Raw genomic sequence first — 57,164 nt, forward strand, 5'->3', positions numbered from 1 at the left:
AAAACGATCGCCGACCATTGCGGCAAGGAGAGCACGTCGGCCTTCGAGACCAAGGAGACCGGGCGGGCGCATTCCCCGCAGGCCTGGCAGCTCCTCGAGACCTATCTCGTGGGCGAGGTGAGCGATTGAGCTGGACGCCGACCGGAGGCCAATCCGATCGGTGCCCCGCGCAGGGGGCGAAAGGTGCCCGGGGGACGGTTGCGGGCGCCTCGCCAAGCCACCATACCGTCAACGTGGGGGACCATTCCTGCGGTTCTCAGGGGAGGCTCGGATGATGACGCGGTTTGCCATTCACGGACTCATCTTCTCGTCGCTGATGTTGTTTCCGACTGCAGCCCATGCGGGGAAGGCGGGCATCGTCGTGCAATTTCCCGATGGCGCGGTGCGTACCGCGTGCGTGGAGTTCGCCGAAGCGGAGATGACGGGATACGATCTGTTGCAGCGCGCATCCTTCGCGTCGACCTCACAGCAATCCGCCGAGTTCGGTGCCGCCGTTTGCAGCATCGAAGGCATCGGATGCAACTACCCTGCGGAATCTTGCTTTTGCAGGTGCCCAGGCAATGGCCCATGCACGTACTGGTCGTACTGGACGCTCGATGAGGCGTCGCAATGGGTGTACTCGAACGTCGGGGCATCGAGCCGGCGGGTGCGCGACGGCTCGGTCGATGGGTGGATGTTCGGGGACGGCCGTATCCCGCCCATCCGTACGACGTTCAGAGACATCTGCCGGTGATTTTTGCATCCGGAAAAACCCCGCCGACCGCGCTTACCGCAAAACGTTTCGCGCCGACCGCCACGGCCGCCGCCCACCGGCCGCCCCCTCCCCGGCCGGCTCCTTCGTGCCCGGCAAGCTCGATCAGGTCCGCCGCGTGGTCACGGGAGGCAGCTTCACCTGTGGTGCTGGGGGCGCGACGAAGGCGGGCAGCTCGGCGCCGGACGTTCGGCAATGTCGTATCGGCCCATTCGAGCGGAGGTGCTCCGGTGAGCGCCGAGACGGCGTTCGTCAGCGCTCGTCGTTCGGGGAAACGGGCAGCTTGATCCGCACCCTCTTCACGTGCCTCGGCGTGGCCTCGACGACCTCGATCGTCGTCCCATCCGGCGCCGTGAGCTGCGTCCCCACCGCCGGGATGCTGCGCGCGAGATCCATGACGAGACCCGCGATCGTCGAATAACCATCACCGACCGGCAAATCGAGCCCGAGCTCGCGATTCACGTCGTGCACGGGCGCGCTCCCCGAGACGAGGAACGTCCCGTCGGGCTCACGATGTACGAGCGCCGGCGCAGGCGCATCATGTTCGCTGAAGACGTCGCCCACGAGCTCCTCGACGAGGTCCTCCAGCGTGACGATGCCGCTCGTCGCGCCGAGCTCGTCCACCACGATGGCAATCTGCGTGCGGCGGTTTTTCATGGCGTCGAGCAAGGAGACCGCGCGCATGCTCTCGCCGACGAAATAGGGAGGTCGCAAGACCTCCTTCACGGTGAACGAACCATCCCCGGTCGCCCGAAGGAAAACGTCCTTCACGTTCACGTAACCGATGACATGATCGAGGTCCCCCTCATAAACCGGCATCCGCGTGTGCCCATGCGCGCCGACGACACGGCGCACATCGTCGAGCGTCGCATCATGCGGCAGGCTCACCACGCGCGTGCGCGGGACCATGACCTGCACCGCAGACAGCTCCGGCAAGTCGAGCGCGCGCGCCGCGATCTCACCCGCACTCGGATCGACCGAGCCCGCCTTGGCAGCCTCCCCGACAAGCTGCTGCAGCTCGTCCGGCGACAATCGCGCCTCGGTGAAGGTAGTCTCGTCCCCGAACAGACGCAGCACGACGTTCGAACTCGCAGTCAAGAACCAGACGAGCGGGCGCGCGAACCACGACAGGCCGAGCAGCAGCCGCCCGATGAGCAGCGCATACGTCTCCGCATATCGCAACGCGAGCGACTTGGGCACGAGCTCGCCGAGGACGAGCGAGAGGTAGGAGATCAGCGCAACCACGAGGCCAAGCGCGATGGCATCCGCATGGTCCGAAAGAACCGGGACGCGCCGAAAAAGAGGCGCAAGCTCCTCCGCGAACGTAGCGCCGCCGAACGCACCCGCGAGCGCACCGACGACAGTGATGCCAATCTGCACCGTGGCAAGGAACCGCTCGGGATCGTCGCGAAGAGCCTTCACAGCGCGAGCGCGCGTGTTCTTCTCGGCGACGAGCTGATCGAGCCGGGAGCCTCGCAGCGCCACGATGGAGATCTCGGCGCCGGCAAGGACGCCGTTCACCAGCACAAGCGCGAGGATGACGAGGAGCTCGGGGACGATGGCTGCCTCCTTCGAGGGAGCCAATCCATCCCACACCTCAGCGCTCGATGCCCGAACAGGCGCACGGACAGCCACCGCAACATCGTCGATTCCGTCCCAGTCGCGGCGGCCCTGGTCTCGTTGAGTCGTTTCGCTGGGGCGTTGCCCCAGGCCCCACCAGGGGCTGTCCGCCCCTGGACCCGGACCAGCGCAAGCGCTGGACTCGGGGTCGATGAACTGCGCGATGCGCAGTTCATCGAACGGGCTCGGAGGGTAGGGCGTTTCCGCGCGCTCACAGCAGGCTTCCCTGGAGAAGGAGCTGGGCCGCATTGAAATAGATGACGAGCCCCGAGACGTCGACGAGCGTCGCCACGAAAGGCGCAGACGCGCTCGCCGGATCGAAGCCGAGACGCCGGATCACGAAAGGCAACATCGAGCCCGCAATCGTCCCCCACGTCACCACCCCGACGAGGCTCACCGCGACGGTCAGCGCGACCCTCACGTAATGCGGTCCGTAGGTGTGAAACAGCGCTTGCCAAGCGAGGATCCGGACGAGACCGATCGCAGCGAGGATGATGCCCAGGAAAAACCCAGCCGCGAGCTCTCGACGGATGATGCGAAACCAGTCGCCCACCGTGACCTCCCCGAGCGCCATCGCACGGATGATGAGCGTCGTCGCCTGCGATCCGGAGTTACCACCGCTCGAAATGATGAGGGGCACGAAGAGCGCGAGCACGACAGCCCTCGCGATCTCCTCCTCGTAATGCCCCATCGCACTCGCCGTGAGCATTTCCCCGAGGAAAAGCGCAGCGAGCCAGCCTGCGCGTTTCTTCACCATGGCGCGCATGCCCGTCTGCATGTAGGGCGTATCGAGCGCCTCCATGCCGCCGAGCTTCTGGATGTCCTCGGTCGCCTCGTGCTGGACGACGTCGACGATGTCGTCCACCGTGACGATGCCCTGCATGCGGCCCTCGGCATCCACGACCGGGACCGCATTGAGAGCGTGCCGCGCAATGACCCGCGCGACGGCCTCCTGGTCCATCGTCTCGGGCACGGCAATGACATCCGTGTTCATGACCTGGCCGATCGGCTTCGCACCCGGCGCGGAGAAGAGGTCCCGGAACGACACGACCCCCCGGAGCTTCTGGTCCCTGTCGAGGACGTATGCGTAATAAATGGTTTCGAGCTTTTCGCGCGCCTGTCTCTGAAGGTAGCGGATGGCCTCGTCCACGCTCATCTCGGGCCGAAGCCGCGCGAACCGCGGGCTCATCAAGCCACCCGCAGCGTCCTCCGCATACGCGAGGAGCGCTGAGACCTCGCGCCGCGTGGTCTCGTCGAGCATGCCGAGCCACTCGCCCCGCTGCTCCTCGGGGATCTGCTGGATCACGTCCGCCGCGTCATCCGGAGCGAGAAGGCGAAGCCAGAGACGCCGCTCCCCGGGCGACATCGCGGCGAGGAGGGCGCCTTGCTCCCGGGCGGAAAGGTCGAGGAAAAAATCGTCCGCCTCGCTGCGCTCCATGCGCAGGAACGCATCCACCTGCTCTTGCGGGTCGAGGTCCGGCCAAACGCCACGCACCTCGTCCGCAGTGAGGCGCACCCTGGACATGACGCACCCCCTCCCGAGCGCCAGCGTCGGACGCTCGGCGGCTCGTACCACGCTTCGATGACGATTCAACCGAAAAACGGGGCCTTTGCCTCCACCTGCGCCCTTCCCAGTTGAACCCTCCCCCGAGCGGCGCGATACCTCCCCGCATGCCGCACATCCTGATCGTCGAGGACGTCGACGCCATGAAAAACCGCCGCACGCAGATCGTCACGAACGAGCTGGATTCCCTCCGCGCCGCAGGCCGATGACGCGCCTCCCCGCCCCGAAGACACCCGTCGCACGTACAGCAGACTTCCCCTGGAGCAGGAGCTGGGTCGCATGGAAAGCGTCATCGCCTGCGATCCGGATTTACCGCCGCTCGAAATGATGAGGGGCACGAAAAGCGCGAGCACGACGGCCTTCCCCCGGCCCCGGGCATGCCTCGACGCCGCGGAGCGCGCCGCCCGCATCGATCGGCTCGGGGGCTCGCGCCCGCGTGAGATGAAAGATGCGCGCGTGTCAACACTCTCTCCACATCGACCTGGTAGCTCCATCGTGCCGCGCCGATCACGCGCGAGCGAACACGGGAGGCCACTTGTGCTGAGAGGAAATCAACGATACGCGCTGGGGATCATTGCGGCGCTGGCCGGTTGCACGGCGATCGCGCCATCCACATCGAGCTCGTCCGAGGATACGCGCACCGCGCCCATTGCGCTCGGTACGGATACGCCCGTCGGTTTCTCGACGAGCCCCCTGCCCATCCCTGCCGGTATCGACCGGTTGCTCGGGGGCTTCTGGCTCGACAACGGGGAGATCCTCACGAGCGGACGTTATCAGGGCCAGACAAGCGCCGTGGTCGGCGTGATGGATGCGCAGGGCACCTCGTTCCGGTGCATAAGCTGCGGCCTCGTCGACGCCGTCGATCTCGGCAGGCCCCAGCCCTTCGCCGATGGGAAACGTATCCTCGTCCAGTCGCCGTCGAGCTCCAACGTGCTCGAGGATTTCACGCACTGGATCCTCACGTGCGCGCCCTCGATCGCCGACTGCCAGGCCGTCACGGCCGAGCCTCTGCGCGGGATGAAGGGCGGCCCGCGGAGCCTCCAGGAGCGATGGCCATCGATCTCGCCGGACGGACAGCACATCGCATGGACGCGGGTGTCCGCGGCGGGCTATCGCATGCTCTTCGCCGATCTCGTTCATACTGCGGCCGGCTACGAGGTGACGGGCATCCGCGTCCTCAATCCAGCGCACGATCTCGGGACCCTGGAGGGCCTCCTGAACGCGACGGCCTGGTACGAGATCAAGGGATTCACGGAGGACGGCGGTGGGCTCCTCGTTGGGTCGACGCGCGGCGGGACCATGAACCTCGATGGGTTCGTGCTCCACCTGGCGACGGGCGCGTGGGAGCGGCTGACGACCGATCCAGACTGGGACGAGGACCACGAGATCTCGCCGGACGGGTCGTGGTTCGTGGTCGGCTCGGCGCGCGGCGAGGAGACGCTGACGCCCTTCAGCCTCATTCCGCTGCCCCCGCTGATCGATTTCGGGATCGTCGCTCCGATCACGTACTACCATATCGGGGGAGATGCGCGGCGCTCGGGTCGCCGGCACGTCTGGCGCTTCCCGCGCCAGAGCGACGCGGAGAGCGGCGGGCAATGGCTCGTGCCCGCGCCTGGCACGGGAGAGGTCCTCTCGACAGGGCCCGAGCTCAGCGCCGATGGCCATTCCATGCTCTTCGGCGCGCGGATGCCGGGCGCGGCGGACCGCGAGCTCCTCGTGGGTCATTTCGACGAGCCGGTCCATGCGGCCGTGTCGTGGCAGCCGACGCCCACGCCGCCCTGGGCGCCGCTCCTGTCCGACGCGCCGGCGCTGCCCGCCACGTTCCTCGCCACGATCGACGGGCCCCAGGGCGGCCACGCGCGCGTTCACTGGATCGGCGGAACGGCGGGCGGCTCGTTCTCGGTCGAATACCAGGGCTATACCAGCGGCGAGGGCCTCGTGATCGACGGCGCGCAGCGATACGAGGGCGCGCCGGTCCTCGGGCGCTACCGCGCGGATGTCACGGTATCGGGCGCCGCGCAGGGATCGGCGAGCGCGGATCTGTGGATCGTGAACAGCGACCGCTGCGGCTCGGTCAGCGCGACGCTGGGCGGGCGGAGCGTCGGGCAGCAATACGATTGCGATCTGCCCGATCTGCCGTGACGATGATACGGCCGCCCACCGTCACCGCGTCGAGCGAATGCTCGTCGCCTCGCAAGAACTCCTCGAACAGGACGGGGCCGTCCACCGCTCCCATCCGCGCGATGGTACGCATCGAGGTCGCCCGGCGTCTCCCGGCGGAAGCGCCGCGCGTCGGACGCTCGGCGGCTCGTACCACGCTTCGATGACGATTCAACCGAAAACAGGGCCTTTGCCTCCACCTGCGCCCTTCCCAGTTGAACCCTTCCCCGAGCGGCGCGATACCTCCCCGCATGCCGCACATCCTGATCGTCGAGGACGAGCCCGCGATCGCCGAGTCCCTCGCGTACGCCCTTCGCCGCGACGGCTTCGGCGTCACCCTCGCCGGCACCCTCGCCGGCGCCGAGCGCTCCCTCGACGTCGCTTCCCTCGTCCTGCTCGACCTCATGCTCCCGGACGGCAGCGGCTTCGACCTCATCGGCAAGGTCCGCAGGAGCGGCCTCGGCACACCCATCATCGTCCTCACGAGCCGCGACGACGAGGCCGACCGCGTGGCCGCCCTCGAAACCGGCGCCGACGACTACGTGACGAAACCCTTCTCCACGCGCGAGATCGTCGCCCGCGTCCGCGCCGTCCTCCGCCGCGTCGCCCCACCCGCACCCCTCGGCACCGCGCCTCCGCCCGCATCCGCTGCCGCCGCCGCTCCCGCTGCCGTCGCCGCTTCCGCTTCCGCTCCCGCCGCCGCTTCCGCTCCCCCGCCCCTCTCCGTCGACGAGGCCACTCGCAGGGCCTACGTCCACGGCCGCGAAGTCGAGCTCACCCGCGTCGAGTTCGACCTCCTCGCCTGCTTGCTCGCGGCGCCTGGACGCGTCTTCACCCGCGCGCAGCTCATCGATCGCGTCTGGGGCGACGGCTTCGCGATCACCGACCGCACCATCGACTCGCACGTAAAAGGCCTTCGCCGCAAGGTCGAGTCGGCCGGCGGAAACCCTGCCTTCGTCGAGACCGTGCGTGGCGTCGGCTACCGCGTCACCGACAGGCCCGCGGCGCCTCCGCCGGGCACCCTGGATACCCCGTGATTCGCCTCCTCGTCGCTTCTGCCTCGGCCGTCGGCCTCATCCTCCTCGTCGCCTACGTCGCCTCGCGCCTCGTCCGCGCCCGCACCCGCGGCACGAGCATTCGCCTCCAGGTCTTCCTCGCCCTCGCCGGCATCGTCGGCGCCTTCGCGTTTGGCCTCGGCATCCTCGTCCTCGATCGCATCGAGGCGCGCGCCACCCTGCTCGCCGAGGACGCCGCGCGCGACGAGGCCGCCGCGATCGCCGCCGTCGTGGGCGGGGAGCTCGACGCCCGCGGCGCCTCCCTCGGCGACGTCGGCGGACGTATCGCTCGCTCCGCCGATCCCGACGCCCTCCACTTCTCGCTCCTCGATCCCGAGGGCCGCACCGTCTTCCGCGCCGGCCCGGCGCAGGGCGAGCCCGGCACCGTCTTCGTCACGGCGCCCATCCTCGTGCAGAGCCACGTCGTCGGCCACGTCGAGGTCGTCAAGCCGACGCTCGTCATCACCCGCGCCCTCGCCGACTTCGCGCCCACGATCCTCGCGATCAGCCTCGTCCTCGGCTCGGCGGCCGCGGCGGCGGCCGTCCTCATCGGCCGTGCGATCGCCCGGCCCATCGAGGCCCTCACCGATTTCGCCGTCCGCGTGAGCGAAGGCGAGCGCCGCGCCCCGCCGCCCCCGGTGTTCGGCCGCGAGGTCCAGCGCCTCTCGCGCGCCATCGACTCGATGCGCCGCCAGCTCGAGGGCCGCCCCTTCGTCGAGACGTTCGCTGCCGACCTCTCGCACGAGCTCAAGAACCCGGTCGCGGCCATCCGCGCGAGCGCCGAGGTCCTCGCCGACGGCGCGCTCGAAGAGCCGGAGGAGGCCGCGCGCTTCGTCGGCCGCATCCAGCAAGCGACGGAGCGCATCGAAGCCTTGCTCGGCGACCTCTTGAACCTCGCGCGCATCGAGGCGCGCGGCGTCGAGGACGCCGCCGTCGTCGACCTCGACAGACTCGCCCGGGACGCCGCGGCGCAGGCCCGCGAGCGCGGCGCGATCGTGAACGTCTCGACCACCGGCGCGGTCACCGTCCGCGGCAGCGCGCTCTGGCTCTCGCGGGCCATCGAGAACCTGCTCGACAACGCGGTCACGCATGGCGAGCCCAGCGAAGTCATCCACGTTTCGCTCCTGCGCGAAGGCGACGAAGTGCGCTTCACCGTCCGGAGCCGCGGCCGCATCCATCCTCACGTTGCCGGCCGCCTGTTCCGTCGGTTCGTCACGACCCGCGTGGAGAACGGCGGCACGGGCCTCGGCCTCGCGATCGTGCGGGCCATCGCCGAGGCTCACAGCGGCTCCGCGGAGTGCGCCGAGAGCGGCCCGCCCGAGGTCTCCTTCCGGATCACGCTGCCCGCCGCGAAGATTCTGTAACAGAATCCACACAATCTACGGATCTCGCGTGGGAGTTCTCCATGGAGGCTCCACGAATGCACCACGCCGGTTTCGTGGACGGGGGTGGATGCATGGTGCATCCTCAGGCCGCACGGCTCGAAGGTATCCTCATGAACGAACGCTCGTCGCTCCCTCGGCACATCGCGCTCATCCTCGACGGCAACGGCCGCTGGGCCACGTCGCGCGGGCTTCCTCGGACGAAGGGACACGAGGCCGGGTCGCACAAGGTGCGGCTCGCGGTGCGCGCCTGTCACGAGCGGAAGATCCCGGTGTTGACGCTCTACGCGTTCAGCGCGGCGAACTGGAACCGCCCGGGCGAGGAGGTGGGGAACCTGATGCGCATCTGCCGCGAGTTCGCGGAGGAGGCGCACGACGATCTCGTGGCGCGCGGGGTGCGCGTGGTCGTGGTGGGCGACATCGACGACGAGGTGCCGACGGCGACGCGAAAGGCGACGGAGCAGCTCATCGCGGACACGGCGGGCGGGACGTCGATGACGCTGGCGCTGGCGCTGAACTACGGCGGGCGTCGGGACATGGTGAACGCGATGCGCGCGGTGGCGGCGCAGGCGCGCGCGGGGCTGCTCCTGCCGGAGGACATCGACCCGAACACGATCCGGCGGTTCCTGAGCACGAGCGAGCTACCGGACGCGGATCTCGTGATCCGGACGGGCGGGGAGCAGCGGCTGAGTGATTTCCTGCCGTTCGAGGCGGCGTTCGCGGAGCTGTTCTTCACGGACACGCTCTGGCCGGACTTCTCGGAGGGGACGCTCGACGAGGCGCTCGCGTTCTACGCGCGAAGGCAGCGCCGCTTCGGTCGAACGGACGAGCAGGTCCGGCGCACGGCGGAGATCTGAGAGGTCTAGCAGGCTGTCGAGAAACGCCGCGAGCGCCCTGGCGCAGCAAGTTTATCAACAGCCTGCTAGTCAGACGGCCCGCGACCGTTTATGCTCGCGTGCAAACGCGAAAGCGAGCGCCCGTAGCTCAGCTGGATAGAGCGGCGGCCTTCTAAGCCGCGGGTCGCAGGTTCGAGTCCTGCCGGGCGTGCCCGCGAAATCGTTGAGGATTTCGCGCTACCCCCTCCAAGGTGTTGGTCCATATTTGGTCCATGGGGGGTGCGGCCTACACTCCCGTGCGTCGCCTTCGCGGCGGCCTTGAGGGCGGTCTCGCCGAGGTGAGCGTACCGCTGCGTCAAGGTGATCGTGGAGTGCCCGTGCAGCTCCTTGATCTCCTTGAGCGTCCACCGGCGGCCCCCCAGCGCGGGGCTGCCGTCGTCTTGAAGCGGGTACCAGCCCGACACGAGCGACGCGGCGCAGGTGTGCCGGAAGTCGTGCGCCGGCCTCGGCCGTCGGCCGTCGTGGCGCCGCTCTGGGACAATCCCCGCCGCCGCGAGGTAGCTGTCCCAGGGGTTGACCTTGACGGCCTTGCCGTTCTTATGGGTCGAGAACTGGAAGAGCACCCCGACCCCACGCCGAGCCCCGCGCGGACCAGGGAAGGCCAATGAGAGCGCGTTCCGAGGGCACCACGAGGGCAGAAGGTCGAGCCACCGACGCATGGCGGTGAGCGCCATCCCGAAGAGGGGCACGCGCCGGATCTTGCCGCTCTTCGTGGCGCCCTTGTTCGAGCGGCGGATCACGACGTGCGGATTCTCGTCGTCGAGGTGCACATCAGCGAGCTTCAGCGCGTTGAACTCACCGAGTCGGAGGCCGGTACCGCAAAGGATTTGCATCCAAAGCCGGTGTTCTTCCGGGATTGCCTGGCAGGTGAAGAGGGCGTGCTGCTCCTCGGGTAGCAGGTAGGTCCAGGGCTCCTCGGTTTTGGCCTGCTTGCGGATCCTCACGTCCACCGCTGAATTCTGCGGGATCATCGCCTGGGCGACAGCATCCCGCAGGGCGAGCTTGACGAGCGAAAGCACCTTCGTAGCGGTCTCCCTCGAAATGCGGCCCCTGCCCCGGCGGGCCATCGGGGACAAACTCGTCACCGTGAGCCGGTCGACGAAAGCGATCACGTCGCGGGCCTGGATATTGGCGAGGGGTAAGCGTGCAAGGGGGGACTTTGCGACGTGCCGAGCCCAGCGGCGGCGCTCGTGCACGATTCCGCGGACCTGCTCGACAACCTCCCGCCGGTTGAGCCATTCCTGTCCCCACGCGGCGAGGGTGACACCTCCGCGGGATTGCACATCGAGGCCGAGTTCCTCGAGGAATGCTGCGACGGCGCGTTTTGCCTCTTCCTCGCTGTCGAACATGCCGACGCTCTTGCGCTCCCCCGTCCCGACCACCACGCGCGCGTTCCAGCGGGTTCGCCCGCGGTAGTTGTACCGGACCGCCGTCCAAGATCCCGGCGTCCTCAATGCATTAGCCACGACTACCTCCCAATCCCAGCCGGCGCAGGGCTGCGCGTGCGCGCGCCCGGTCCGTCTCGCTGATCTCGACCTGCGGGGGCGCTGGGATGCGCCGCTGGCGCGGGCCGCCCGACGATCGCCGAGGAGGAACGCCGCGCCGCCGCTCGACCTCGCGGGCCAGGAGATCGGCGATCGCGCGAAGGTGCGTTCCGATTTCCAGCAAAAGCGCGTCTTCCATCCCGGAGCCCGAAGACAGCATGCTCCCGGACAAACCGCTAGAGGGGGCATCGCCAGGCATGGCGTTTTTTCCCGGTCCGGCGCGCTTTCCCCGTGTGTTGCGCATGCGACGCTGCCTTCGTGCAGCACGTGGACGGGAGGGGGCCCACCGTCAAGCGCGGGGCGTTGCACGGACGAGACACGAGCGAGCAGCCGAGCGGTATCAGTGAGGAGTTCGCATGGCTTGCACGCATGGTGGCGTTGTACCGGCCCAGCAGGCCAGGACGGCGCCTCGTACTGCTACCCCCTCCCCCGCCAACTCCTGGTTTTGTACCGGTACAAGAGAAAGAGCGCAGATGTGCCGCAGAGACGTGGCTGTTCTAGCTCCGGTACAACGTACCGGGCCCAGGCGCGCATGGCGCCTACGAGCCTACCTCTGGCCCACGGCTGACGAGCGGCAACGGGGCAACCCCTTGCCGCGCGAGGTCCTGCCCGGCGGGCTCCAGCCGCAACTCCTTCGCGACAGTCCCTCTCGCAAAGAATCGAACGGTAGGACATTAACTGTCATGGCGAACAGTGTAAAACAGCCTCTGGGCCTGTTAGGGTCGAACCATGACCGACCAAATGTGTGTTCCTGGCGATCTCGTCGACATGAACTGCGGACCAACGTACGGGCCGGGCCTCGTCATCTCCGTCCTCGACGAGGAGTGTCTCGTACTCGTATCGGGTCCCAACCGGCCTTTCTTGTTGGACTCCGTAGCTCCTGGAATGTGCATAATGCAGTCCGCGAGATCGCTTCCTAGCTCACCACCGCCACAGGCGACCTGATGCTCGCGTTACCGGGGCGCTACGCCCCGGGTAACGCCGGCCCGCAACTCCTCGAGCAAATCCCGCTCGTACCTCCCCGCATCCCCCCTCCCCTCCCGCCTCTCCACCATCACCGCCAGCTCCTGCTCCGCCCGCCTCCACTGCTCCGCGGGCGCCGCATGCGCGATCCTCTTCGCCACCGTCAGCGGCGCGCGCAGTTCGTCGATGAGCCTGCCGATCACCGGGTGCAGCTTCGCGATCCTCCGAAACGAGCACCGCGCCGCCCGCTTCATCTGAACAACATCCCGCAGCACATCCTCCGGCGTCCGCGCGACCTGGCACGAGAGTGAATACCAACGCGTTTTTACCTCGGGTAAGGGCATGAGGGGGCCAACGTATCCCGCGTCAGGATACCATCAACCCGAGATACATTAAAAATCGCCCTCTCGGGCCGATGCCATCTTGGTCCTCGCGCTGAGGCGCAGCAGGGACGCGGGAGGAATCGGAGGAGAATGGCAACCATGGCGATGCCGGCCGTCGGGCCGGCGCAGTTGGCGCTCGTGAAGAACCAGGCCGAGATGGCCCAGGTCCGCCGCGAGGCCAACGCGATCAAGAAGGAAAACGCAGCTCTCAAGGCCGATCTCGCGGTGATCTCGCGCGGCGTGCGTGACCGGGTGGGCTCGGGCCTCTCCTCGGCGATCACGGCCGGCGCGGCATTCGGTGCGGGCGTCGCCGATGGCTATCTGGAGGCGAAGGGCTCCGACAAGGTGGGCCCGTTCAAGCTCGTCTCCGTGGCCGGCCTCGGCCTCGCGCTCGCGGGCGTGTGGCTCGACGATCCCGACTTCGCCGAGGGCGCGTCGGCGCTCGCGCGCGGCCTCGCCGCGGGGCCGCTCTATGTCTCCGGCCGGGATAACGGGCGGAAGATGGCGCAGCGTGGGCAGACCGCGCAGCCGTCGCAGCCCGGGCTCGCGACGACGGCCCGGGTCTAGCCCATGTCCAGCCGCGCCCAACCAGACTTTTCCGGCGCGTCGGAGCTCGCCGAGGCGTTTACCCGCTTCGCCGAAAAGATCATGGCGCGGCAAAACGACACGCTCGCGCAGATCTCCGGGACGCTCTTGACCTACGACAGCATGGTCAAGGGTTTGGCCGGAACCATCGGCGACCAGGCCGCGACGATCAAGGCGCAGGGGGCCGAGATCGCAGGGCTTCAGCGCTCCGACCTCGAGCGGGCGAAGTTCGTCGCCGAGATCGAGCTCAAGCGCGCCGAGATGGAGAGCCGCGAGCGGAGAAGCGCGGCGATCATCGGCACGCTTCGCGAGGTGGGGGGCTCGGTCGTGCAGCAGGTCGTCGCGGGGCGAATGCTCGCCGCAGCGGCGCCTGCGGTCCAAGCGTCAGCGGCCATCGCGCGCCCCGAGCAGGGGCGGCCCATTGCGGCGGTGCTCGCGGACATCTGGGCGCGGTTGTCCGAGGAAACGATCGAACGATTGCAACAGGAAGCCGGCATCCAGTTGGTGCACGAGCTTCTTACCGAAGTTTCTGGGGCGATGCCTCAGGGGGAAGAACAGACGAGCTGATGGATATCCTGGACGAGCTGACCGAGGGGACCAAGCGTATCAAGATGAAGCTGGCGAAGAAGGTGCCCACGCCCCTTCGGAAGCCTGCGGCGCCGGTCAATCCGGTCGTCGATCGGTCGATCGGCGCGTTCCTCGGGGCCATGGCGCAGAAGTCCGCGGAGGAGAATGCGCGCCCGAACAAGGCCTACAGCCTGGTGCCGCCGGATCCGACCGCTGCGATTGGCACCGGCAGCACTGCGACGGCGTCTTTCACGCTCCCGGACGACGCTTACCTCGTGTACTGGGCCGCGGTCGACGCGGACGCGACGAATTTTCTTTTGACGTCGCTCAAAGTGGGTGGTTATGACGTCGTGGGCGGCTCGCCGATCAACCTCGCGAGCTTCCTCGCGAACGTCAATCGCTGCGATCGCCCAGGCCCTCTCACGGGCCGCGTGTTCCAGAGCGGCACGACCGTGGAGGCCACGGTCCGCAACATCCAGTCGACGCCGCAGATCTTCCACGGGCTGACGGTCTGGTGCATCTCGACCGACTGCCAGAGTACGCAGAAGGGTCGCCCGGCGCCGTCGGTGCTTTCGTTCGCCTCGATGGCGCGCTCCCTCAAGGGCCTCGGCTCGCGCATCCGCAAGTAGGCGCGCGCAATGCTGAACCCGCGGGTGCCGATGACGGCACGAGAATCCTTGTTCGTCGCGCGGGCGCTCGTGCTTGCGGCGCCCGATCCGGGCGCGCCGAGCGCAGCATTGCGCTACGAGCGGGATACGCGGCGCCGGGATCGGCGCCTGCGGGCTCCGGACCAATGGCAACGCCCGGAGCAGACAGACGCGCAAGGGCGCGGCGATTGCGAGGACCTCATGATCCGCTACGCCGCGTTCCTCGCGCGACGACGCCCGATCGTGCTCTGCATCGTGCGGACGGGCGCGCGAATGTGGCATTACTATCTCCGAGAGATCGACGGGACGATCCTGGATCCCTCGGTGCGGCACGGCATGCCGGCAATGCAGCCGAGCGAATACGAGGGCGAGGGGTTTCAAGTGCGAATCGATCCCAGCATGTTCGACGTGGGCGAGCAGGGCGCGGGCCCGGTCAAAGCCGACGACGCGATCCGCGGCTTCAATACCGCGAGTCAGGTCACTGCGGTCGCGGCGACTGGGCTTGCCACGGTCTACCCTCCGGCCGGAGCCGTGGCGGGGGTCCTCTCGGCCGCGCTCGGCCTCGTGGGCGGCGCGATCGAGCAGGCCAAGCAAGATGCGCTCGCCAAGGCCCGCGCGCGGCGCGCGCGGGGCAAAAAGCCACGCAAGGCCGCGCGTGCTGAGAAGGTGATCACGGCGAAGGTGCTACGGGCGCCTCCCTCGCGGATTCGGCTCGCGGCGGTCGCCCGAGGGATGCAGCCGGTCGACGACGCGGCCATCAAGCGCGCGCAGGATGCGATGATCGTGGTCGGTGCAGCCCAGGCCGGCGAGGCTCGCGCAACTGCGGCGGTTCAGGCGGCCATGCGGACGCCCGTGGTCGGCTCGGGAGGCGAGATCAACGAAGCCGCGCTCGCCGTGCGGCTCGCGCTGGCCCACACCGCGCTCGCTGCGCCGCCCGTGGATCCAGGAGTCGCAGTGGCCTACGCCGAGAACCCAGACGCCAAGGCCGATGACGTGCTCGATGCCGACGACCTGGACGAGGCCGAGGAAGGGTCCGGAGCATGCTGCGAGGCGTGCGCGGAGGGCAAGCCCTGCGAGGGCGAGGCATGCAGCGCGCACGGTGCCGAGGACGAGAACGACGACGAGGACGACGACGATGGCGGCTGCGGCGCGTGTGCGCTCGCGGCTGGCGACGAGGAGGACGAGGACGACATGGACGACGACGGCGGGACGTTCGACGACGACGCGGACGAGGACGACGGCGGCGCCTTCGAGGACGACGACGGCGCCTTCGAGGACGACGACGATGCCGACGAGGACGACGACGGCGGCGCTGACGACGAATACGAGGACGACGACGGCGGCGCTGACGACGAATACGAGGACGACGACGGCGGCGCCTTCGATGACGAGGAGGACGACGACGGTGACGAATACGAGGACGAGGACGAGGACGACGACGGCAGCGACGAGGACGACGAGGACGAATAACCGTGTGGACCATTCGGGGGCTCGGCACGGACCGAGGGAATTGGGTCAAGCTCCTCGACGTCTGCGCTCCTTGCCTTCTGACGGGTAGCGTCCTCGGCGCGGACCGCGTCTCGCGTGCGACGGGCCGCAACCTACATGCCGTGTATGTCATCGACCACGGCAAGGTCAGGCCGGCGGCCGCGGGCCTCGGCGGGGACACGACGGATGCCGCGATCGAGGTGCACTGCGATCTCGTAGGGCCGATTCACTTGAACTGGCCCGGATCGCTCTACCTCTGCGACGGCGATCCGGACCTCGAATACCGGATCGTGACGTCGGTGCTGCGATGTGCACAGCAATTTTCGTGGCACCCGCTGACGACGAGAGCAATCAATCCCGATGTTCCGTACCGGGTCGCAAAGCACCACAGCCGCATCCGGACCACGCGGAAAGCTGTCGGTTTTACCATGGGGCCGATCACCGGAACCCTCGATCACGTGCCGATCCCGTGCATCGGCGATGACCTGATCGCATTCGACCAGACCGGGGTCACGTTCATCACGGAGTGGTGGGGATGATCGACATCATTCTACAGCTCGGAGCGCTGAGCGCCCCGGCCGCGCGTGATCTTGTCGCGGCGCTGCGCGAGCGATTCCGGCGCGGCGGGCGGGAGTTCTGGCGCTCGCGCACGTACGCGCTCGGCACGGACCAGCCGGGCCCCGTTCCGCCGGAATGGGCTCGATACGGGGGCGCGCGCCCCGAGCTTCGCGGCGCGCCGAGGAACACGATCCTCACGGTCAAGGGACTCGAAAAAACGACGCCGGCTTTCCGCGCGCGTCTGCTCGACCTCTGCGAAGCGCTCGGCATTCCGGTCGATTCGATGGCCGCCATCATGTCGAGCGAGAGCGGCTTCAACCCCAAGGCTCTCAACCCGCTGCCCGCGGCGGGTCTGATCCAGTTGACGGTCGGGGCGCACCTCCCCGGGTTTGGCACGAAGGAAGCAGTCTTGGCCGTGTTGAACATGAGCCCGGAGCAGCAGCTCGAGGCGGTCGTGGCGCCGCTCTACGCGCGAATGCCGCGCGCGAAGCGTGCGACGCCGGGCCATCTCTACATGATGAACTTTCTCCCCGACGAGGCCGGAAAGCCGGAGGATCATCAGATCGGAATCCTCGGGGAAACGAGGCCCGACGGGAAGCCGACGTTCCGGGCCAAGGTATACGAGCACAATACCGGATTCGACCAAGCGAAAAAGGGGTTCATCACGGTTGGCGACGTCTACGCGGTGGCCGCGGCGAAGGTCCGCGGCGCGCGTGGCCGGCGGATGACGGTGGACGGGACGATCCTCGAACCCAGCGGCGCCGTCGTGTCGGCGCCGCCCCAGGCCGCGCCGCCTGCCAAGGTCCTCGAGGCCGAGCCACCTCCGAAGGCTGTGGCGGCCTCGCCATCGAAGCCTGCCGAGGCCGCGCCGCCCGCGAAGGCTCCCGCCCCGGCTCCGGCCTCGACCCGGCGCGCAGGCCGCGGGACGCTGGCGGATCCGATCGCCTGGGATGCCGACGTCGGCGGCCTGCTCGTCGCGCTCGCCGAGCAGGACCGCGTCGAGCTGCCGGCCTGGGTGCCCGTCGCGCTCGGCGATCTCGTGGTCGAGATCTCGGCCGACGCGCTGCGCGCGCAGGTGGCCTACCTCGACGAGGGTGGGAAGCTCGTGGAGGCCACGCTCCGCGTCCCGTGCTCGTACGCCGACCAAATCACCCTCGCGAGGCGCCTCGGCGCGATCTCGTTCTGGCCGGCGCTCTGGGATGCCACGTTCCGCGCCGCGCGGCTGAAGGTCGTACCCGAGCCGCTGCCAGCCGGCCCGCGCATGGCCTCGCTGGGCTACTCGGTGCGGCACAACCGCAACCTCGAAAAGTACAACCCCGCGCCGGGGGTCCTCATCCGCGACGTGGGCAAGGGGTGGGTCCTCAGTCCGCGGCTCGATGTCCTCGGCGCCGTCAACTACGGGTGGATCCAGCCGAACGGCAGGCCAATCCAGACGGAAGGCGCGCGGCATAACCCCGCGCACGTCGACTATTCGCAGCTCCCCGTGTTCGTCCGGCGATATGCGCGCGACGGCAAGGGCGGGACGGTCGATCTCCTCGAATATCTGCAAGGCCAGGGCATCGCAAAGAGGTGGCTCGATGTCTATCAGTAAGCCGCGCCGGAAGCGCGTACAGCAAATCAACGCTGACGAAGCCGCGGGCGCCTCGGCGGAAGCTCATGCCCGCGTCGCCGAGCTCGCCGCGCGCTGGCAGAAGGTGAAGGCGTGGGGAGCCGCGGAGAAGCTGCGCCACACGCGCGAGACGCAGGCCGATCTCGAAAGGTTTTTCGCGGCTTGGGAGAAGGACCCCGATCCCTCGGAGGTCGTGGGCGTGACGGCCGACGTGCGGCGCCTCGAACTCGAGGCCGAGGACTACGACAAGCGCCGGGCCGTGGCGCAGCCCTATGATGCCCAGCCCATCGGCACGACGTTCGACATCGAGCGCGGGAGCACGTCGCTCGAAGCTGCCACCGCCATCAACGAGGGCGCGATTGTGGTCGGCGCGATTGCAAAGGACATCGCGAAGGAAACGTCGGAGCTCGTGGAGGACACGGCGACGCTGATCCCGTGGTGGGTCTGGGCGGGCGTGGGCGTAGGCGTCGTTTACGTCGGATGGCTCGGGAAACGAGCCGTGGACAAGGCCGCGGCGGCCGCCGCAGTGGCCGCAGCATAGCCGCGAGCGGAGACCAGGGACCGGTCACGATGGCACGACGCAGGCCAAAGAAACTGAGCGCGGCGGAGGAGAATCACCGCGCGTGGCGGAAGGAAGCCCGGGAAAGGCTCAAGAGCGCGAACAAGCTCGTCCGCGATACGGTCGGCAGCATCAACGGTCAGATCCAGGAGGTCATGGCGCAATGCAAGGCTAACAGCGCAGCGGCACTGATGGCCACGCTCGAAGCGCGGAGCCAAGCGCGCAAGGTCCTCGATGACGCGACCGCCGACTGCAAGAGGCGCAAGGCGCTCTCCACGCTTCGCCCTGGGGATGCGCGGAAGGACTGCGCGCGTATCGGCAAGCTGGCCCGCGCGAACGCCAACAAGATAAAAGCGGTCGCGGTGGCGGCCTCGCGCGAGCAGGCGCGCACGTGCGCCACGGCAAAAGCCGCCCTTCGCAAGGACGGCGAGGAGAAGATCAAGGGGGCGATCAAGGAGCTCGCCGCGGCCGAAGACCGCTGGCGCGAGGTCCGGCCCGAATGGAAGCCGCGCGGCTCGACGTCGAGCCGGCGCCGCGTGTCTCCCGGCGAGCGTGCCGCCGAGTATCGGCAAGAGCAGCTTGGGAACGTGCCCGACGAGATCCGGGGCTTCTGCTCCGACAATTGGCCCCGGCTCCTCGGCATCGCCAAGGAATCGCAGGGCCGGAAGGCGCCCTATGAGGCGTGCATGGAGATCGCCTACGTGCCCGGCGGCGACAAGAGCCCCAACTTCGAGGAGTGGCGAGCCAAGAAGGAGCCGACCGCAAAGGAGCAGGACCGCCTTTACGAGAAGCTGGCGGAGGAGGCTTATTACGCGTCCCTCGACGAGAATCCCCCGCCGAAAAGTGAGAAGCGCCCGAGCTTCCGTGCGCAACGCGGGGCTGCCTCGGCAACGAAGGCGAAGGCCGCGAGGAAGGCGAAGGCCAGGCTCGCCAGGTCGGCGCGCGCGCTCGAGGCCACAGAACAGGCCGCGCGCGCAGCCGAGCAGCGGGGCGAAGAGACGATTCCGTTTTAAGACACAGGAGAAATGGAATGCAGCAAGACGATCGGCGCCCCTGGCATGGCGCAGCGGTCGATATCGTGGCCATCGTGGGCCTCGTCGTGCTCGCGTGGGCGCGTGTCCTCGATGGAACCGCCGCGGCGGGCTGGATCGCGGCCATCGTCGCGGGTCGGGTAAGCGCGAGCGCGTTCCGGCCTCCGCCGGATCCACCCGCGCCGCCCGCCGTTCCGGTGGCAGGGCCCGCGAAGCCGCCCACGTCGGGCCTTCTGACGCTGGCCCTCGGGCTCCTCCTCGCGATTCGCGCGGGGGCCGCGGTGCTGTGCCGACAGTTGCAGGCGTAGGAGGAGCGGACGAGACGACCACCGTGCGTGGGAGCGATTCCTCCGCCGAGCGGAGGCAGATCGACAGGAGGGCAAACGATGCGCGTGAAGCGTTCGGGAAACGAAAAACCTTCGGCGGCGGAGCGGACGATCTCCATGTTCGCCGCGCAGGACATGGCGCCGCAATTCGGCGCACGACCTCACCCTGGGTTCGGGGGTGGCCCACTGGACCTTTTCGCGCCGAAGCCTGCGCCGCGCACGACGGCCGCGCAGGTGGCGATCGCCAAGCGCGCCACGAAGCGGGCGACGCGCGCGACGACGAGCTCGCGGCCGCGCGTGCTCGGGCCGGGAGGCCGCAAGGCGGAAGGCTTCGGGCGGCAGGCGTTGCGGGCGGCCCTCGAACGATGCCGGACGCGCCTCGCGGCTGCCGTACAGCCCTCAGCCAGCGCGTGTGCGTGCAAGGCGAAACACGGGAAGAAGCGCGCCGGCTAGGCCGGGGCGACGCCTCTACGCCAGTTCCCGCCCCGAAACGGGGCCCCGCCGGAAGCCAACCCCTGCGCTCGGTTACCGCAGGAGCAGGACATGCCAAAAGGAAAACCGGCGCGGGTCCCGTGGTCCTGGCGAACCAGCCCCGAGCCCGCGCCGGTCTCCTGGGTGGGAGATCCGCGGACAAACCTAGGCTGAGGACGGGGTTCCGTCAAGGCAAACCTTTCTCGAAGGCCTGGCTGGGCGGAGGGAAACGCAGCTCGCCCTATTCGACGCTCGCCGCCGTGCCCTTCCGCCTCTCGGCACCGCGCCGCTTGCTGCCCTTGGGCTTCGTGCCGGTCGGCTCCGCGGCCTCGGCGCGGAGGCGTTCGAGGAGGACCGAGGCGGGTTCGTCGGTGGGATCCTGGGGGACGAGTTCGCCGCGGAAGGCTTTAGAGAGAATGGCCTGGTCGAGATCCGCATACTGCACGAGAAGTGCGTTGACCTCGCCCCTTTGGCGCTCAATGCGCTGGTTCAAGCGGCTGATCATGTCGAGCAGTGCAGACAATTCACCTGCTAGCGGCACAGGGACCGGTACCGTACGAAGTTGGTCGAAGCTCAGGTGTGGACGCCCCTGCCCATACATCAATTCTTGAAGGATCCGACGACCATTACTCGATGCGTTGAGATATGCCACCAGGTACGGCGCCTGGCTGACTAAAACCGGACGAAGCAACGCCACGCTCTGGCACACGTACGTCTCCGGCTCCGCTGTCTCGACAGCGCAGACATCTCCAGTGTTGGCGCCGACGATCGTTATCAGCAAATCCCCGCGTGCGACCTGTGTCCGTGCTCTTTCAGGATCGTCAGCCGGCGGATCCACGCGCTGCCTGTTCGTAAGATCCAGGCGCCAAGGTTTCACATTCTGAGCCATGATGAAAGTGCCCGTACCCCGATCGTAGTACGGCGACCATGCGCGCGATCCACTTGTCATCATACACGTAAGCTCATCGAGGGTGGCCCACGCCCACCCCTCCGGCAACTCCGGCAGCTCACTCGTATCGACCGGCTCCGGCTCCTCGTACTTCTCCTTCCACCGATCATCCCCCGGCACCTTCCCCTTCGCCCGCATCTTCGCGAGCTCCGCCTCCTCCCACCGCCGCCGCCGCTCGGCGCGGATGCGCTGGAGGAGCACCTCGGCGGGCTCCACGTCGGGGTTCTTCTCGCGCCACGCGGCGGTCAGATCCCCGCGAAACGCGGCGGCGAGCACGGACTGGCGGAACTGTTCGAGGAGATCGGGGACGGCGTCGAGGGCTTCCTTGGCACGGCGGCTTCGGGCGGTGAGGGATTCAATTTGGGAGACAATGCGGCGTTGTTCTGGAAGCGGTGGAATCGGGAGCGGTATCTCCTTCAGATCAGCTCCCGAGATCCCGACCTGCCCAGCAGACGTCTTCAGCTTTTCCTCGATCGCAGCACGAGCCTCACCGACATTCGCAGCCTTCTCTACGTACGATGGCTCAACGACATCCGTCGAAACACGGACACGTATTAGCTTATCCGGATATACGACGGGAGGATCGGGGGTCTCACGCACGAGCGCGCATACGCCCACGAGTTCGCGAGTGCCATTGTACCGCGTGAATAAGAGGTCGCCCTTCGAGATTTTGTACGAGGACCACTGTTTGGGGTCACCAGGCAACCTGCGCGCATCATCGAGATCCAGCGACATCGGCCGCACAGCGCTGATCCGTAAAATAAGCTGTTTGCCGTCGCTCTCGGGTCGCGTGGAGATCCCATTGCGGACCTCGGCCGCAATGTCTCCGAGACTGCACACCGCCCATCCCTTGGGTAGCACGCTCACGCGTTCCCCTCCAACTCCGCCCTGAGCCCCTCAATCTCGGTCACCGCAAACCGCAGCTTCTCCAAGATCTCATCCGCAATTTCCTCGGGCTCGGGCAAATCATCCGCCCCCCGCGCACTCTCATCCTTGAGCCAAGCGATATCGAGGTTGTCCCCCCGCGCCCGGATCTCCTCCCGCGAGAACTTCCGAAACCGCCCCGTTTCCCCCTGATCCTTCCGCTTGCTCTTCCCGAGCGGATCCTTCCCGAACGCCGTCTCGAACTCCGCAAAATGGTCACGCGTGAGCGGCGTCCGCTTCCCGAACGAAGGCATGTTCGCCCGCATGTCGAACACCCACACCGCCTTCGTGTGGCCCTTGTCCGTCGTCCCACGCGAGAAAAACAGGACGTTCGTCTTCACCCCCTGCGCATAAAAGATCCCCGTCGGCAGCCGTAGGATCGTGTGCAGATCGCACTTCTCCATCAGGTCCCGCCGGATATCCGTCCCCGTATTCTCTTCGAAAAGGACGTTGTCCGGCAGCACGACCGCCGCCCGACCGCCCGGCCGGAGGCCGCGGTAAATGTGCTGCAAAAACGCGAGCTGCTTGTTCGACGTCGGATACGTAAAATCGTCCCGCGTCGGCAAACCGCCGCCCTTCTTCGTGCCGAACGGCGGGTTCGTCAGGATCACGTCCGCCTTGTCGAGCTGCGTGCCGAGCGACGAGAGCGTATCCCCGAGCGAAAGCTCGCCCTCGATGTCGTGGAGCATCAGGTTCATCAGCGCGAGCCGATGCGCGTCCGGCACGAGCTCCACGCCGTAAAACGCCTTTTTCTTCTGGAACGCCTGCTCCTTCGCGTCGAGCGTGAAGAGCTGGTCCGTCTTGCCCTTGATGTACCGGTCGGCCGCGATCAGAAAGCCCGCCGTCCCCGCCGCCGGGTCCTGCACCTTCTCCCCCGGCTGCGGCTGCACGAGGTGCACCATCGAATCGATGAGCGGCCGCGGCGTGAAGTATTGCCCGGCCCCCGACTTCTTCTCCGCCGCGTTCTTTTCGAGCAGCCCCTCGTAAAGATCCCCGAGCCCCTCGGTCCGCGCCGAATACCAGTCGAGCTCGTCGATCGCATCCACGAGCTTCTTCAGGTTCCGCGGCACCTTCAGCGACGTCGTCGCGTTCGCGAAGATCGCCTGCACCCGCCCCGAGCCCTCGGTGCCGAGATGCAAAAGGAGCGCCCGATAAAAGTTGAGCTGCTCGACCCCGTCCTTCGCCTCGAGATCACCCCACCGGTACCCCTTCGGCAGGTGCTTCTCCTGGTCCGTCTCCTTCATCATCTTGAGAAAGAGAAGGTAGGTCAGCTCGGTGACGTACTGGTGGTAGGTGATGCCGTCGTCCCGCAGGACGTGGCAGAGGTTCCAGAGCTTCTGGACGATGTCGGTGGTGGACATGGGGGACGGGCGGAAGAGCTACGCCAGTTTGGTGTGGACGTCCAGACGGACGGCGACGGCCTCACCCGACCCGCGATCGCCCGGGCCACCGCCCCTCGGAACGGTTTCATCAACTCCGTCGGGATCGGTGGGTTTGCCCTCGAAGTAGCTATACACGCGGTCGCCCACGATCTTGACCTCGGCGTAGTTCCAGGTTCCTCCAATGAGACCGCCGACGATCGGCAGGGTCTTCGTGATGAGGCCCCGCTGGGTCACCTTCAGCCCGAAGTATTTCAGCATGATCCGCTTGAATTGCTTCAGCGTCTCCTTCGTGAGGATTTTCTTGATGGCTTGGCGGCTCGTGCCCATGCCTCCGCGAATGGCAAGCTCGCGCATGAACTCGGACGCAGCTCGACCTCCCATGATGGGTACGAGCAGCTCGTACGGCGGCTCCCCGTCGTCGAGGTACTTGGGATCGAAGAGAAGCGCGATCCTCGCGGCCATGACCACCTCGGCGCGCAACATGGCGCCCACGTCGCCGATCGCCGCCGGAGCTGCAACCCAAGGGTTCGCTGGTAGTCCAGTGACAACGCCACTCCCGACGCCCCACCAGCGCGCCCGGCCGATGATCTTGTCCGCCAGCTCGCGCCTGCTTTTGGTGGGGTATTTCCGTGCAAGCTCATTCACGAAAAACAACTCTTCATCGCGATCGACAGACATCGCCCAATCGAACGCTTTGCGAATCAAGCCGGGATCCGGCTTCTCGTTATCGCTCATCACCGCCTCCCTTCGTCACCCCGCGTCCTTCCAGACCTCTTCCCGCAGATCCCCGAGGATCGCGTCGAGCTTCCCACCAAACACCTTGTCGAGGTGCTTGAACCCGCCGTTCGATTTGAACGCCTCGCTCGCGTCGATCGTGTCGCGATCCACGACCCGCTCGCGTTCGAGCTGCTTGCCGATGCGCTGGAGCCACTGCCGCTGGATCGACGTCCAGCCCGGTCGCGCGAGGATCTTCGCCGTCGCCCGCGCGACGCGCTCCTCGTACGGAACCAGCGGATCCCCGAGCGCAGCCTTGCGGATGTAGCCGATAATCGACGCCGCGATGTCCGCGTTCGACGCCTGCCGCCACGCCGCCTGCAAGGCCGCCTCGGTGTAACCCTTCGCGTCGAGCGCGAGGAGGAGCTCGCGCAGCGCCGCGCGCGTGAGGTCCCGCGGGCGCTGCGTGACGACCACAAGGGCCGGGATCTTGTTCATGTTCTCCCGCAGGAACGCGGAAAAACTGTCGAGGTAGTCCTCGGGGCGCGTCCCCTTGCCGTAACCGACCTCGACGGCCACGACCCGATCGGCATGGTCGGAGACGAGCAGCGGACGCGCCTCGCCGAACCGCCCGTCGAGCAGCGGCACGAGGTACCCATGCTGCCCGAACCACGCCGCGGCCTCCTCGGGGGTCTGCCGGCGAAGCATCGCGGCGAGGGACGGCGGGGACATCGAGGCGATGCCCTCGAAGCGGGAGAGGTCGTCCCCCTTCAACGCCGGCGCCCTCCGCCGGAGCTTGGCGACGAGCTGATCGAGCGCGAGCTTGCGCGCCTCGGGGTCCGCGTGCCCGAGCTCCGCGACGAGCTGCGCGAAGGAGACCGAAGGCGAAGGCGCGACGGGCTTCATCTCCGTGTATTGCTCCAGGGCGTCGTAGAGCTCCACGGCGTCGAAAATGCGGAAAACCGTCTTCCCGATTTCGGGGCATAGCCGCGTCGCGCGACCGAGTATCTGCTCGTAAAGAATGCGGCTCTTCACGCGGCGAAGAAAGACGAGGTTCGAGATCCGCGGCACGTCGATCCCCGTCGTGAGCAGATCGACCGTGATCGCCACGTTCGGCAGGCGCTCGTTCTTGTACTCGCGGATCCGCTGGAGGGGCTTGTCGCTGCTGCCCGTGATCTTCTTGACCGCGTCGTTGTCGATCGCGCCGTACTTCGCCGTAAACGCCTCGCGAAGCAGGCGCTCGACGAGCTGCGCATGGTCGTCGTTCACTGCGAAGACGAGCGTCTTCGCGTCGCCCATCGGGTCGATGTGCTCCGCGAGCGCCTCGCAGACGACACGATTGAAGTTCTCCGTGATGACGTTGCGGTTGAAGCCGTCGATCTCGATCTTGACCTCGTCTGCGAGGTGGATCAGGTCGAGCTGCGCCTTGCCGGGATCATAGACCTTGACGTCCTCGCCCTTGGCCCACTGGATCCCCTTCTGCGCGAGCTCCGTCACGATACGGATAGGCGGCTCGTGGTCGACGAGCATCCCATCGATCACGGCCTCGCGGTACGAGTAGCGGAACGCGGGAGCGCCGAAAATTTCGGTCGTATGCAGCGCGGGCGTGGCCGTAAGGCCGATCTTCACCGCGTCGAAGTGGTCGAGCACGCGCCGATACTTCGAGATGTAATCGTCGAAATCGCGGAATCCAAGCTCGGTCTCGGAGAGCTCCCGATCGAGCGTGTAGCCGCGATGGCATTCGTCGACGACGAGGCAGTCGTATTGATCGACCGGCGGGACGTCCGCGGGATCCGTGGCGTTGAGAACGCGCTTCACGAGGCTTTGCACCGTGGCGATGTGGAGCTTCGTGTCGCTCTCGGGCTTGATGTCCCCGAGCTCCTTCATGTCGAAGATCTGATGGAACGACTGCAGGTTTTCGAGCCGCGTCTCCTTGAACGCATCGCCCGTCTGCTCGCCGAGCGCGCTTCGATCGACGAGGAAAAGCACGCGGCGGAAGCGCTTCGCCTTGATGAGCCGATACACGAGCCCGATCGCGGTCTTCGTCTTGCCGGTTCCCGTGGCCATGGCGACGAGGCAGCTCGGGTTTCCCGCCGCGATCGCGGCCTCGACAGCCTGGATCGCGCGGATTTGGTAGTCGCGCAGGCCGAGGTAGCTGGTCGGCTCGCTGCGGAGCTTGTCATGGGCCGCGTCGATGTCCTGCTTCATCAGGGCTTCGAGGCCCTCGGGCGAATACCAGCCCTGGAGCGGCTTCTTGGGGTTCTCGTCGCGGCGGGCGTCGCGGAACCAGATGCCGCTCTTCTCTTTGACCTGCTCGAGGTACGGCCGGCCGTTCGTGGCGAAGAGAAACGGCACGTGGTGCCTCTTTTTCCCCCACGTCCCCCCGACGAGCTCCGCCCCGTCCTTCGCGACGAACCCGACGCTGTAGCGCTGTGCCTGATCGAGCGTGCCGGCGACGTCCTTGTGGAGCCGCTTCGCCTCGACCACGCCGAGGGCCACTGTGCCGACGAAGAGCACGTAATCGGCCCGGCCGTTCTCCGTGGGCCACTCGGCGATGGCGCGGTTTTTCCCCTTCTCGGGCCGCGCGCCGCGCTTGTAGGAGAGCCGCTCGGAATCGACCTCCCACCCGACCGCGCGGAGCTGCTCGTCGATGAGCCGGCGCGTCGCGGCCTCGTCGAGGTAGACATCGCGCGAGGCCTCGGCCGCGCGGGTGAGGAACTTCATCGTCTCGGCCGGTGCGGCGGCGGCCTTGGCCTGAAGCGCAGCCAGCTCGGCCTCGATCGCGGCCTTCTGCTTCGCGACGGCCTCCACGTCCTTCGCGCGCCGCTCGGCTTCCTCGGTGGCGAGCGCCTCCCACAGGGCCCGGTCCTCGGCCTCCTTCTGCGCGAGTTGCTCCGCCGTGAGCCGCTTCCGCGCCTCCTCCTCGGCGGCCGCGCGCATGGCCTCGACGTCGACCTTGCTCTTCGCGAGCTCCGCGCGCAGCGCCTCGAGCTCCTTCGCGAGCTCCGCGTCGTCCTTCGGCCCGGGAGGCGGGACGAACGGGCCCGGGTCGAACCTGCGATGGTTCCCGAACGAGCGCTGGAACCAGACGCCGAGCTCGCGGGCCATCTTGAGCTGATGCAAGGCCTCGTGATGGGAGCCCTGGACCTCGTGCGCGGCCTTGTTCCCGACGAGGCGCAGATCGTGGAAGATCTGCTTCGTGCGGACGTCGAGCGCGCCGCGGTCGTGGAGTCGATTGATCAGGATGGCCTGCGTGTCCTCGGCCGGTGACGTGTAGAGCCCAAGGCGCGCGGCCGCGTGCTTCGCGAGGAGCTCGCCGAACTGCCGCAGCTTGATGAGGCAGGTGTTGGGGTCGTCGGCGAAGTACCGCTCGGCCTGGGTGCCCAGGATGGCCAGGAGCGGGTCGTGGTGCGCGAGGTAGGCGAAGTTCGGGGAGGCTGTAGGCATCACATCACGAGGTGTCCCAGGCCTGGAGAGAGGCAAGCCTATGGAACATCACGTCGTGAGCGGATGGAACCAGAAACAGAGCGGGCGGGGGCGAGCTCGCCGCGAGGTTATTCCGCCGGGGCCTTTGCCGGGGCCATGCAGCACCACGTGACGGCGCCGGCGTCGTCGAGCTCCACCGTTCCGAAGGCCCCGCCCCCGGAGGGTTGGCACTTCCCGGGCATGTACTGTAGGTCCGTGATCTCCTTGCTTCCGACGGGGCGCCCGGGCGGCAGGATGTCGTCGCACTCGTGGCTCGTGGACCCCATCGGGTCCGCCAGGATCTCGGACGAGCAAACCGAGTCCTCATAGAGCCGGAACGTCCCGTAACACATGCCCCCGGACGCCTTGCACTCGCACGGGCTGCACCCTCGCGAGTCCTTGATCGCGTCGTACGGATGGACGACGAACCGCTCCGCGTAGGGCGACCCATCGACGCAAGCGTGGACGCCCTCGCGACGCACGCAGTGCCGGAAGCCCGGGGGCAGCTCCCACTGGCACGACGTATCCGCCTCGCACGTCCACGGGGGCGCGGGCGGGCTCGCGCTGCACGAAAGCGCGACCTGACCCCACCATGGCGCGTCGTTCGTCGCCGAGGGGATGGGCAAAGGTTCAGGCTTGCAACCTTCGACCGGATCGGGCAGCGCCGACACGTAGACCGACTGCGCACACAGGATGCCGCTCCCCGGAGGACACTCCGCGCCGGCCGGGAGCGCGCCAGCGTTCGTGCAGGAGCCATCCCAACTGGCAGGCGCCCCGAACTCGATGGTGGGCGTCTGCGCCTCGTTGCACGAGCCCGCGCGGATGTGGATCTGGCCCGGCGTCGGTGAACAGGAGCCCTCGATCGGCCCGCACACGCACACGGGGCAACCTGAACTGTGGGGGGGCTGGAGGTCGGCATACGCGAGCGCGCCGAACGAGCCCACGTCATCGGGGCAGGTCAACTTCGCCTCGTCGTGCGGGCCGATCCAGAAGGGCTGCGGCGGCTCGAATCCGTCGGGCTCGTTCGGGATGCAGACGCCGCGGGGGGCGCACTTCTTCGAGCTCATGCCTCCATCGCTAGCCTCACCCGCGTCGCCCGCGTCAGTGCCGGCGTCGCAGTTGAACGCCAGGTCCTCGAACTCGGGCACGCACTCCCCCCGGTGAGCGCGACAGTCCGGATCATTATAGCTCGGATCCTCGGGATCCGTGGGGCAAGAGCTTTCAGATCTCCCCGTTCCTCCGCATGCTTGCATCGAGGACGAAAGCGCGATCGTCACGCCCAGCGCCGCCCCGAGCAGGGTTCGTCTCGCCATGCCTCCAGGGTACACGGAAAAACCATCCTCTCGCTAGAGGGACATCACCCCTGCAATATTAAGAGCCCCCCCGATCCGCAGCCCTTCCCACATCAGGAGGTCGTTCCGCACGGAATACGGCGCGGACGCGCGTCCCAGCACGTCGCCCCATGCCCGCACGCCAATGCGGCCCCGAAAAACCTCGCCACCCACTCGAAAACCACCTCCAAACGCTGAATCCACCCGCTCGGCGTTAGAAGACGCGACCACTGCCTCGACCTGGCCGAAGCCGCACAGAAAGAACGACAATCGAACGTGAACGCATGCCGGAATCGCTGCGGATAGGGACCACAAGGACAAACCCGGGGCCTGCTCCAGGGTGCCGAGCCCCCGCACGCCGCGGGCGTCAAGCCCCACGGAGATCCCGACGCGGCGCAGTTGCCATCGGACCTCGAAGAGGCCCACCGGGCCAAGCGCCACACCGGGCGCGTACTCCAGCGCGGCCGAGGCCCCGACGCCCACCAGGAAGCGGGGCGCTTCGGGCTCGGAAACGGCCGATGGCTTCACCGGGGGAGATGCCGGCGCGGGTCGTGGCGGCGCCGCGGGAGCCGGCGTCGGAGCCTTCTCCGGCTCGACCGGCGCACGCTGCATCTCGACGGCGAGCGCGATGTCCCCGCCCTTCGTCACGGTGAACGCCTGAACGTGGGGCACGTACCCCGGCGCCTCCGCCCGGAGCTCGTGCCGCCCGGGCTCGAGGTAGACCACGAACGCGGCCCCTCCCGCACCGGGCACCGGCTCTGCGTCGATGAGCACCACCGCGCCCACGACGTTCAACGTCACCCGCACCAGGCCGATCTCGTTCCGAGCACGCGCGAGCACGCGCCCGAACTTCTCGCGCTCGGCTTCCGTCTCGCCGCCGTTGCCCTGAATCGCATCGAGCAGGTGCGACGCCGCGCGCACCCAGTCCTTCGCGTCCGCCGCGAGCAGACCGAGGCGACCCAGCACCGTCGGCTCGTTGGGCCGGAGCTTCAGCGCGTAGAGGTACGCCTTCCGCGCATCATCGGGCCGTCCCTGGGCTCGTGCAGCGTCACCGAGGCGAACGAGCGTCGCGAAATCGAGGCCATGCGGCGCGGCAGTCTCCGTCGACGCAGCGCCCGGCTCGACCTGCGCAGCGGTCGCGGTAGCAAACACGAGCGAGGCGCAGACCACGCCGCCGACGACGAGAGAACGAGCCATCGAGCGGGTGTAATTGTCCGACAAACGGCTCGTGATGGCGAGTATCTTTTCCAGAAACGAGCACGCCAACGAGGGGCGTCCGTGCACGCCTGCTCTCAGGCTGGTGTCCGCGGACGGCGCACCGCGCCTCTTGCAGCAAGCCGCCGTACTCGGAACCCCGATGGCGGCGGCTTGGCGTCTGCAACGGATTCCAAGCGCTTGCGGACGCTGTCGAGTTCCTCCCGCGTAAACTCGCGCGTTGCGTCCATGAGAGCCCCGCGCTCATCCTCGATCACGTTGAGCAGATCGAATGCCTGCACGCCGAGCGCCCCGGCGATCGCGTAGAGCGTCTCGATCTTCGGGTTGACCCGCCCCTGCTCCAGGTTCGATAAATGCGTCTTCGACACATGAGCCGCCCTGGCCATCGCATCCAGGGACATATTCCGCCCGAGGCGCAGCTCCCGAACGCGACGCCCGATTGCCTCCTGAAACGGCGACATCACGACCTCCCCAGATCCACGGCACAATAGTAGAAAAGCCCACGCGGATCCTCGATAGCCGCAAAAGGATCCACGAACGGCGCCGGAAGAATCACCTCGTAAAGACGCAGGCGCCGCTGCGCCTCGAGCGCGCGTACGCTTCGATCGAATGCAGGGCGCGGTAGATTCGGAAACGCCGCACGAAGGACGGACAGCGGTACGCCTGGCACGCGGCGGTACCACGCGGCGAGGTCGGCGACTTTCCGAAGAACGTCTTTCCCGTCGGTGACGAGCGCGGCCGAGCGCGCCTCCAGAATCCGCGCGATCCGGACGTCCACCTCGACGAATGCATGCGCGGCGTCTTCGAGCGCGGCAAGCTGACGCAGAAGGACGCCGGCTTCCTGGTCCAGGCGCCTGCGCTGCGAGCCTGGCCCGCTCGATCCGTCGACCGGCGCGCAGAAGTAGAGAAGGCCCCGCTTCGCGTGCAGCAAGCCGCCGGCCCGCTCGATGGCTCGCGGCGCATGGTCGAGGCGAACGAGCACCACGAGGCCCAGCGCCTCCGCGTGGAGCAGAAGGGCGTCGAGCTCCGCCCGCGGGACGATCGGAAAGACCCGTCGCACCAGCGGGATCGGAATACCGGGCGCGTCTTCGTGCTCGGGACCGAGACGCTCGAGGGCCAGCATCAGGGGCCGCACGTCGCGACCGTGCCCCCGGCGCGCAAGCTGCTGGCGCAAGATGTCGACCGCGTCCGCCATCTCGTACCGGGAGAGCCGCGCCAATCGCTCGATGACCGCGGACGAGGAGGACCGCAGCCCGTGACGCCACGGCACGGGCACGGGCGCAGCGATACGCGTACGCGCCGCGCTCATGCGAACCTCTGCAGCCGCTCGAACACGCGCGCGAACCATCGCAGGCACGAGATCCGCGGCAACGAGGGCGGCCCCGGTTCCGTGTCCCGTTCGTCCCGAAGGCCCGCGCTCGGTAGCGTCTTTCGATCGAACACCATGCCAGGCTCGGTGGGCCTCTCGTCAGCCGATGAGCCCAACGGTCCGACAGGCGCGTCATCTATGTGTATCGGTTGCATGGACGCACCTCTCCGAATGCGGCGTCCTCATTCGAGGCGCGATCAATACGGATTGCGCGAGACGGCACGCAGAGCGGGCGCAGGAGCGGCCTTTTCCACTTGAGCGCGCGAGCAGGGGTCCCATTCCCTGCGCCCGCTCTGCGTGTCGTCTCGTCTGGTCGCTGAAAGCGCCGCCTACGGGCCGCCGCCGTGCGGCGGCGAGGCGTGCGGAGCCAGATTTGGCAGGTCTGGCATGGCCGCGAGCGGCGTATGCGGCGCAGTTCCTCGGCGTATGCGGCCTCTACGAGCGGTGTGCGGGGATTCCGGTTCCGATGACACCACGGGGGCGGCATCGATGGGCGGAGCCACGATCGGAGGCGCGCCGTCGCTGGGCCCCGTGGGCACGTACAGACCCGCGCGCGCTATCATCGGCGGGGGCTCCGGTCGTCGCGGCGTGACGAGCATCGCCAGACCGATGAGTCCGGCAAAGGCGAGGACGATGAGCCCCATGATCGCCGCGACGGTCCACGGATCGGCGGGCGGGAGCGGGATCGGCACGAAAAACGCGGGCATTGTCGGCGGCGGCCCCGAAGGGCCACCTGGGCCCCCGAGCTTCGGGCCGCGGCCCTCTGCCGCGAGCAAGGCGGCAAAGGAGGCGCGCGTGACGGGATCGAGCCCCAGGGCAAACGGCGCGATGATGATCGCGGTACGCTCGCTCTTGCGATCGATGTCGCGCCGCACGTCCGCCCGGCCACGGGCCAGCCAATGCTTCACGGCGGGCACGGTCGCGCCCATCTCGGCGGCCGCCTGCGCGACGGTGTACTCGTAGACGTCGCAGAGAATCACGGCCTGCCGATAGGGCTCGCGCAAGGCTTCGATCGCTAGAACGAGCGCGAGCGAGCGCTCGACGTCATGCCCCTGCGAGGGCGTGAGTTCGGCGGCCTCGGCCTCGCGCCGCCGCCGCCGAGCTGCACCGCGGCGAAGCCGCTGGGCGACGGCATGCGCGAGCCTCAACATCGCGACCCTCGGGCCACGCGGGTCTCGCATCACCTCGGGTGCGTTCGTCCAGATCGCGACGATCACCTCTTGCACCGCGTCCTCGTGCTCGGCCCCGGCGATGCCGAACCAGCAAAGCCAGCGCGGGAGCTCGAGGGCGAACCGTTCGTAGAGCTCTGCAAAGGCGAGGTCGCGGGGCTGCGTCTCGATGGGCGCGGGTATCACATTCCTATATGGCCCTCTCGGAGACGAATCGATCCTCCGCTCGGTCGATTTTTTTTCTCGTGGGAGAGCATCCGCCCTGGTCGGTCCAGGCTGACGCCTACAGACCCCGCGGATGTCGGATCAGCCGTGACGCTCGCGACGCTCGCGCAGGTTGCGCGCGGTCAGCCGCAGCACCTCGCGCGCCCGCGGCGACATGCAAAGCTCCAGGGCGGCAGCGACGCCGCGCGCGATGGCTATCTCGGGCTGCACGGGTGATGGCGTCGCCTCGTGCCACGCAGGCCCGCGCGCCGCTTCTTCCACGGCCTCGGCGAAGGCCCGGACAACCTCCTCCACTGCCATCAGCGCGGCTCCTTTCCGTTCCCCGCGTGCCAGAGCCCGAGTTCCGACGACTGCCAGGCCTGGCCATCACGAGCCAGCGTCGCCAGGGCTGCATCCACGCGCTTGAGCGGCAGACGGAGCAGCGTGGCGAGCAGCGACGCGCTCATGGGACCCCGCGCGGTGAGCTCCGCGCGGACCTGTTCACCGCACGTCGGCGTCATGCTCGCCTCGGGGAACGAAGGAACCAGGGGCGTGGACCCCCTCGAAGAGCTCGAAGGGCACCGGGCAGGCGAGCCCCGGATCATCGCCCTGCCAGAGCATGCCGCGGTACTCCTCGATGGGCTCTCGGTGCGCGGGCTTCAGGGCGGCGGTCCTTTCAGGGGCCTCGCTCCCCTCCGCGCGCGGGCGGATCTCTGCCTCTCCGTTCCGTGCGCGCGCCGCGAGCACGGTGTCCACCTCGACGCCCGCGAGCGCGCCGATCACGAACTCCACCGCCTCGGCCTTCCGGTCGTCGTCGCTCATGCCGCCCTCCTGAGGCCTGCAAGCCGCTCCAGGCGCAGCAGGTCCCGCACGTATCGATGCCCATCCCGCTCGGCGGCCTCGGTCGTGTCCGCCGCGCTCGCGAACAGAGCGACCGATCGAAGCGGCGGCGTGATCGCAAACTGCACCCGCGGCATGCCGGCCGTGTTCCTCGTGATCACCGCCTCCAGCTCGAGCGCCGTCAGGGTAAACGTCCCGATCCATCCTCGCGGGGCGCTCGCCATGGCCGACACCGGCCGAGGTGCCAGCGCGGCGAGCGCGCGGAGGTCGGCGCGACGACTCGGCCGAAGGGAACGCGTGCGCGCGGCAAACTCGGCCCCCGTCACGATGCCGAGGCGATGCAAGGTCGCGCGCTCGGAGGACTCGGACTCCAGCGCGCCGAAGACCGCTTCGCGCGCGGCCCTCAGAATCACCCGTTCCTCCGCGCCGTCCGCGCAGAGCGGCGGAAGCAGGGCGACCTCGCGCAGCTCTGGCGCCGGGCCGAGGTAGACCCGCGCATCCGTGCCGCGCGTGCGAATCGCCACGGCCTCGATTTCGAAGTCCGGATCGGCGAGCCGCCAAAGCAGCCGCCCGTCACGCTCTGCACCACGCAGCAATTCGATCAAATCCATTCGTTTCCCGAGCAAAAGCCCGAGATCATTGCTCATCATCCCGTTGTCCTTTCCGAACAAGCCCGATGGGCCTTCGTTTGGCGCGCCCAACGGGCGCCTTCATCCCTGCGCGAAGGACGACCGTCCTCGCGCTTCCTGATTGCTGCCCCGTGTAGCGAGCGCGGCAGCCTCCTCGCGCATCGCGGCGCGCGCGTCCTCGCAGATGCCTGGATCGATGTCGCAACCGATGAACCGCGCACCGACCCTCAGCGCTGCGACTCCGATCCCACCGCCTCCGACGAACGGATCGACGACGAGGCCTCCACGCGGCGCAACCACGCGAAGATGGCGCGCAACGAGCTCCGGAGGCTTCGGCGTCTGGTGGTTTTTCTTCTTCGGCGGCACGCGCCGCACGCTGTGGATGTTGCCTTCGTCCCCCGCGTGATACTCGGGCGCTCGGTTCACGAAGTGAAGGACCACCTCGTGCTGCGCACGAAATCCCTTGCCCAAGCCCGGCGTGAGCTTGTCCCAGACGAGCAGGTTCGAATACCGCAGCCCGCTCGACTCCAGCGCGGGCTTCAGCGCGTCGATCATCCGGTGATCGGTGAAGCATCCGAAGTGCCCCGAAGCGCGCAACACGCGAGCCGCGCGCACGGCGACCGACCGCAGCAGCCACACGAGGCCCGTGGTCCCCATGTTGTCATTGACGAACCAGCCAATGCGCTTGATCGTCTCGGCCTGAAGCATGCCACGGGCGCGCCGCTTGGCGCTCTCCAGGAACCCGCCCGAGCAATACGGCGGATCACACCACACGGCATCAGCGCACGCGGGCGGCAGGAACTCGAGGAACTCCAGGGCGTCCCCGCTCGTGATCGCCCACTCGGCCCGGCCCTCGATGACGTCCGCGATCGAGCCCTCGCGCGGCGCGATACGCGCCGCCGAGCCGTTGACTTCTTCGATGCAGTTCAAACTCTGTTCTCCCGGCGTCGGGCACACCTCGACGCCGACCCGAGCGCGCAGATGCCGCCCGAGTCCTGGTTTGTCTTTGCTTCTCGCCGCGCGTTATCTCGGCGCTTGTTCTGTCAGCGCCAGGGCGACGACGAGCAGATCACGCCTGGGCCTCTCCGCGTCCTTGCTTGAAGAACGCCAGCAGCAGCCTCGCCGCGTCGATCCTCCGCTCACGCGAAGCCGAATCGAGGAGCGCGGGCTGCGCGAGGTAACCGGCAAGCTCGTCCTCGACGGGCAGCACCTCGAGCTCCTGCGGCAGGCGGCCCGCTTCGTCGCACGCGAGGCAGGACCACGAGCGCCCGCCGACCACGATATCGAACGAGAGGCAATGACCGCAGGCGATGGGCTCGCCCTTCCGTCGGGTGCTCATCGCGGGCCCGCGCCCCTCTCCTGCGCCTCGGCGCGCTGCACGAGTTCCGCCGCGAGCGCCCGCGCGCGACCCGGCGTCATGCCCACGAGGACGTCCGCGTCGCCCTGCGTGATGTCGAGGATCACCATCCCCGCGTGGCCCTCGCCCTCATCGACGACGCGCACGGTGGGCGATTTGACCAGGAGAAGCCGCATCATCGTGCCACCTCCGCGACGTGTCGTGCCTCGTAGACATGAGGGATCGGACGGCCTTTCGAGGGTTCGTCCGCCTGCGCGTCGCTATTTCGCTCGCCGTACGTCGCGGCGATGTCGAACGCCTCGGCCGCCTTCCGCGCATACGAAGACGCGAGCCGCCCGTCTCCCACGCTTGCCGATTGTCGTGCGAACACGAGCTGCTCTTGCCCCTGGCGCAGGTAGCTGTCGGCCGCTTCTGCATTGGTCATGCACATCGTCCCGTCCCCGGATGCTCCAGCCATCCGCCATCGGTCAGCGTCTCTCCACCCATTCGCATCCTCTCCTGTTCCCAGCACGCCGCAACGTCATCGAGCAGTGCACGACGCCGCACATGCGCAGCCCCCACCTCCTCGGCCCCCAGCTCGCCCCGAGGATGCGCGGCGCATTCTTCGGCCTCGATAGCAGCCACGATCGACAACTCCATCGCCTGCCGCGCGACATCCACACCCGCGCCGCCATGCAATTCGCCTACGATTACCCGCGCGAGCCACCCAGCCGCCTGCTCGGCTTCGCCCTCGGCGATCCGTCGCCACGCCATCACGAGCATCTCCGCACTGGGGGCAGGCTCTTCCAACAGCGCCCAGCCGCCGCGCGCCCAAGTTTCCCCATGCTCGCGGGCGCGGCCGCTCACCCACGTCCAGATCGCGGGCCACCCGAGCGGCCCGAGAACGTCGCCGTCGAGCATGTCCTGGGCGAGACGCACGACTACGCGCAAAGCTTCGCCGTCCAGGGCAGGCCAGCGGCCCACGGCCCGCTCCGCGAAGGCAAGTGCATCACCAACGGCACGAAACCGCGGATCGTTGGATAGCCGTTTCATTCGCCTGCCTGCTCGCTCGGCCTGTTAGAGCTGCGCCCGCCCGGCCCGTTCGAGGCACTCACGCGTCCCCGGTCGGGCAGCAGAGACCGTCCGCGCCGATGCACGCGTGCAACGTGCACATTCCCGTGAAACGTCCCGCATGTCACGGCACAGCAATCACCGCCGACTGCGCGCCAGATGAAGGCCCACCCGTTAGTCATGATTTTCCATTTGGAGACCCCGCAGCCTCCCGCCGCCCCAGTTTCTAGGGGTTTGGCAAACGGTTCCAAAGTCGCGCATGTCGCGCCTTCGCGTCCCCCGCCAAACTCTCCCGACTTCGCATCGGCAGCACGAACGTTATTGAGTGCGTCGCACGTTGCACGACTGGAACGGATTGGTCAAGGCGGGTTTCACATTTCGCTCGTTGCGACACCCCACGCTCGGCCCCAGAGTCTCGGGCGTGGACAGCCCGGAGACAGAGGGGAATCTGAGGGAGCGTGTCCTGGCCGCATGGCGCGCGCTCCCGCCGGAAGGAAAACGGCACCAGCCGCCGAGCTTCCGCGCGCTCGAACAGCGTTATGGATTGCCCGGCGGAATCTTCTCCCGGGTGCTCAACGGGCATACCTCGGAAATCAAGCAGCGTAACGCGGAACGTATGGCCGCGGCGCTGAACGTCCCGTTGTCCTGGCTCTTGACCGGCAGCGCCGAGGAAAAGCCCAAGAGCTCGCCCCCGGCTGCCTCCTCGCACTCTCCAGAGGAGGCGCGCGCACTCGCGGCGCAGTGGGCAAGATGGGAAAACATCGACGAACGCGCGATCGAAATGGTTATGAGCGGCCCCGTCTACCCCTATTCTCCCCGGGTCTGGCTCTGCCTGATCGAGGTATATGAGGCGAACCTGCGCATAGCGCAATCGAAGCCACCAATACCTTCCGGACCATCGCACGGTTGACGTAAGTTTATCGTCCGTGCATCTTCCGACGCACAGAGCCGGCCGCGATCGTGCGCGGGCCGGCTACTGTGCTCCGAGGACTCCCCACGTGACGAGCTGACGGGCCGCGTGCTGCGCCCGTGCATTCTCGTGCGGAATGCAATGCCTTGCACCACCTTTCCGACGATTCATGCCTCCGCGGCCCTCTGGTATGCGGCTCGCGGCTGGCCCGTGTTTCCCGTCGCCTGGCCCGTGCTGCACCCGGACGGTGTTCGCTGCGCCTGCTTCCGCGGGCCTCGATGCGATCGCTTGGGGAAACACCCATGGGCGCCTCTCGCGCCGCATGGCCTGCGCGACGCGACGACGGACGCGCGGATCGTGAGCCACTGGTGGCGGCGTGCCCCTCGCGCGAGCGTCGGCGTGGTCCTCGGCGAGCGCGCGGGCGCGTGGGTGCTCGACATCGACGCGAAGGGCGGCGGGCTCGATACGCTCGCGGCGATCGAGCGCGAACATGGCCCGCTGCCTCCCACGCTTCGCGCAGCGACCGGCGGCGGAGGCTTTCACCTCGTCTTCCTCTGGCCCGGCCGGCGCGTCGTCCCGCGCGTCCATGCGCTTGGACCTGGCGTTGACGTGCGCGGAGACGGCTCCTACATCGTCGCGCCGCCCACGATGCACGCGAGCGGGCGGCCGTATCGATGGCTCGATCCCGCGGTACCGCTGCGAATGGCGCCCGCGTGGCTCGGGGAACGCGTGATGGCTCCCCCCGAGCAGCCCACGCCGTTTCGGCCGCTGCACTCGCGTTCTGCGTCGAGTGGGGCTTTCGTGTGCGATCGAGCGCGCGCGTACCTCCGCGCGTTACCGCCTGCGGTGAGCGGGCAAGGCGGCCACGACACGACGTTCCGCGCGGCCCTCGCGCTTGTGCGCGGCTTCGACCTCGAGCCGGCGGCCGCCCTCGCGCTGCTCGCCGAGGAGTACAACCCGCGCTGCCAGCCGCCGTGGAGCCGGAAGGCCCTCGAGCACAAGGTGGAGAGCGCGGCGCGGGCGCGCATCGAGCCGGGTTACCTGCTCCGAGGTCGCCGCGGATGAGCCCGGCGCGGAACGGAGAAGCCCCTCGATGGCAGGACGGGATCGCCCTCACCAACTCGGGCGGGATCAAACCGACCTATGGGAATCTCTGCCTGATCCTGCGCCACGTCTATGGCTCGCGGCTCGCCTACAACTTGATGCGGGCCGCGCCCTGTATCGACGAGCGGCCCTTTGGCGACGGCGATCTCGGGCGCCTGCGCGAGGACATCGAACGCCGATTCGCGGTGAGCTTCTCGGCCGAAAACCTCGGCATGGGCGTCCGTCAGATCGCCGAGGAACGTTCATTCCATCCCGTCCGGCGATACCTCGAAGGGCTCGCGTGGGATGGCGAGCTCCGGATCGCGCGGCTCCTCGCCGAGGTCTTCGAGGTGGCCGAGACGCCGCTCCATTGCTCGTACCTCCTGCGGTGGTTTGTCGGCTGCGTCGCGCGGGCCATCCGGCCGGGGTGCAAGCTCGATACGGCGCTCGTCCTCCTGGGGGAGCAGGGTGAGCGCAAGAGCACGTTTTTCGAGATTCTCGGCGGTGAGTGGTTCGCGGATACCGCCGTCGACATCTCCACGCGCCAGGGGCTCCTGCAGATCGCGGCGGCGTGGATCTACGAGTGGGCGGAACTCGAGCGCGTCACGTCGAAGAAGGCCGTCTCCGAGGTCAAGGCGTTTCTTTCGTCGCGGAAAGACGTCTTCGTCCCGCCCTACGGCCGCGGCGTCGTCGAGCATCCGCGGACGACGGTCATCGTCGGCAGCACGAACGAGAATCACATCCTCACGGACTCGACGGGGTCGCGCCGGTTCTGGGTCCTGCCCGTGCGGAGGCGGCTCAACTTCCGCGTTTTGGAGGCGTGGCGGGATCAGCTCTGGGCGGAGGCGGTCGCCTGGTACGTATCGGATCACCCGTGGTGGCTCGACGACGAGGAAGAGGCCGAGCGCGCGGCGGAGGCCACGGCCTACGAGATGGAGGACGCGTGGTTCCCGCTCGTGGAGCAGTGGCTCCGGGGCTTCATGCGACGGCACAATCCGCGCGATCCCGAGGATGCGATTACGACGACGCGGATCCTGTCTGCTGCGGTGGACCTCGAGCCCTGCAAGCAGGACAAGGCGGCGCAGCTGCGGACCGGGGCGATCATGCGGGCGCTGGGGTACGAGTCGGGGAAGATGTGGATTGGGGAGGGTGAGGGGCGGAGGAATCTGCGGGTGTGGAGGCTGAAAGCATCGTAGAAAGGCGGGGATTCGGGCTCGGTCCTGCCGATGGAGACTTGCATGTGTGACGCCGCTCAGAAGTTCGTTTTCCCCGCGGCAACGACCCCGCGCCCGCATCGAACTCCGATGCCCCCTTCCTGGGTGCGTCGCGTACGGAGGGGCTTGCCTGTTCGGCGCCGGTGTGCCACCGCAACGCGACGCGTTCATCGATACGGTGCTTTTAGGCGGATATCGTCGAGCCAGGCCCGAACCCCTGGATCGGCGTGGGTCCGGGCCTGGGCGGCGAGCGCGAGCGCCTCGTCCCAGCGCTCGTCCGCGGCCGCGAGCCTCGCCTGGTGGGCGAGGACGAAGATTCGCCAGGCAACAAGGCAAGGCCGAGGTCTGTGACGAGCTCTGCGAGAGCGCGCCTCCCCGCGGCGGCTCACTCCCACGCCCTCGCCGCGATCTGCCGCCCGAGGAAATCGAACGAGGGAACGGCAAACCGATCAGGGACCCGGCGATTCGCTGGAGGTCGGGCGCGAGGCGCGAGGGGGGCTCGCCTGCGTCAAGGCGCCCGAGGAGCGGGGAGCGCGGCGCCGCCCGCGACACGCAGCTCGGTCACGCGCTCCGCCCCCTCAAGCTTCGTGGCCGGCGCCATCGAGATCGACCCCTCACGCCCCCGGGGCGCGCGATCCGCGCTGCAATCACTCCTGCGGCAGGAACGAGCGCGCACTGGTCGCGCGCACGATCTGGTAGCCGGGGGCATCAGTTCTGAGCCGCTTCCGCTCCCGCGACGAGGACCGTGCGCTCCTCGTTGCGGACGTAGGAGTTGCGTTTACGGTAAGCATCTGCTCGGTAGGGCCCGCCCATGGAGTCATCGAGGAAGCGTGATCCTACCACGGGGGCAGGCGACCGGAAGGGGGGAGGCGAAGGCGTGGGCGGAGGCGGAGAACGCCAAGGGGGTCCACCGGTGCCAGGTGTGGGTGCGGAGAGCGGATCCGGGTGACGGCGCGGCAATTCTGGGCGGGGGTCCCGGGGTACACTCGGGGGCATTCCTGTAACCGTGCCTGGGTCGGGGCCTCTGGCGAACACCTCGGATTGTTGACAGGAACGCGCATGCCAGACTACATTCGAGCGGATCCATCTGGAGAATCCTCCGACCGAGGGGTGGGCTTGCCGTGTTCCGCATCCGAGCAGAGGTAATGCATGCGTTTCGGGCCGATGCCCACGCCACCTTCATCGAGGAGATGATGCGGCACCTCACGGGCTTCGCGCCCGAGGTGTGCAAATCGCTCGGCGGGGACAGGCTGCGCGAGGCGGTGCGAGAGGGCGTGACCCGCGCGGGGGCGTACGGCTTCACTTATCGTGGCCCAATCCGGCTCTTTCTGGAGTCCATGTTCGTCCTTGGCTCCGAGTTCGACGACGATCCGCAATACCCGTGGGCGGGGCAGGCGCTGCGGCAGCAGGACTTCCCCAACCAGATGTTCAAGGCCGGGCGGTTGGAGCACCTTTTGAGGGACTACGTCACGCAGGTGGCCGGACCGGACAACGCGTTGTCTCGACAAGCCCTCCTCCGACTCGAAGCGCTCGCCACGCGCTCCGATTTGATCTTCCACGCGTCGAGCTCGCGCTCGGACATCCTGGCCGCGTTCGGGGCGATCTTTCCGAGCAAGCTCCGCTTCATCGGTCAGGCTGCCGCCGAGGAGCTCGTGGATCGCGTGGAGGTGATGTCGCGATCGGTGTTCGGCGCATACCAGCCGCGCGCCTTGGCCGTCATGGCAGTCCTCGGGTTCTCGTTCGGCGTGGGCTTCGCAGATGATCCACTCCTGCCCTGGATCGGCGCGATCTTGCGGAGCGAGCATATCGAGGACGCCGCTACGAGGGCGCTACGCCTGGAGCGCAGCGCCGTCCTTCGGCTGAAGACCGTCAACAAGAACCTCGGCGTCACGCACGGCACCGTGGCGCTAGAGGAGGTCCGGACGTGACGACATCGATGCCTACGCCCACCAGCTCCGGCAATGGCGGATGCCCGGTGGGCCCTGGCCAGGCCACCTGCTGTCTGGGCCGTCTGGGAAGCCACGAGGTCGATGACCACTACAAGCGCGTGTTCCAAAAGTACGGCCGCAGCACGAGCTGGTTTCCGAGCAAGGCCGTCGCCACGGCGAACCTGCCCAAGGGCGTAACCTGGGAAACCTACTACTACCGCGACCGCTACCGCTTCCTGCTCGCGTACCAGACGAAGGCGGCGGCGTCAGGCACCGGCTTTACAGGCACGATCGACGTGACGTTGCGGGCACACGCCACGGTACATTCGACCCTCCCGAACTTGCTGTCATCTGCACCGGGCCTATTCACGACGGTGACCTCGCAGAGAATCACAGCGGCGTTCACGAGCTGGAATAACGCCGTCCAGAAGCACTGGACCAACCGCAACTACATCGTCGAGCTCGGGGCGCCCGATTGCCCGGGGACTTTCGCCATGAAATTCGCCCTCAAGCAGGAGAGCAACGCGGTGCGGGCGCATGTCACGTTCTCGGTCCTCGAAATGCAGCACCCGAACACAGACAAAGTCTGGGCCGCGGCCCTTGGCAATCCGGCCGATCCGCTCTACCACACGGCGCAGGACCTGGCGAAGGAGTGGCGTTCGAACGCGAAGAAGTTCAACATCGGCGACTCCCGAGGCGCCCTCGTCTTCGCGCACGAGTACGGTCATTGGATGGGATGGGGCGACGAGTACATCGAGGAGAGCGGGACCATGCCGCACCCAACGGCGAAGGGCAAGACCGTCGCCATGGAGACGAAAAGCAAGACCAACCACGTCTCGCTGCGCGTCGCGATCCGCATCAAGAACCCGACGAGGGTCTACCACAGCGCCCATGGTACGGATCAGGAGGATATCGACATTACGCCCAACGCCGTTCGGAATGGGTTGATGGCGAGCATGACCACGCCCCTCTATCCGGCGCGCTACGTATACACGATCGTCCACGACTTCATTCGGCTGTACAACAAAGATCATTACGGGGGCGGCACGACGGCCTATTGCAATGACGTCCGCTGAGAGCATTCACATGAACATCAGCCAGATCGACAGAGGCGTGACGTACTCGTACGCGATCGGTACACTCGCCGTCACCTACCTAAGCGGCAAGGACGCGGACGCGACCACGCCCGTCTTCGATATGAGCGTCGGCGAGATCACCCTACAGAACATGAGCGTTCGTCCGATCAACCTCAGATACGATGCTTCACAGACGCGCCATGGCGGCCACGACATCACGTTCGGCCCCCATGCGCAGGGGCCCCTCGTCGAGACGGAGCCCCTACCCCACGAAGATCCGCCCATCCCCGTGGATTACGATCTCGCGCCCGGGCAGAAGCTGCTGATCAGCCGCCGCGATTTCATGGACATCGTTTTGCGTGCAGGGGTCGACGTTCTCCAGAATGGCGATGTGTGTACGCGATTCGAGGCCGCGCTCCAGATCGACGGCGCCCTGCACACGCTGCAGTTCGGTCCGCACTGTTTCCACGTTGCGCTCGATCGGGACTGGGAACTGGAAAAGGAGCGCTACGTACAGTTTTTCCTCGACCGCGACCGAAGGGTGTAGAAAACCTGAACGATCCCGTCGAGGAGTGGGGTCTTGCGTCGGCGGCGTGTGCGTGGACGAGTCCGCAAAACCGCGGTTTGTCCGACATGGACATCATGCAGCCGCGTCATAGTCCGGCCAAACGAGCGCTCGACGGGTAAAACCAACGGTTTGTCCGAGATCCCGTTTGTCGGTCACCCTCACACACAACGGGCTCCCTGTGCCACCCTGCCCACGGATCGCGGCTTCGCCCGAGGTCGGGACCTCGGCAAACAGCTCCAAGAGACTGTGACGGAGCGCTAAGAAGCGGTTTGCAGCGCGCCGCCCCCAGCCACGGGGGCGCGAAGCACCTCGACCACCCGCTCACACAACCGCAGCGCCCTCGCCACCTGGAGCGGCCCCCCCTTCGCCGCCTCCCTCGCCAGCGCGACGAGCGCCTCCAGCCTGAGCACCCCCTCAACCACCTCGACCGCCCGCGCCGCCCCCTCGTCCTGCCCATCCGCCACGAGCCGCAGCGCCTCGATCGCCGCATGGACCAAATCTGGACCAAAATCTGACCTAACCTCTCGAACTTCCTCACGATCCCGATGCTCTTCTAAGCCGCGGGTCGCAGGTTCGAGTCCTGCCGGGCGTGCCCGCGAAATCGTTGAGGATTTCGCGCTACCCCCTCCAAGGTGTTGGTCCATATTTGGTCCATGGGGGGTGCGGCCTACACTCCCGTGCGTCGCCTTCGCGGCTGCCTTGAGGGCAGTTGCGCCGAGGTGGGAGTCGTGCGCAGGCCTCGGCCGTCGGCCGTCGTGGCGCCGCTCGGGGACGATCCCCGCCGCGGCGAGGTAGCTGTCCCAGGGGTTGACCTTGACGGCCTTGCCGTTCTTGTGGGTCGAGAACTGGAAGAGCACACCGACCCCGCGCCGGGCCCCGCGCGGACCAGGGAACGCCAGGGAGAGAGCGTTCCGAGGGCACCACGCGCGCGTTCCAGCGGGTTCGCCCGCGGTCGTTGTACCGGCCCAGCAGGCCAGGAGGGCGTCTCGTACTGCTACCCGCTCCCCCGTCAACTCCTGGTTTTGTACCGTTACAAGAGAAAGAGCGCGGATGTGCCGCAGAAATGAGGCGGTTTACGCTCCGGTACAACGTACCGGGCCCTTGACCGGGCGCGGCTACGACGGGTCCCCGTGTGGCCTACGGCGGTCGGACTCTCGAAGGGCAAGCGTCCCAGCGACGCCGATTCTCCTCATAGGTGCGTGCCCGTCGACCAGAGCGCACGCCCTTCCGCCGAGTAAATCACAACATTCCCGTCATCCTGCACGATGAGGTAGGCCCCTGGATGACGGTCGGTTCCTGAAGCCCAGACGGCTGCGCCATTGTGCGCGTACAGGACGAGATTCCCGTCGCTTTGCATGTAGCACCCCGTGATCGCCCAACGGCGCACGTTTCATATCGACTCCCCCTGTTCTTGCCCATGGGCTGCAGAGTTTTGCCGCTCCGGGCAGCATGTTGAGCGCTCGTGCGGCCGCGCCAAGCTGCCTTGCAGTTCCTCGAGCAAGTCCCGCTCGTACCTACCCGCATCCCCCTCCCCTCCCGCCTCTCCACCATCACCGCCAGCTCCTGCTCCGCCCGCCTCCACTGCTCCGCGGGCGCCGCATGCGCGACAATCTTTGCCACCGTCAGCGGCGCGCGCTGATCGTCGATGAGCCTCCCGATCAACGGGTGGATGAAACTTGAAAAAGAACGGTTCGCGGCCCTCGCGCAGGTTCCTCGCGAACGGAAAGCCCAAGGGAACACGGCGGAGTCCACGGGCCCATAGGCGCCCAACCTACGACATCGACACCGCAGCCCGCTTGCCGGCGTTGACGCGCGCGCGATGGAGCGACTATCGTCTGCTCGCGTATGCGTCCTCCGTATCCCTGGCTCCTCTTGGCTTCGCTCTTCGTCACCGCGTGCGGGTCGAGCGCAGGCCCTGGCAAAACTGCTGATTCCGCCGGTCCGGAGAGCGAGCGGACGGACAAGGCCAGGGAGTGCGATGCGGTCATCGCGATCATCAACAAGGGCATCAAGGACCTGAACGCGCCGTCGAACGAGGGCGACGATCCGACTGGCGCAAAGCAGCTTCGAGCGATGGCCGATACGCTGGATGCCGTAGCCCGGGACATCGAGGCCGTGGACGTGACGCGACCAGAGCTCGGCCGGAAGGTAACAGACTACGGGGATATGGCGCGAGATACCGCGAAGGCCGCGCGAGACCTGGCGCGTGCATCTGAGGCCAAGGACGCCCGCGGGATCAAGGCGGCACAGTCTGCGCTCGATACCGCTGTGAAGCGGGAGGATCCGCTGGTCGACAGCATCAATGCCTACTGCCAGGCCAAACAAGGTCCCTAAAGTCATCTCGTGAACCGTCCAGGAGCGTCCTGAGGTACACGACGATGCATCCGAGGTGGACGAAGCCGAGGAAATTCTCGGCGTGGCGCTCGTACCTTAGGTCACGTGGCTCAGCGGACGCCGAAAGCGACATGGCCACCGAAGTCGACGAGGGCGCGGGATAAAGTCTCCGGACGATGGGCCATAAGGACGCGCTGGAAACCGGATGCGCTTTACCTGGCTGGAGTGCGAGCGCGCTCGGCGGCGGGCGGCCTTGCAAACGTTCTTCGCGTTAACTACCCTCCCGAGCCTGTGCCGTCCTTCGCCTTCGTCCAGTTCGCTCGCGCCTCTGCAGCCATTGCCTTCGTTCTTATAGCGTCCGCCGGATGCGGGGGCGCGCCCGAGCATCCGGCGGCTCCTGCGCCCTCGCTGCCGCCGCCTCCTGCGCTCGCCGGCGTGCCGCCGCTTGGCTGCGCGGCGCCGCTCGCCGATCGATCGGCGAAGGCAACGGCTCTCGTCGCGAGCGAGCTCCACACGTGCGCGCTCCTCGACGGCGGTCGCGTGGCGTGTTGGGGGCGCGACGAGAAGCGCGGTCGGATGAATCTTTGCGAGGGCAAACACGCGGCTCTGGCCGTCGAGCTACCGTTCGAACGCGGGGACCAGGTCGCGACCTCGATGGAAGGTACGTGCACGCTCTCGCAAGGCTCCGTCCGCTGCACGGAAGCAATCTTCACCGCGCTGTGCGATGATCACGCCTGCGGGAGCGGAGAGGTTCGGGCGCTCGCGGGCGCCTCACGAATTGCGGTCGGCGACCACCACGTCTGCGCCATCGTTCGTGGTGAGGTCGTTTGCGTGGCCCCCGTATTTTCGACCGGCGTGCCGCCGGTGCTCGGTAATCTCGGCGGTCGCGAGGCAAAGCGGGCGCCGGCGGGTGCAGGCGGCGAATACGCGCGGAGCAAGGTGCCGATTCGCGGAGCAACGCTCTTGACGGCCGGCTTCGGTTTCTCGTGCGCGACCGATGCAGCAGGTGCGGTGTGGTGTTGGGGCCAAAATTATAATGGCGTGCTCGGCGTGGCACACGGCAAAGAGCAGGACGACGGCGTTCTGCACCGCGTGGCGGCCTTCGATGGCGTCGTCCACCTCGAGTCGAACCGCGCGACAGTGTGCGCAATCACGCGCGCGGGCGACACGTATTGCTGGGGCGCCGATTTCGATGACGGTCCTGTCAAGATGCCGTTCGAGCGCGCGCGCGACGTCGCGATCGGAGACGGATTCGTCTGCGCGGTCGACGGCGCGAACCGCGTGACTTGCGCGGGAAAGTTCAGGGATGTGCTCGGCGCAGAGCCGCTGTCATTCGCCGGCAAGCCGATCGAGATCGCGAGCGGCGGCGGGCGCCTGTGCGCGCGGCTCGAAAGCGGCGCGATCGCGTGTGCCGGAATCTCCGGGTACCTCGGCGACGGCGGCGGTTTGCCGAAGCCCGTCAACGACGGCTCCGGCGCGATGGACGTCAGGCTCGTACACGAGCCGCGCTACGTCCTCGGCCCGCGCGCGGAATGACGCGCGCCGCGTCGATGCACGACGGTAGCTTCCCGCGTCGCTGGACGTCGGCGAGGATTCGCTCGTGAACGCAGCGGACCTTGCCACCGAGCGCAAGCTGATTGCCAATCGGCTGCCGTCCTTCGTCGAAGTCCTCGCGCGTGCGGAGGACGGGTCGATGCCGCGCTTGGCGCCGGCTCTCGAAAGAGCCTTTCCGATCCTCGGGCCCGCGGGCGAGCGGATCACCGTCGGCAACTACGGCATCGTCGAGGACGACGAGAGCGTCGACTTCGTCCTGGGCTGCTACCTCGAGACGCCTTCCGCCCCCCGGAGCGCGATGTGGCTCTGGGTGTACACGTTCCCAGACGACCTCGGCGACAGCGTCCTCCGGTTCGACGGCGTTCGTATGGTGGTGCCGGTCGAGAATGTCGTTCGCCGGCTCTCCCGCCGCATCGAAGCGTATGGCGTGCGTGGTCGCTTTCGCTTCGCGACGCTCTCTCCCGAGAAGCGCGCGACGCTCGAGGACCTCCTGATCGGCAAATACCATGGGTTATGACCTCTATCGCGCGGACCATCCCATCCTTCGGAGGGAGAGCGCGGTCGCGACGGAAACACCGGACGACGCGCGATACCTTCGCCTCGACGTTGGCGCCATGGAGCGGGTGCGCGAGGCGCTCGCGAACGTCGGCGTACTCAACGAGTCGTACCTACGCCCCTTGGTCCCGGCAGAAGGAGCCGAGCGGGACAGGGCCTTGCGCATCCAGGCTCCGGAGGGCGAAGGGGTTCCGCTCTTCAAGCTCTGTTTCAACGACGGCGCGTGGCTGAGCGAGCGAGAGTGTGCGCTCATGGCCGCCGGACTTCGGGCGATGCTCGAAGCTACGCGCGCGAAGCTCGAACCGCTCGAGCACGAACGCGAGCTCTTCGCGCTCCTGGAGTCGTTCGCGGTGTTCTGCGAAGGCTGCGCCGCCGCTGGCGGCTTCTTCGTTCACTGAGCGACGGAGTTTTCTACCGAGGGTTCGTCCCGGAACTTGTTGAGATTGTTTGTCTGCCGTGCTCGGGAGTGCGAGGAGGCCGATTCCCACGCGCGGGGGAGGTGTGGTAGCGTCGCGGGCATGCGCTTTTTTGCCACGATGCTCGTCGCAGTGGGGCTCCTCGCTGCGCCGGTGGAGCAGGCGTTCGCCGCAGACCGGACGCCGCTCAGCCTCTCCCTGCCGGTACAGCGGGTGACGCTGGAGAACGGGCTGCGGGTGGTGCTGTCTCCGGAGCCGGGCGCGCCGCGGGTCGGGGTGGTGGTGTCGTACGGGGTGGGGTCGCGGCACGAGGAGCGGGGACGCACCGGGTTCGCCCACCTCTTCGAGCACATGATGTTCCAGGGCAGCGGCAACGTGGAAAAGGGAGGGCATGCACGCCTGATCATGGGACGCGGGGGCAATGTCCAAGGGGGCACGGCGGCCGATGTCACCCAGTTTTATGACAGCGCGCCCGCAGCAGAGCTGCCGCTCGTGCTCTGGCTGGAGGCGGACCGAATGAAATCGCTCGATGTGAGCGAGGAGAAATTCGAGAACCAGCGCCAGGTGGTCCGGGAGGAGGTGCAGGGCGGGCTCAATTCGCCTTATATTGCCGGGCTTCTTCGGCTCGATGAGCTGGTCTTCCAGGGATACTGGCCTTACGCGCACTCGACCGGTGGATCGCTCGAGGATCTCGCGGCAGCACGGTTCCCCTGGGTGAAGGCGTTCCACGACGCCTATTATCGCCCGAACAACGCAGTGCTATCGGTCACCGGGGGGTTCGAGCCGGGGGAGGCGCTTTCGCTGATTCGACGCTATTTCGGCGGCATCAGCGCCGGCAAGCTGCCCGAGGCCGTCGATCCGCCCATGCCCGAGCAGACCGCGCCGCGCGGCGAGGTGTACAAGGACGAGCTCGCGCGGACGCCGGCCGTGTACTACGGGATCGCGGTGCCGCCATGGCAGACGCCCGAGAACCATGCGCTCAAGCTCGCCTCGATCGCGCTCGGCGGCGGCGCGAGCTCGCGCTTGCACCGGCGGCTGGTGAAGGACAAGGCCCTGGCCCAGGAGGCCGACACGAGCTGGGACGTGATCAAAATCGGGCCGCAACTCCTCACCGCGGGCGCCAAGCTCACGGCCGGCGCGTCCATGCCCGAGGTGAAGCGGATCATCGAGGAGGAGCTCGACCGCCTCGGCAAGGAGCCGCTCTCCGCCGCCGAACTCGAGGGGGCTCGCCGCAAGGCGCAGCTCGAGCTCGTGAGCTACGTGGAGGACACGCTCGGGCGCGCCGTCTTCCTCGGCATCTGTGAGCTCTACTTCGGCGACGCGCGCCTCCTCAACGAGGAGCTGCCCCGCTACCAGCGGCTGACCGCCGAGGACGTGCGCCGCGCGGCCGCGAAATACCTGGCGCCGGCGCGACGCTCGGTGGTGGAGATCCTCCCGAAAGCCGAGGTGAAGCCGTGAGCGCGCGCCGCACGATGGGGTCATGGCTCGCCGTCGCCGCGCTCGTCGCGGGCTGCGGGGCGCCGCCCGTGAAAGATACGCTCGCGACGGCGAAGACGGCGAATACGGCGAAGGAGGCGCCGCCTGCGCCCCCGAAAGCCCGGGAGGAGCCCCCGCCGCCCGCCCCGCCCGCGGAGACACGCGTGCCCGCCCCCGTATGGGCCACGTTGCCCAGCGGGCTGTCCCTCGCGACGGTCGAGCGCCACGCGTTGCCGATCGTCGAGATCCGCGTGGTGGTGCGCGCCGGCATGGCCGCAGACGGGGATCGCCCCGGCGCGGCCGCGCTGACGGCGGCGCTGCTCAAGGAGGGCGGCGCGGGGGAGATGAAGGGCGAGGCGCTGCTCGCCGGCCTCGAGGCGCTCGGCGCGTCGCTCTCCATCGACGTGGACTCCGATCGAACGACGATCAAGCTTCGGGCGCTGCGGGACGACCTCGGCGCGGCCCTCGAGCTGCTCGGGACGCTGCTCTCGAAGCCGCGCATGGGGCAGGCCGATTTCGACAGGGCCAAGCGCCAGAAGAGCGCGGAGGCGGCCGACCTCGCGCAGGAGGACGGCGATTGGGGCGCGAGGATGTTGCTCTGGCGTGGCCTCTTCCCCCAGCCCGCAGGGCGCCACCCCTACGCGACCTGGGACGCGCAGCCCGAGGAAATCGACCAGCGCAAGCTCGCCGATTGCCGCGCGTTCCACCGGCGCTTTTATGTCCCCGCGAGCACCTTCGTGGTGATCGCCGGCGATACCACGGCCAAGGAGGCCGGCGCGCTCGTGGAGAAGGCGTTCCGCGATTACAAGGCGCAGGGCCCGGCCGAAAAGGCGAGCTCGGAGGCGCCCGCTTTCTCGCCCGCGCCGCGGCAGATCACCGTGGCCGACCGGCCGGGTAGCATCCAGAGCGACATCTACGCAGGGACGCTCGGGCCCGCCCGCACCGACCCGCGTTACCCCGCGTTCGCCGTGTTGAATCGGGTGCTCGGAGGCAAGGGCACCGGGCGGCTGTTCATGGATGTGCGGGAGAAGCGCTCGCTCGCCTATACCGCGAGCTCCTCGGTCGTCGACCTCGCCCGGGGCCCGAGCGTGCTCTACGCCTACGCCAGCACGCAGACGGACAGGACGGGGCTCACCGTGCAGGCGTTTCTCGAGCACTTCGACCGCCTGGCGAAGGAGGCTCCCTCGGCAGACGAGGTGGCCACGGCGGCACGTTTCCTCGCCGAGGACCTCGGCGCGCAGACCGAGCGCATCGGCGACCTCGCCGACGTCGTCGTCCAGGGTCGCGTGATGGGCGTGCCCGATGCGGCGCTCGGCGCCTACCCGAAGGAGCTGCTCGGGGCGACGCCGCCGCCGGTGGGCGCCGTGGCCGCCGAGGCGCTCCGGGGCGCGCCGCGCGTCATCGCGGTGGGCGGCGACGCATCCGTGATCGGCCCGATGCTGAGCCGCTTCGGGGAGGTGCGCGTGGTCGACCCGAAGAAGGGGTTTGCCCTGGTGCGCACGATACCGCAGGACCCGAACGCCGCGCTCGAGGTGGCGCCCCGGGCGAAGGACGCTCCAGAAAAGCAAGGTCCCTGAAAGGAGCGGGTCCAGGCCCGAGCCTCCTTCCGGGAGAAACGATTTCTCGCGCGGGGCGTGAGTGCCCCTCGCGGGATCGGCCTGCATTGGTATGGCCGGTGCTTACGAAGAGGCATGCGCATTCGTCGCCTCGTCGGCGCCATCGCCATCACCTTCGTCGGTACGTGTATTGCCGGATGCGCCGACGCTCCTCGGGAAAACGACGACGTGACCCAGGGCGCGCACGCTGCGACCGTGGCGCGGCCTCCGCAATTCGTGATCCTCGCCTTCGACGGGTCGAAGAGCCTCTCGTTCTGGCGCGAGTCGCGCGCCTTCGCCGCCGCGAACGTCCTGAAGTTCACGTACTTCATCAGCGGCGTGTATTTCATTCCGAACGCGGCCAGGCGAGGGTACGATGCTCCGCGGCACGCCCCGGGTACGTCGGCGATCGGATTTGGAGGGACGATCGACGAGATCACGGAGCGCTTCGAGGAGGTAAAAAAGGCCGCAGCCGAGGGCAACGAGATCGCCTCGCACGCCAACGGCCACTTCGACGGGAGTTCGTGGAGCGAGGCCGACTGGGACAGCGAGTTCGAGCAATTCGACAAATTCCTCTTCGAGGGCGTCGGGTTGACGGCCCCCGATCTCGGCTTCGGCCCGCGCGACGTCGTGGGCTTTCGCGCGCCGCTGCTCGCCCACAGCCCCGGCCTCTTCAAGACGCTGGTGAAGAAGGGCTACACGTACGACACGAGCAGGACGAGCGCCGCGAACTACTGGCCCGAGAAGATCGCGGGCATCTGGAATTTCCCGCTGGCGCAGCTCCGCATCGTCGGCTCCGGCAAAGCAACGCTGTCGATGGACTACAACTTTTACTTCGCCGATTCGGGCGCCAGGCCGAACCCCGCCGGCAAAGAGACGTACAAAAAGCAGATGTTCGACACCTACATGGCCTACTTCGAATCCAACTACTTCGGCAACCGCGCCCCCGTCCACATCGGCCACCACTTCTCGAAGTGGAACGGCGGCGCATACTGGGAGGCCATGCAGGCGTTCGCGCAGGCCGTGTGTAGCCTGCCCGAGGTGACGTGCGGCACGTACAAGGACCTCGTGAAGTTCGTCGAGGAGCACGAGGACGAGCGGAGCGATCTCCAGTCCGGCAACTTCGCCCGCATGCCTCGTTCGTCGGAGCTCATCAGGGCGGCCGACGTGCCCTGACCACGCCCGCCCGAGGCGCACCCCGGGCGCGCGATCTCGGCCTCCACAAGAACCTCTTCGACCTCCGGCGCTACGCCGTCGTGCTGGGGCGGGCGCGAGCGTCGTGAGCAGCCGCCGCCCCTTGGGAGGACGTCGCGCGGGTTTTAGGATCGAGATGTGCTGCATTCCTACCCACCTGAGCTCGCCAGGCTCGTGCGCGAGCGATGGAACGAGGTGGAAGCGTATGGAAGCTCGGATCTCCCGGGGCTCGATGCGCTCGAGCAGCTCCTTTCGATCTGTTATCAGGCGAGCCTGCTCCGCGAGGAGGAGCGGCCGGTCACCTTCCGCTTGATCCTCGGCGAAGCCGAGCGTTATCCGGCCGAAGCAGGCCCACCATGGGGGCTGCACCGCCTGGTGTTCACGCACGCCCGCCCGCTCGACGCGCACGAGCTGCGGCGGCTCTCGCCGGCCATCAAGTATCACCGCGCGCTCATCGGCGTACGCGAGGACGGGCGTGGCGGATTCGAGATCTGGGGCATCCTGCATTCGGGCCCCCGCTGGCTCCACGCGGCGCAGGGCGGGCGCGGCTCGTGGTCGAGCCTGCCGCCGTGGGCGCTCGTCATTCGCGCGTCGGGGGCGGGGCAGCTCGCGGTGGCGAGGGGGCCGATCACGCTGGGTGAGCTGCAGGGCGGCAGGCTCATGGGGCCGGCGATGGACGTCTTCGAGGCGCGCTGGCTCTCCGAGGGATTCGCGGAGGAGCACGCCGAGCTCACGGCGCTGCACGAGGAGGCCCGGTCCGCCGCGCACGCCCCCGGCGCGGAGCTCGATCCCGAGGTGACGCGGCTCATCACCTGGCAAATGCTGAAGCGCCTCATCACCACGATTCGCAGGGCGCACCACGGCGGCACGCTGGTCATCCTGCCGCCGGGCGAGGTGGGCGCCGCGGCGGGCCTGCTCCGGATCAAATACGAGTTTTGCGAGGGAGAGCCGCGGGGTCGTTATCGCACGTTGATCCTCGCGACCATGGACGCGCTCGCCGGGCGCAGCAAGGCGTGGGTCCTGCCACCGGCGTCGGTCGGCTGGGACATCTACCAGTCGAGCACCGACCCGCACCTCGTCAACCTCGACGAAGCCGTCTCCGAGCTCTCGACCCTCATTGCGGGGCTCGCGGACGTGGACGGAGCCGTCGTATTGACGAGGCGCCTGGAGCTACTCGGATTCGGCTGCGAAATTGGCGGCGACTTGTCCGAGGTGCCGTCGGTGAGGCGGGCGCAGGACATGGAAGGGACGCGTTTTTCAATCGAGCCGACGGAGACCGTCGGGACGAGGCACCGCTCCGCCTACCGCCTTTGCGAGCACATCCACGGCGCGCTGGTGATCGTCGTCTCCCAGGACGGCTGGGTCCGCTTCGTGACATGGAAGGAGGGCGGCGTGATCTACTGGGACCACGCCGTGACGTCGGGGGACGTGTAGCCTCGACCGCGCGCACAGATGCCATCGAGCTTCCTACGGCCCTCGTGGAAACACAGCGCTCGCACGCTGAGCTCGGCCGCGAGACGGCGCCCCGCTTGCATCTCGACGGCTCGCGGGGAGCCATGGCGAGCGTGCGGTTGAAAGGGATCACCCACCGTTACCAGCGGACGGAGGTGCTCCGCGACATCACCCTCGATATCGAGGACGGCGAGCTCATGGTGATCGTGGGCCCGTCCGGCTGCGGCAAATCCACCCTGCTGCGCATCATCGCCGGGCTCGAACGTCCCTCCGGCGGCGACGTCGAGATCGACGGCGTCCGCGTCAACGACGTGGAGCCCGCGCAGCGCGGCGTGGCCATGGTCTTCCAGAACTTCGCCCTGTACCCGCACATGACGGCGGCCGAAAACATGGGGTTTGCCTTGCGAAACCTGGGCACCTCCGCTCGGGAGACGGACGCGCGCGTCCGCGAGACCGCGCGGCTCTTGCAGCTCGAACCGCTCCTCGACCGCCTCCCGGGCCAGATGTCCGGCGGGCAGCGCCAGCGGGTGGCGATCGGCCGCGCGCTCGTGCGAAACCCCAGAATCTTCCTGTTCGACGAACCTCTCTCCAGCCTGGACGCGCAGCTCCGCATCGAGATGCGCGCGGAGATCGCCCGCCTGCACCAGCGGTTTGGCTCCACCATGGTCTACGTGACCCACGATCAGGTCGAGGCGATGACCCTGGCAGATCGGATCGCCATCCTGAATGCGGGCAAGCTCGAGCAGGTCGGCGCTCCCCTGGATCTCTATCGCAGCCCGCGAAACCTCTTCGTGGCGCGTTTCCTCGGCGCGCCGAGAATGAATTTGCTCGAAGGCGAGCTCGCCTCGGCCTCTGCCGCGGGCGCGGAGGTGCGGGTGCGCGGCGGGCCGGTCTTGCGGGTCGCCGCCATCGCGGATCGCCTCGCGGCCAATGCGCGAGTGACGCTGGGGATTCGCCCCGAGCATTTGCGCCCAGGGCCTTCCGCGGGGGACCTCGAAGGCCAGGTCAGCGTGGTGGAGCGGCTCGGGGATCGCACGCTCGTCCACCTCGACCTCGACATCGGCGCCGAGGTCCTGTGCGAAGATCGGGGCGAGAGCCCCATTCGCGTGGGGGAGCGCGTGCACGTGCACGCGCCCGCGGGGGCCTTTCACCTCTTCGACGAGAGCGGGATCGCCCTGCCCCGCATCGTCGCCGCATGACGGGCCATGCCGGTGAGGATACGCCGCTCCTTTCGCGCCCCGGGCTCGCTCGCGGCCTTCCTGTTCCTCGCGCCCTTCCTCGCATTTTATGGCGCGTTCCTCGTGGTTCCCCTGCTCCTCGGCGCGTGGATGAGCCTGCACCGCTGGGAGCTCCTCGGCGACCTGCGCGCCTACTGCGGATCCGGGAACTACCTGCGCATGCTCCGGGATCCGCTGTTCCGGTCCTCGCTCGTGCATTCGGCGCAATTCACCCTGATGGCGGTCCCGACGATCACGGCGGTCGCGCTCTTCCTCGCCCTCGTGATGAATCGCCCCCACCGCCTCTACGCCGCGCTGCGGAGCATCTTTTTCGCGTCCGGCGCGCTCTCGGTCACCGCGGTCACGTTGATCTGGCTCATGGTGCTCAATCCGAGCCGGGGGCTCTTCGCGCGGTTCATGGCGGCGCTCGGATTCGCGCCGGTGGATCTGCTCGCGGATCCGCGCCTCGCCATGCCTGCGCTCGTGGTCACCACGCTCTGGTGGGGAATCGGGTTTCCCATGGTGCTCTTCCTCGCCGGATTGCAGCAGATCCCCAGAGAGCTCTACGAAGCGGCCAAGCTCGATCACGCCAGCCCGTGGACCACGTTCCGGCGCATCACGTTGCCCTCGCTCCGGCGCACGATCCTCCTCGTCCTCGTGGTCGAGGTCATTCTGCAATTCCAGGTCTTCGGGCAGGTGCTCTTGATGACCCGGGGCGGCCCCGCGAACAGGACGCGTGTCCTCGTGCAATACATCTACGAGACGAGCTTCCGCGACTGGCAGGTGGGGTATGCCGCGTCCATGTCGATGCTCCTGCTTCTCGTGATGTCCGTGGCCTCGTTCGTGCAGCTCCGTTTGTCGAGGCCGGGAGATTGAGGCATGGCGCGGACGTGGGCCCGATGGCTGTCCCACGCGCTGCTCACGGCGCTCGCGCTCGCGTGGATGTCGCCGCTCCTGTGGGTGATCCTCCTGTCCCTCACGCCCAACGAGGCGCTCGCGCGCGGCGATCTCGCGCCCCGGATGCTCACGACCGCGCATTACCAGACGCTCCTCGCGGTCTCGCAGGCGCCGCGGTGGTTTCTCAATAGCCTCCTCGTCGCGGGGACGATGACTGCGGCGACGTTGGTGCTCTCATCGCTCGCCGGGTATGCCCTGGCGAGGATCCCTTTCCGTGGTCGGAATGGGGTCTTCCTGTTCATCGTGGCCGGCCTGGCGGTGCCCGAGCAGGCGATCTTTTTGCCTCTGCACCGGATGTTTGCCGAGCTCGAGCTGCACAACACCTACACCGCGCTGATCGCGCCGCGGCTCGCGGGCCCCTTCGGCGTCTTCCTGATGACGCAGTTTTTCCGGGCCGTACCGCGTGAAATGGAGGAGGCCGCAGAGCTCGATCACGCGGGCCGGGTCCGGACGTTCCTCTTCATCATGCTCCCGCTCGCGCGCCCGGCGCTGACCACGCTCGGCATTTTTACGTTCCTGTATGCCTGGAACGACTTTCTCTGGCCGATGGTCTCGGCCACGGACCCCGACATGTACACGCTCACGGTGGGGCTCTCCTCGCTCCAGGGCAATTTCGCGCAATCGGAGAGCCTCGGGTTCGTCATGGCCTCGGCCGTCGTGGCGAGCTCGCCCATGATCCTCGTGTACCTCTTGTTCCAGCGCTACATCGTGCGTGGAATGGCGCTCGGGGGCGTACGGTGAGGCGCGCGGCGCGCCTGCCCGCCGCGCTCGCGTTTGCCCTCGTCCTCCTCGTCGCCTGCGTGGTTGTCCTCGATCGGCGGGCCCGGACGCGCCCCGCCTCGGGCCCCCGCACGGAGATCACGCTCCTCCGGATGTTC

At 67.9% G+C, this 57,164-nt stretch carries 56 protein-coding genes and 1 tRNA gene (2 of these 57 only partly in view); 36 read left to right on the forward strand and 21 right to left on the reverse strand.

The genetic code is table 11. The features are described from left to right. Together QHF84_RS02115 and QHF84_RS02120 are read left to right on the forward strand one after the other, a co-directional pair. Positions 1-129 carry the final stretch of a cytochrome b5-like heme/steroid binding domain-containing protein gene (locus tag QHF84_RS02115; protein WP_281311446.1) on the forward strand. 231 nt of this gene lie to the left of the window's left edge, so only the last 129 of its 360 coding nucleotides appear in the window; its start codon lies beyond the left edge, outside the window; the stop codon is at positions 127-129. A 142-nt stretch (positions 130-271) separates the two neighbouring features. Next, entirely contained in the window at positions 272-733 is a 462-nt protein-coding gene (locus tag QHF84_RS02120; RefSeq protein ID WP_281311447.1) for a hypothetical protein, read from the forward strand. 270 nt (positions 734-1,003) lie between these two features. Here QHF84_RS02120 and QHF84_RS02125 read toward each other — a convergent pair whose 3' ends face one another. Together QHF84_RS02125 and mgtE are read right to left on the reverse strand one after the other, a co-directional pair. Next, complete coding sequence (locus QHF84_RS02125) at positions 1,004-2,335, reverse strand: hemolysin family protein (RefSeq protein ID WP_281311448.1); 1,332 nt, start codon at positions 2,333-2,335, stop codon at positions 1,004-1,006. Between the two features lie 247 nt (positions 2,336-2,582). Further along, positions 2,583-3,896 (reverse strand): magnesium transporter, encoded by a 1,314-nt coding sequence (gene mgtE / locus QHF84_RS02130; protein ID WP_281311449.1) that lies wholly within the window; start codon positions 3,894-3,896, stop codon positions 2,583-2,585. 576 nt (positions 3,897-4,472) lie between these two features. Between mgtE and QHF84_RS02135 the strand changes: the two genes are divergently transcribed. The 6 genes from QHF84_RS02135 to QHF84_RS02160 all read left to right on the forward strand — a co-directional run bounded on the left by QHF84_RS02135 (position 4,473) and on the right by QHF84_RS02160 (position 10,324). Beyond that, positions 4,473-6,077 (forward strand): hypothetical protein, encoded by a 1,605-nt coding sequence (locus QHF84_RS02135; RefSeq protein WP_281311450.1) that lies wholly within the window; start codon positions 4,473-4,475, stop codon positions 6,075-6,077. Positions 6,078-6,346: 269 nt separating this feature from the next. Continuing rightward, complete coding sequence (locus QHF84_RS02140; protein WP_281311451.1) at positions 6,347-7,132, forward strand: response regulator transcription factor; 786 nt, start codon at positions 6,347-6,349, stop codon at positions 7,130-7,132. Further along, entirely contained in the window at positions 7,129-8,514 is a 1,386-nt protein-coding gene (locus QHF84_RS02145; protein ID WP_281311452.1) for a histidine kinase dimerization/phospho-acceptor domain-containing protein, read from the forward strand. Before QHF84_RS02140 ends, QHF84_RS02145 begins: the two co-directional genes overlap by 4 nt. 131 nt (positions 8,515-8,645) lie before the next feature. Beyond that, a complete protein-coding gene (uppS, locus tag QHF84_RS02150) occupies positions 8,646-9,389 on the forward strand; it encodes a polyprenyl diphosphate synthase (protein WP_281311453.1) in 744 nt (247 codons plus the stop codon). Positions 9,390-9,505: 116 nt separating this feature from the next. After that, a tRNA-Arg gene (locus QHF84_RS02155) sits at positions 9,506-9,579 on the forward strand. Positions 9,580-10,171: 592 nt separating this feature from the next. Continuing rightward, positions 10,172-10,324 carry a hypothetical protein gene (locus tag QHF84_RS02160; RefSeq protein WP_281311454.1) on the forward strand — a complete coding sequence of 51 codons (153 nt, stop codon included), beginning with the start codon at positions 10,172-10,174 and terminating at the stop codon, positions 10,322-10,324. Between the two features lie 1,601 nt (positions 10,325-11,925). Here the strand turns inward: QHF84_RS02160 and QHF84_RS02165 are convergent. After that, positions 11,926-12,189, reverse strand: coding sequence for a hypothetical protein (locus tag QHF84_RS02165; RefSeq protein ID WP_281311455.1), 264 nt, complete (start codon positions 12,187-12,189; stop codon positions 11,926-11,928). Between the two features lie 228 nt (positions 12,190-12,417). Between QHF84_RS02165 and QHF84_RS02170 the strand changes: the two genes are divergently transcribed. The 10 genes from QHF84_RS02170 to QHF84_RS02215 all read left to right on the forward strand — a co-directional run bounded on the left by QHF84_RS02170 (position 12,418) and on the right by QHF84_RS02215 (position 20,141). Further along, complete coding sequence (locus tag QHF84_RS02170; protein ID WP_281311456.1) at positions 12,418-12,885, forward strand: hypothetical protein; 468 nt, start codon at positions 12,418-12,420, stop codon at positions 12,883-12,885. Positions 12,886-12,888: 3 nt separating this feature from the next. Beyond that, positions 12,889-13,470: a hypothetical protein gene (locus tag QHF84_RS02175; RefSeq protein ID WP_281311457.1), complete on the forward strand. Its 582-nt coding sequence runs from the start codon at positions 12,889-12,891 to the stop codon at positions 13,468-13,470. Beyond that, complete coding sequence (locus QHF84_RS02180) at positions 13,470-14,099, forward strand: hypothetical protein (protein ID WP_281311458.1); 630 nt, start codon at positions 13,470-13,472, stop codon at positions 14,097-14,099. Before QHF84_RS02175 ends, QHF84_RS02180 begins: the two co-directional genes overlap by 1 nt. Positions 14,100-14,129: 30 nt before the next feature. After that, positions 14,130-15,587 carry a hypothetical protein gene (locus QHF84_RS02185; RefSeq protein ID WP_281311459.1) on the forward strand — a complete coding sequence of 486 codons (1,458 nt, stop codon included), beginning with the start codon at positions 14,130-14,132 and terminating at the stop codon, positions 15,585-15,587. A gap of 2 nt (positions 15,588-15,589) precedes the next feature. After that, entirely contained in the window at positions 15,590-16,144 is a 555-nt protein-coding gene (locus tag QHF84_RS02190) for a hypothetical protein (RefSeq protein ID WP_281311460.1), read from the forward strand. After that, positions 16,141-17,754 carry a transglycosylase SLT domain-containing protein gene (locus QHF84_RS02195; protein WP_281311461.1) on the forward strand — a complete coding sequence of 538 codons (1,614 nt, stop codon included), beginning with the start codon at positions 16,141-16,143 and terminating at the stop codon, positions 17,752-17,754. The genes QHF84_RS02190 and QHF84_RS02195 overlap by 4 nt, the downstream gene beginning before the upstream one ends. After that, positions 17,741-18,313: a hypothetical protein gene (locus tag QHF84_RS02200; RefSeq protein WP_281311462.1), complete on the forward strand. Its 573-nt coding sequence runs from the start codon at positions 17,741-17,743 to the stop codon at positions 18,311-18,313. The genes QHF84_RS02195 and QHF84_RS02200 overlap by 14 nt, the downstream gene beginning before the upstream one ends. A 29-nt stretch (positions 18,314-18,342) precedes the next feature. Beyond that, the gene (locus QHF84_RS02205) at positions 18,343-19,344 is read left to right on the forward strand and encodes a hypothetical protein (RefSeq protein WP_281311463.1); all 1,002 of its coding nucleotides are present in this window, start codon (positions 18,343-18,345) and stop codon (positions 19,342-19,344) included. 17 nt (positions 19,345-19,361) lie between these two features. Then, positions 19,362-19,670 (forward strand): hypothetical protein, encoded by a 309-nt coding sequence (locus QHF84_RS02210; protein WP_281311464.1) that lies wholly within the window; start codon positions 19,362-19,364, stop codon positions 19,668-19,670. Positions 19,671-19,748: 78 nt separating this feature from the next. Further along, positions 19,749-20,141, forward strand: a complete 393-nt coding sequence (locus QHF84_RS02215; protein WP_281311465.1) for a hypothetical protein — start codon at positions 19,749-19,751, stop codon at positions 20,139-20,141. 259 nt (positions 20,142-20,400) lie between these two features. On the opposite strand, the gene QHF84_RS02220 is transcribed toward QHF84_RS02215, so the two are convergent. The 18 genes from QHF84_RS02220 to QHF84_RS02305 all read right to left on the reverse strand — a co-directional run bounded on the left by QHF84_RS02220 (position 20,401) and on the right by QHF84_RS02305 (position 36,739). Continuing rightward, positions 20,401-21,975, reverse strand: a complete 1,575-nt coding sequence (locus QHF84_RS02220; protein WP_281311466.1) for a restriction endonuclease subunit S — start codon at positions 21,973-21,975, stop codon at positions 20,401-20,403. Further along, the gene (locus tag QHF84_RS02225; protein WP_281311467.1) at positions 21,972-23,393 is read right to left on the reverse strand and encodes an N-6 DNA methylase; all 1,422 of its coding nucleotides are present in this window, start codon (positions 23,391-23,393) and stop codon (positions 21,972-21,974) included. Before QHF84_RS02225 ends, QHF84_RS02220 begins: the two co-directional genes overlap by 4 nt. An 18-nt stretch (positions 23,394-23,411) precedes the next feature. Continuing rightward, a complete protein-coding gene (locus tag QHF84_RS02230) occupies positions 23,412-24,149 on the reverse strand; it encodes a hypothetical protein (protein WP_281311468.1) in 738 nt (245 codons plus the stop codon). Positions 24,150-24,164: 15 nt separating this feature from the next. Beyond that, positions 24,165-27,575 carry a type I restriction-modification system endonuclease gene (hsdR, locus tag QHF84_RS02235; RefSeq protein ID WP_281311469.1) on the reverse strand — a complete coding sequence of 1,137 codons (3,411 nt, stop codon included), beginning with the start codon at positions 27,573-27,575 and terminating at the stop codon, positions 24,165-24,167. A gap of 107 nt (positions 27,576-27,682) precedes the next feature. Continuing rightward, complete coding sequence (locus tag QHF84_RS02240) at positions 27,683-28,660, reverse strand: hypothetical protein (protein ID WP_281311470.1); 978 nt, start codon at positions 28,658-28,660, stop codon at positions 27,683-27,685. A gap of 279 nt (positions 28,661-28,939) precedes the next feature. Further along, entirely contained in the window at positions 28,940-30,121 is a 1,182-nt protein-coding gene (locus QHF84_RS02245; RefSeq protein WP_281311471.1) for a tetratricopeptide repeat protein, read from the reverse strand. 95 nt (positions 30,122-30,216) lie between these two features. Beyond that, positions 30,217-30,600: a helix-turn-helix domain-containing protein gene (locus QHF84_RS02250; protein WP_281311472.1), complete on the reverse strand. Its 384-nt coding sequence runs from the start codon at positions 30,598-30,600 to the stop codon at positions 30,217-30,219. Then, complete coding sequence (locus QHF84_RS02255) at positions 30,600-31,448, reverse strand: hypothetical protein (protein WP_281311473.1); 849 nt, start codon at positions 31,446-31,448, stop codon at positions 30,600-30,602. The genes QHF84_RS02250 and QHF84_RS02255 overlap by 1 nt, the downstream gene beginning before the upstream one ends. Positions 31,449-31,837: 389 nt before the next feature. After that, complete coding sequence (locus QHF84_RS02260; protein ID WP_281311474.1) at positions 31,838-32,863, reverse strand: RNA polymerase sigma factor; 1,026 nt, start codon at positions 32,861-32,863, stop codon at positions 31,838-31,840. A 120-nt stretch (positions 32,864-32,983) separates the two neighbouring features. Further along, positions 32,984-33,202: a hypothetical protein gene (locus QHF84_RS02265; RefSeq protein WP_281311475.1), complete on the reverse strand. Its 219-nt coding sequence runs from the start codon at positions 33,200-33,202 to the stop codon at positions 32,984-32,986. Then, positions 33,202-33,402, reverse strand: a complete 201-nt coding sequence (locus QHF84_RS02270) for a hypothetical protein (RefSeq protein WP_281311476.1) — start codon at positions 33,400-33,402, stop codon at positions 33,202-33,204. Before QHF84_RS02270 ends, QHF84_RS02265 begins: the two co-directional genes overlap by 1 nt. Beyond that, a complete protein-coding gene (locus tag QHF84_RS02275) occupies positions 33,383-33,703 on the reverse strand; it encodes a hypothetical protein (RefSeq protein WP_281311477.1) in 321 nt (106 codons plus the stop codon). The genes QHF84_RS02270 and QHF84_RS02275 overlap by 20 nt, the downstream gene beginning before the upstream one ends. Then, positions 33,700-34,371 (reverse strand): hypothetical protein, encoded by a 672-nt coding sequence (locus tag QHF84_RS02280; RefSeq protein ID WP_281311478.1) that lies wholly within the window; start codon positions 34,369-34,371, stop codon positions 33,700-33,702. The genes QHF84_RS02275 and QHF84_RS02280 overlap by 4 nt, the downstream gene beginning before the upstream one ends. A gap of 60 nt (positions 34,372-34,431) precedes the next feature. Then, positions 34,432-35,280 (reverse strand): site-specific DNA-methyltransferase, encoded by an 849-nt coding sequence (locus tag QHF84_RS02285; protein WP_281311479.1) that lies wholly within the window; start codon positions 35,278-35,280, stop codon positions 34,432-34,434. 139 nt (positions 35,281-35,419) lie between these two features. Next, on the reverse strand, positions 35,420-35,689 hold the full coding sequence (locus tag QHF84_RS02290; RefSeq protein WP_281311480.1) for a hypothetical protein: 270 nt from the start codon (positions 35,687-35,689) through the stop codon (positions 35,420-35,422). Continuing rightward, complete coding sequence (locus QHF84_RS02295; protein ID WP_281311481.1) at positions 35,686-35,886, reverse strand: hypothetical protein; 201 nt, start codon at positions 35,884-35,886, stop codon at positions 35,686-35,688. Before QHF84_RS02295 ends, QHF84_RS02290 begins: the two co-directional genes overlap by 4 nt. Continuing rightward, positions 35,883-36,131, reverse strand: a complete 249-nt coding sequence (locus QHF84_RS02300) for a hypothetical protein (protein WP_281311482.1) — start codon at positions 36,129-36,131, stop codon at positions 35,883-35,885. Before QHF84_RS02300 ends, QHF84_RS02295 begins: the two co-directional genes overlap by 4 nt. Beyond that, positions 36,128-36,739 (reverse strand): hypothetical protein, encoded by a 612-nt coding sequence (locus tag QHF84_RS02305; RefSeq protein ID WP_281311483.1) that lies wholly within the window; start codon positions 36,737-36,739, stop codon positions 36,128-36,130. Before QHF84_RS02305 ends, QHF84_RS02300 begins: the two co-directional genes overlap by 4 nt. A gap of 343 nt (positions 36,740-37,082) precedes the next feature. Between QHF84_RS02305 and QHF84_RS02310 the strand changes: the two genes are divergently transcribed. The 18 genes from QHF84_RS02310 to QHF84_RS02395 form a co-directional block, all read left to right on the forward strand. After that, a complete protein-coding gene (locus QHF84_RS02310; protein ID WP_281311484.1) occupies positions 37,083-37,667 on the forward strand; it encodes a hypothetical protein in 585 nt (194 codons plus the stop codon). A 141-nt stretch (positions 37,668-37,808) separates the two neighbouring features. After that, entirely contained in the window at positions 37,809-38,732 is a 924-nt protein-coding gene (locus QHF84_RS02315) for a bifunctional DNA primase/polymerase (RefSeq protein ID WP_281311485.1), read from the forward strand. Next, on the forward strand, positions 38,729-39,946 hold the full coding sequence (locus QHF84_RS02320) for a virulence-associated E family protein (RefSeq protein WP_281311486.1): 1,218 nt from the start codon (positions 38,729-38,731) through the stop codon (positions 39,944-39,946). The genes QHF84_RS02315 and QHF84_RS02320 overlap by 4 nt, the downstream gene beginning before the upstream one ends. A 1,163-nt stretch (positions 39,947-41,109) precedes the next feature. Next, positions 41,110-41,892, forward strand: a complete 783-nt coding sequence (locus QHF84_RS02325; RefSeq protein ID WP_281311487.1) for a hypothetical protein — start codon at positions 41,110-41,112, stop codon at positions 41,890-41,892. Then, entirely contained in the window at positions 41,889-42,968 is a 1,080-nt protein-coding gene (locus QHF84_RS02330; RefSeq protein WP_281311488.1) for a hypothetical protein, read from the forward strand. Before QHF84_RS02325 ends, QHF84_RS02330 begins: the two co-directional genes overlap by 4 nt. Before the next feature lie 10 nt (positions 42,969-42,978). Then, positions 42,979-43,515, forward strand: a complete 537-nt coding sequence (locus QHF84_RS02335) for a hypothetical protein (RefSeq protein ID WP_281311489.1) — start codon at positions 42,979-42,981, stop codon at positions 43,513-43,515. A 1,893-nt stretch (positions 43,516-45,408) separates the two neighbouring features. Next, complete coding sequence (locus QHF84_RS02340; protein ID WP_281311490.1) at positions 45,409-45,870, forward strand: hypothetical protein; 462 nt, start codon at positions 45,409-45,411, stop codon at positions 45,868-45,870. Positions 45,871-46,161: 291 nt separating this feature from the next. Next, a complete protein-coding gene (locus QHF84_RS02345; protein WP_281311491.1) occupies positions 46,162-47,406 on the forward strand; it encodes a hypothetical protein in 1,245 nt (414 codons plus the stop codon). 64 nt (positions 47,407-47,470) lie between these two features. Then, the gene (locus tag QHF84_RS02350; RefSeq protein WP_281311492.1) at positions 47,471-47,941 is read left to right on the forward strand and encodes a hypothetical protein; all 471 of its coding nucleotides are present in this window, start codon (positions 47,471-47,473) and stop codon (positions 47,939-47,941) included. A 97-nt stretch (positions 47,942-48,038) separates the two neighbouring features. After that, the gene (locus QHF84_RS02355; protein WP_281311493.1) at positions 48,039-48,377 is read left to right on the forward strand and encodes a hypothetical protein; all 339 of its coding nucleotides are present in this window, start codon (positions 48,039-48,041) and stop codon (positions 48,375-48,377) included. 120 nt (positions 48,378-48,497) lie between these two features. Continuing rightward, positions 48,498-49,853: a pitrilysin family protein gene (locus tag QHF84_RS02360; RefSeq protein WP_281311494.1), complete on the forward strand. Its 1,356-nt coding sequence runs from the start codon at positions 48,498-48,500 to the stop codon at positions 49,851-49,853. Further along, positions 49,850-51,448, forward strand: coding sequence for a pitrilysin family protein (locus QHF84_RS02365; RefSeq protein ID WP_281311495.1), 1,599 nt, complete (start codon positions 49,850-49,852; stop codon positions 51,446-51,448). The genes QHF84_RS02360 and QHF84_RS02365 overlap by 4 nt, the downstream gene beginning before the upstream one ends. A 114-nt stretch (positions 51,449-51,562) precedes the next feature. Continuing rightward, positions 51,563-52,642: a hypothetical protein gene (locus QHF84_RS02370; RefSeq protein ID WP_281311496.1), complete on the forward strand. Its 1,080-nt coding sequence runs from the start codon at positions 51,563-51,565 to the stop codon at positions 52,640-52,642. Between the two features lie 156 nt (positions 52,643-52,798). Then, a complete protein-coding gene (locus tag QHF84_RS02375; RefSeq protein WP_281311497.1) occupies positions 52,799-54,094 on the forward strand; it encodes a putative sensor domain DACNV-containing protein in 1,296 nt (431 codons plus the stop codon). A 122-nt stretch (positions 54,095-54,216) separates the two neighbouring features. Further along, positions 54,217-55,311 carry an ABC transporter ATP-binding protein gene (locus tag QHF84_RS02380; RefSeq protein ID WP_281311498.1) on the forward strand — a complete coding sequence of 365 codons (1,095 nt, stop codon included), beginning with the start codon at positions 54,217-54,219 and terminating at the stop codon, positions 55,309-55,311. 6 nt (positions 55,312-55,317) lie between these two features. Further along, entirely contained in the window at positions 55,318-56,205 is an 888-nt protein-coding gene (locus QHF84_RS02385) for a sugar ABC transporter permease (protein WP_281311499.1), read from the forward strand. A gap of 3 nt (positions 56,206-56,208) precedes the next feature. Continuing rightward, on the forward strand, positions 56,209-57,027 hold the full coding sequence (locus QHF84_RS02390; RefSeq protein WP_281311500.1) for a carbohydrate ABC transporter permease: 819 nt from the start codon (positions 56,209-56,211) through the stop codon (positions 57,025-57,027). Further along, positions 57,024-57,164 carry the 5' end (the start) of an extracellular solute-binding protein gene (locus QHF84_RS02395; protein ID WP_281311501.1) on the forward strand. 1,221 nt of this gene lie beyond the right edge of the window, so 141 of the gene's 1,362 nt are visible here — the first part of the coding sequence; it begins with the start codon at positions 57,024-57,026; its stop codon lies beyond the right edge, outside the window. Before QHF84_RS02390 ends, QHF84_RS02395 begins: the two co-directional genes overlap by 4 nt.

It is taken from the genome of Polyangium sp. y55x31 (assembly GCF_029946505.1).
Taxonomy (GTDB): Bacteria; Myxococcota_A; Polyangia; order Polyangiales; family Polyangiaceae; genus Polyangium.

Bases quoted from the DNA above. Each gene is read 5' to 3' on its own strand.
- QHF84_RS02185 (WP_281311459.1), top strand. From the start codon at position 14,130: ATGACGGCACGAGAATCCTTGTTCGTCGCGCGGGCGCTCGTGCTTGCG.
- QHF84_RS02370 (WP_281311496.1), top strand. From the start codon at position 51,563: ATGCGCATTCGTCGCCTCGTCGGCGCCATCGCCATCACCTTCGTCGGT.
- QHF84_RS02240 (WP_281311470.1), bottom strand. From the start codon at position 28,660: ATGAGCTCGAAGAAGTGCGCCCCCCGCGGCGTCTGCATCCCGAACGAG.
- QHF84_RS02380 (WP_281311498.1), top strand. From the start codon at position 54,217: ATGGCGAGCGTGCGGTTGAAAGGGATCACCCACCGTTACCAGCGGACG.
- QHF84_RS02355 (WP_281311493.1), top strand. From the start codon at position 48,039: ATGGAGCGGGTGCGCGAGGCGCTCGCGAACGTCGGCGTACTCAACGAG.
- QHF84_RS02335 (WP_281311489.1), top strand. From the start codon at position 42,979: ATGAACATCAGCCAGATCGACAGAGGCGTGACGTACTCGTACGCGATC.
- QHF84_RS02290 (WP_281311480.1), bottom strand. From the start codon at position 35,689: ATGAGCACCCGACGGAAGGGCGAGCCCATCGCCTGCGGTCATTGCCTC.
- QHF84_RS02245 (WP_281311471.1), bottom strand. From the start codon at position 30,121: ATGGCTCGTTCTCTCGTCGTCGGCGGCGTGGTCTGCGCCTCGCTCGTG.
- QHF84_RS02360 (WP_281311494.1), top strand. From the start codon at position 48,498: ATGCGCTTTTTTGCCACGATGCTCGTCGCAGTGGGGCTCCTCGCTGCG.
- uppS (WP_281311453.1), top strand. From the start codon at position 8,646: ATGAACGAACGCTCGTCGCTCCCTCGGCACATCGCGCTCATCCTCGAC.
- QHF84_RS02295 (WP_281311481.1), bottom strand. From the start codon at position 35,886: ATGATGCGGCTTCTCCTGGTCAAATCGCCCACCGTGCGCGTCGTCGAT.
- QHF84_RS02205 (WP_281311463.1), top strand. From the start codon at position 18,343: ATGGCACGACGCAGGCCAAAGAAACTGAGCGCGGCGGAGGAGAATCAC.
- QHF84_RS02195 (WP_281311461.1), top strand. From the start codon at position 16,141: ATGATCGACATCATTCTACAGCTCGGAGCGCTGAGCGCCCCGGCCGCG.
- QHF84_RS02300 (WP_281311482.1), bottom strand. From the start codon at position 36,131: ATGACCAATGCAGAAGCGGCCGACAGCTACCTGCGCCAGGGGCAAGAG.
- QHF84_RS02140 (WP_281311451.1), top strand. From the start codon at position 6,347: ATGCCGCACATCCTGATCGTCGAGGACGAGCCCGCGATCGCCGAGTCC.
- QHF84_RS02280 (WP_281311478.1), bottom strand. From the start codon at position 34,371: ATGATGAGCAATGATCTCGGGCTTTTGCTCGGGAAACGAATGGATTTG.
- QHF84_RS02315 (WP_281311485.1), top strand. From the start codon at position 37,809: ATGCCTTGCACCACCTTTCCGACGATTCATGCCTCCGCGGCCCTCTGG.
- QHF84_RS02385 (WP_281311499.1), top strand. From the start codon at position 55,318: ATGCCGGTGAGGATACGCCGCTCCTTTCGCGCCCCGGGCTCGCTCGCG.
- QHF84_RS02320 (WP_281311486.1), top strand. From the start codon at position 38,729: ATGAGCCCGGCGCGGAACGGAGAAGCCCCTCGATGGCAGGACGGGATC.
- QHF84_RS02210 (WP_281311464.1), top strand. From the start codon at position 19,362: ATGCAGCAAGACGATCGGCGCCCCTGGCATGGCGCAGCGGTCGATATC.
- mgtE (WP_281311449.1), bottom strand. From the start codon at position 3,896: ATGTCCAGGGTGCGCCTCACTGCGGACGAGGTGCGTGGCGTTTGGCCG.
- QHF84_RS02250 (WP_281311472.1), bottom strand. From the start codon at position 30,600: ATGTCGCCGTTTCAGGAGGCAATCGGGCGTCGCGTTCGGGAGCTGCGC.
- QHF84_RS02215 (WP_281311465.1), top strand. From the start codon at position 19,749: ATGCGCGTGAAGCGTTCGGGAAACGAAAAACCTTCGGCGGCGGAGCGG.
- QHF84_RS02325 (WP_281311487.1), top strand. From the start codon at position 41,110: ATGCATGCGTTTCGGGCCGATGCCCACGCCACCTTCATCGAGGAGATG.
- QHF84_RS02165 (WP_281311455.1), bottom strand. From the start codon at position 12,189: ATGAAGCGGGCGGCGCGGTGCTCGTTTCGGAGGATCGCGAAGCTGCAC.
- QHF84_RS02255 (WP_281311473.1), bottom strand. From the start codon at position 31,448: ATGAGCGCGGCGCGTACGCGTATCGCTGCGCCCGTGCCCGTGCCGTGG.
- QHF84_RS02170 (WP_281311456.1), top strand. From the start codon at position 12,418: ATGGCGATGCCGGCCGTCGGGCCGGCGCAGTTGGCGCTCGTGAAGAAC.
- QHF84_RS02390 (WP_281311500.1), top strand. From the start codon at position 56,209: ATGGCGCGGACGTGGGCCCGATGGCTGTCCCACGCGCTGCTCACGGCG.
- hsdR (WP_281311469.1), bottom strand. From the start codon at position 27,575: ATGCCTACAGCCTCCCCGAACTTCGCCTACCTCGCGCACCACGACCCG.
- QHF84_RS02180 (WP_281311458.1), top strand. From the start codon at position 13,470: ATGGATATCCTGGACGAGCTGACCGAGGGGACCAAGCGTATCAAGATG.
- QHF84_RS02305 (WP_281311483.1), bottom strand. From the start codon at position 36,739: ATGAAACGGCTATCCAACGATCCGCGGTTTCGTGCCGTTGGTGATGCA.
- QHF84_RS02270 (WP_281311476.1), bottom strand. From the start codon at position 33,402: ATGACGCCGACGTGCGGTGAACAGGTCCGCGCGGAGCTCACCGCGCGG.
- QHF84_RS02175 (WP_281311457.1), top strand. From the start codon at position 12,889: ATGTCCAGCCGCGCCCAACCAGACTTTTCCGGCGCGTCGGAGCTCGCC.
- QHF84_RS02230 (WP_281311468.1), bottom strand. From the start codon at position 24,149: ATGAGCGATAACGAGAAGCCGGATCCCGGCTTGATTCGCAAAGCGTTC.
- QHF84_RS02265 (WP_281311475.1), bottom strand. From the start codon at position 33,202: ATGGCAGTGGAGGAGGTTGTCCGGGCCTTCGCCGAGGCCGTGGAAGAA.
- QHF84_RS02225 (WP_281311467.1), bottom strand. From the start codon at position 23,393: ATGTCCACCACCGACATCGTCCAGAAGCTCTGGAACCTCTGCCACGTC.
- QHF84_RS02120 (WP_281311447.1), top strand. From the start codon at position 272: ATGATGACGCGGTTTGCCATTCACGGACTCATCTTCTCGTCGCTGATG.
- QHF84_RS02200 (WP_281311462.1), top strand. From the start codon at position 17,741: ATGTCTATCAGTAAGCCGCGCCGGAAGCGCGTACAGCAAATCAACGCT.
- QHF84_RS02275 (WP_281311477.1), bottom strand. From the start codon at position 33,703: ATGAGCGACGACGACCGGAAGGCCGAGGCGGTGGAGTTCGTGATCGGC.